Source organism: Bacillota bacterium, assembly GCA_040754315.1.
Taxonomy (GTDB): Bacteria; Bacillota; Sulfobacillia; order DUSP01; family JBFMCS01; genus JBFMCS01.
In genome coordinates this window covers 1-42,190 of sequence record JBFMCS010000040.1, presented here as the reverse complement: position 1 = coordinate 42,190, position 42,190 = coordinate 1, and the positions used below count along the sequence as shown (strand labels likewise).

The following is a 42,190-nucleotide window of genomic DNA, read 5'->3' as shown; positions in this document are numbered from 1 at the left end:
CGGACAGTCTAAACGGGCGTGGACAGGATGTAAGACTTTTCGGAGCAATCCTGGATGAAGCGTCAAAATTGGCCGAAGAGAGGCGGCCTTCCAAACTTGCGATTTAGGTAGGTTTGGTAAACCAGGTTAGCTCAGATCCCGAAGGCAGAATTCCTTGCCGATGCCTTCAAGACCGGGGCTACCGAGAGCTACCTCCGCCGGTCCCTAGAGGCCATCTTCGATATTGGCCGGCACATACTGGCGAAGACGGCCTGTCTCGATCTGGCCGCTGAATACAAGGCCATCGCCAGGGGATTGATGGAAAACAAGATAGTGGATGACGCCCTAGGAGAGAGATTGCTTAAGATGGCTGGATACCGTAACCGGATGGTGCACCTCTACAGCGAGGTAACCGATGAAGAGCTCTACGGGATCTTAGTAAATGACCTCGAGGACATCTCGAGGTTTGTCACGCAGGTCCGGGAATTCCTGGCAAGGCATGACCGGTCCTAAACCCATGGCGGTGGAGTGATAACGCAGGGCCGGAGACCGGCCTGTCGGTTGCCACCCCCGGGACCTCTAACCCGCTGGTCTTGGTGGGGCTTAACACAAGACCTCGCAAGCGAAGACCCGACCCGGACGCCTGTGGGATTACCTTCCTCCGGGGAACGGCCCCGCAAGGGAGTCTCTTCTAGCTGGCTCACTCGACACTGGTCATTAAGTAGCGGGCTTCCATAATCGGGAAGGGATTATTGCATCGCGTGCTATGTGCGAATGCCCCTCCGTTCTTACCGCGACGCTCGATAAGCCCCTTTCACTTGTCATCCCACCGCTTTCATCATCTGGGTGCAGCTTGCAGGCCAGGACATCCTCTCCGCATGTTTGCTACCTGCTTCATGACTGGCGTCGCTTGCGGCAGGTCTCAATTCCGGGAGATGAGGAGGCGCAAGCGAGGAGGAGTCAAGAGCCAGAGTCAGCACACGCCGCTCTCGTCAGGAAGACATGATGGTCTCCAGTTCATGCACGATATCCTCGATGCGGTAGGGCTTTGAGATCGCCCCGGTGAAGCCGATTTCGGAGGTTGGACATTGCCGGATCGTTTGAGTAGCCGCTGGCCACGCTGGCGATTACGCCGGGATCAACATCCCGGAACCGTTTGGGGGCTTCCTTAGCACCCATACCTCCAGGAATGGTTAGACCCATGATCACCACGTCATAATCCAGTCCGTTCTTCGTGGCTTCTCATAGACCTCGAGCCCTTGGGTTCCGTCTGCAACGGAATCTACAGTATATCCGCTGATCTCAAGCTACTCCGACAGGGACGGTGACGCTGGGTCCTTGGCCGGCGGCTACCGTGGCCCTGGCGGTGGGAGTGCTCCACAACATCTTGAGCACCGGCACGCTGCTGGCCTTTCCCGGAGGCATGGCGGGGCCTGATGGCCAGATGATGCTACCGGCGTCGCAAGGACCTCCTGGGCGGTGGCCGGGGAAGTGCTCGGCACCGGCCTTGCCGGGCACTCCTGGCCTACCCGGTGGCGACTCTGCTCATGGGCAAGGAGGTGGCCGTGCTGTTCTTCGTGGTGCCCCTCCCCCTGACCAGCCTGACAGGGGCGGCCGTCGCCTACCTGGTGCTGCGGGTGCTGCGCGCCGGCGGGGCGGCACGCTGAACTGCCCGGTGCCCGGCCACTCATATGTGATACATTGGGGACTGCAAGGACAACTCCTCCTGCCTTTGGGCGAGGCTGGCCAGCGAGTGCCGTCCCAGCGACTGCTTCATTGCCCGGGCTAGGTCATCCCATGCTTCCCTCAGGGCACAGCGGGGGGAATGCGGACAGCGGTCCGCACTGTCCACGCATTCGGCCGGTGAGAAGACTCCCTCCATCAGTTGCACGACCTCGTCCAGAGAGACGTCGGCGGCGGGACGGGCTAGGGCGAGGCCGCCCCCGGGGCCGCGCCGGGTAGCGACGAGTCCGCCCGACTTGAGCGTGCCCACAAGCTGCGCCAGGTAGTCGGGAGGTATCTCCTGGGCTGCTGCAAGGTCGGCAAGTTGTACCGGAGAGGCCCCGGTTTCGGCTCCTGCCAGGGCCATCAGCGCCCGGGCGGCGTACTCGGTCCGCGATGAAAGCTGCAAGGGTCGACACCTGCCTTCTGCTGGTCTTGCGCCGGTAGCCCTGAGGCCCCATGGCTTTCGCCCGGCGATGGGTCGCTGAGCGGCGTGCTGAGGTACCGCTCGCCGGAGTCGGGGAAGATGACCACGATCAACTTGCCCGCACTCTCGGGGCGGTCTGCCACCTGCAGTGCCGCCCACATGGCCGCGCCGGACGATATCCCGCACAGGATGCCCTCTTCCCGGGCGACCCGGCGGGCGGTGGCGAAGGCGTCCTCGTTGGTCACCTGGATGACCTCATCGAGGAGCCGGCGGTCGAGCACGCCGGGCACAAAGCCGGCGCCGATCCCCTGGATCCGGTGCGGCCCCGGTTGCCCGCCCGACAACACGGGAGAAGCCTCCGGCTCCACGGCCACCGCCTTGAAGGATGATTTGCGACTCTTGATCACCCTTGACACGCCCGTCACCGTGCCCCCGGTGCCGACCCCGGACACCAGTATGTCCACCTCTCCTCCAGTGTCCTCCCAGATCTCCTCCGCGGTAGTCCGCGAGTGGATCTCCGGGTTGACCGGGTTCTCGAACTGCTGGGGCATGAAGCTGGAAGCGATTTGCCGGTGCAACTCTTCGGCTTTGCGTACCGCTCCGGCCATGCCTTCCGACGCGGAGGTCAGTACGACTTCCGCCCCTAGCATTTGCAGGAGCTTGCGCCGTTCGATGGACATCGTCTCGGGCATGGTCAGGATCAACTGGTAGCCGCGGGCGGCGCAGACCAGCGCGAGCCCGATCCCCGTGTTCCCCGAAGTCGGCTCGATGATGACCGTGTCCGGACTAAGTTTACCTGCCTGCTCCGCCGCCTGTATCATCGCGTAGCCAATGCGGTCCTTGACGCTGTTCAGCGGATTGAACGACTCGAGTTTCGCTACCACCGTCGCGCGATAGCCCGCAGTAACTCGGTTGATCCGAACGAGCGGCGTATGACCGATCGTCTCGGCGATGTCCGAGTAGATCCGCCCGCGGAAAGGATTTCGCTCAACCCCTTTGGGCCGGTTCTCAAGGCTAACGGTATTCCCGCTCTCATATGGCATAATCCAGCACCTCCCCTGTGGCATCAAAACGGTAGATCTCCATGATCCGGTGTTTCAGGTCGTCAATCTGCCGGCGGAACAAATGCCGGGGCCGCGGCAGTCCTACGTCGATCGTGTTCCGCACCGTGCCGGGAGCAGGCGAGAAGACCACCACCCGGTTGGCGAGCAGGATCGCCTCCTCGACATCATGGGTCACGAACACAATCGTCTGGCCCATCGCCTGCCACAAGCGAGTCAGGTCCTCCTGCAGATGCTGCCGGGAAGCGGCGTCCACGGCCGCGAACGGCTCATCCATCAAGATTATCTTGGGCTCGACCGACAAGGCACGGGCCAGGGCGACCCGCTGGCGCATGCCCCCGGAGAGCTGGGCGGGATACTTGTTCTCCCCTTCTTTCAAACCTACCAGGGAAAGATACTTTCTTGCCCACGCCACCCTCTCTCTCCGCGCCATCCCGCGAAGCTTCAGCACGAACACCACATTCTCCAGTGCCGTCATCCAGGGGAACAGTCCGCCATCCTGGAAGACGATCGCTGTGTCGGACTTGGGCATGTCCCGGAAGGTGCTGTTGACAATGGGCGACAGGAAACGGTACTTCCTGCGATATGCCTCCATTTCCCGCCGGGTACCGGGGAGGGGCTCCAGCACCCGTTTCCCTTCCACGTATACTTCGCCCTCGGTTGGCGCCTGCAGCCCGGCCAGGATCTCGAGGAAAGTCGACTTGCCGCTACCGCTGGTGCCGACTATCGCAAGGAACTCGCCGGCGTCGACCTTCAGCGACACGGATACCAGGGCGGTGTTCCCCTCGGCTATTCCTCGTGGATTGACCACGGGGAAGAACTTGGTGATCCCCCTCGCCTCGATCATGCCTGCCGCCCCACCTTCCACACGGCCACCTTGGCCTCGATGTACTTCATGATCTCGATCAGGAACCAACCGGTGAATCCGAGGACCAGCATTGCCACCATCATCCGGTCGATGCGGAAGAAATCCTTCGATTCGACGAGGAGCCAGCCGAGCCCGCTATGGGCGCCGACCATCTCCGAGATCACCAGCATCACGAGACCCAGAGCAATGCCGAGTTTAATCCCCATGACAACGAAGCCAAGGGCATGGGGGAGGTAAACGCGAGTGATGAGGGTCAACTCGCTCGCGCCGAAGGCCCGGGCGGACGCGACATAGCGAGGGTCCGTATCCTTGACTCCCTGGTAGGTGTTGAACAGCACGGGATAGAAGGCGCCCAGGAAGACTAGGAACACCTGCATGGGTAGGCCTATGCCCAGGAGGATTATGGTGATGGGCACCCAGGCCGGCGGGGGTATGGGCGCCAGTATCTGGAGCAGAGGCAGGGTGTGGCGGCGCAGGAACTGGTTCCAGCCCATCAAGGTGCCGATGGGCACGGCGATGACCACCGCGAGGGCGAATCCGAGGCCGAACCTGAGCATGCTGGCGGCGACATGAGCCCCCAGGTCGTGGTTGGCGGCAAGGTCTCCGAAGGCCATCGCCACCACCGACGGTGGGGGTAAGAGCGCTGCAGGGACTACATTTAGGCGCGGCAACACCTCCCATAGGATGAGCAGGGGCAGGAAGATGGTAAGGGATTCGGCGGTCAAGGTGTTCCCGACTACCCCTCGGAAGAACAGGCCGATCTCCCTGGCCACGAGGTTCAGACCTCGGGTCTCGTACGTCATTTGGCGGCCCAAGCCCATCCCCCCAGCTCCCGTCCTAGTTCCTCGCCGAGCCCCGAATAGTGGGCTACCGGAAAAGTCCGGGGAAGGTCGAACCCCGTGGCCTCGATGACCGCCCGGCGGAGTTCAGCTACCCGTTGGCCGGATGCGCGACGGAGCGCTGCATCGAGCATCGCCACGTCCCGATCGGCCACCCCCCTCACCAAGAGAAAGTACTCCACCTGGGCCAGATACAGGGGGCAGCAGGCATCTCCCGGCTGTACATCCCAGTTCTGATAAAGAACATGGTGACCTGCATCCTGGGCCAGGAGAGCCAGGGAAGACCGGGTCACGATAGCATCGACCCGACCTGCCTCAAGTGCCGGTAGCATGAGGGCGAAATCGAGGTACACGAAGTTGATCTCTCCCGTATTCACTCCCAGCCGCTCAGCGTCCTGACGGAACTCCGCGAGCAGCTGGCAGGAGCGCGAGCTGGCGGCGACCTTCCGGCCTTCGAGGTCCCCAAGTCGCAAGTCGAGGGCTTCCCTGACCACCACCGTCGCCCCATAAGGGAATCTCACCGCGCCTGAAACCTTGATATCCGCCCAGTCATGCTCATTGAGCAGCCGGAAGGAGGGGGATGGTTCGAGCAAGGCGGCGTCTATGCGGCCGGAGAGAAGCGCATAGCCCACGTCGGCGGCCGAACCGAACCGTCTGATCTCGACCCCCAGGCCTTCCTCGGCAAATAGCTCTTGGCCGGCTGCAAGGTAAAGGGGCGCAAGCAGTGGTCCGCCGGCGTGGCCGAGTTCAATGGGAGGATGCCCGGCGGGAGTTAAGCCCCACACCGCCGTCGCTGACACGGCCAGCGCGATCCCCAGCATCCCGGTGAAGAGATGACGTCGCATTGTCCGCCTTTCCTCCTGGTTCAGTCCCAAGTTATCCCCCGGAACTCCCGTGCGAACATGTCCTGCCCGGGGCATTCCCTGATGTGGCCCATAGCGACGAGTTCATCACCTAGGTCACACAGCCCAGCTACGTCAAGACGGGTGGTGAACCGGAGTCGCCAGTTGCCATGGGCGATCGCATCCACCGGTGCGCCCGTGTAAACGTGGGCGATGTCCACGATCGTGGAGGCTGTGGGGTCGGCATTGATGATGGCGTTGGCTTCTTCCACCGCCCGGATCATCCGCCGCAGCGCAGCCGCGTTATCCGTGATGAAGGCGGTCCGGGCATTGATGGTGCGGCACGGTATAGCATCTGCAGCCTCGCGGAACATCACCCTGAATCCGGCCAGTTCTGCGATGCTGGCATGTGGTTCCTCGAGGATGGCCCCGTCGACCTGCCCGGCCTTCAACGCAGCCAGTGCCGGCCCGCCGCCGAGCTTGACGAGATTGAAACTCGCCCCGGCCTGCCGCGCTGCGCCGCTGATGGCGATGACCGCCTCGCAAGCGGGTGATATTCCGGCAATGGTGCTTCCGGCGAGGTCATGGTACTCGCGGATCGGCGAACCGGGCGGCACGAGCAGGACTGACGTGCAGGGTGTCTTCACCTGGGCTATGGTCCTGATGGGTGCTCCGCCGCCGACAGCGGCGATGGCCACGGTCGGGCAACTCCAGAACACGTCCGCCGTCCCCGCGATCACCGCGTCCCTCGCGGCGGACAGGCTTTCGACGGTGACGATCTCGACCTTTACGCCGTGTTTGGCGAACAAGCCTTTCTCCTGCGCCACATACAGGTTGAGATGGTGAGTAGTCGGGGCGTCGGCGACGACGATGCGGGTCATCTCAGAGCGGGGGGGTGCCTGCTTTTGCGGCACGCATCCGGCCATCAGCAGCGCCGTCACGATTGCCGCAGTGAGGCAGAGGGGACTCACCCGGCCGCGGCCGGATTGCGGAGAGAGTCCCGCTGACATGGGGAAGAAGGTCCGGTACTCACGTCGAATACCAGCGGTCATTACCAGCCCACCTCCGGGGGGTAGCCCTTTTCCGCCTGACGGGAGCCGGGCTCACGAACGTACCCGCACAGGTCGTCAGGGCTGGCAAGGGCTGCCACGTCAATTGGTGCCCTTATTATAAGAAAGCGTATCATCAAAGTCAAGTATTATGTGATGCCCCGTGCAAGGTGCCAGTCCCGGTCAAAGAGGATATGGCGCCAGCCAATGGAAAAATTCAAAGGGGGGGTGATGACCATGAGTTCCCCGGTGAAACGCATCCTGTTCGTATGTGTGGAGAACTCGAACCGAAGCCAGATGGCCGAAGCTTTCGCCAGGATCCATGGTGGCCTCGACGTTGAGGCGTACTCGGCGGGTTCGCGCCCGTCAGGGGTAGTCAATCCACGGGCGGTGGAGGCGATGAGAGAGGTGGGCTATGACCTCAGCACCCACGCGTCGAAGTCGCTTGCTGAACTCCCCGACGTCGAGTTCGACCTGGTCGTGACCATGGGATGCGGTGATGCCTGTCCCGCGGTACGCGCCCGGCGGCGCGAGGACTGGGCTATCCCCGACCCCAGAAGCCTGCTGCCGGAGGAGTTCCGCAAGATACGTGAGTTAATCGAACGGAAGGTGAAAGGGGCTGTCGCCGCCACGAGCGGCCGAGTTTGAGCCCGAGGGTGGCCACCCTGGTGAGAAGTAACATTGTGACGCCACCACTTCTGGGGATGAAGGCTGGATGATCGGTGGAGTCTCCAGCAAGCCCGGGTTCCCGCAGCCAACCTCGCCCGGCCGGGAGAACGGGGCAGCGGGGATCTTTTGCCAGATGACTTGATGGGGGGCCGGGCCACCACAATGCCTACGGCAGCCATGAGGATGGTGACCGCCACTAGCATGGCGTGTATGCAGTCCCTGGGCTTAAGGAGCATCCGCACGGGGGCGGCGATAACCACAAAGACAAGGCGCCGTCATATCCATGCGTAAGGGGTCCCGCCGCCAACCTGGCTTCTTCCACCCCCTACCTTTGCAGGCTGAGGCTCACGTGAATCCCTTGCCGGGTGACGCTCTCCCGCAGGACCCGAGAAGGCGCAAGAGAAAACGCTCTTGGAACAGACAAAAGCACGCGGGGGGAGGGGGGGAGGTAGCGGAGAAATGCTGAGTACAAGTGCGGGTCGTTACTTAGCAGGGTGAACCCGAACAGCCAAGACATAGCCATATAAGGAAGACGTTACCGCAGACCTGATTCGCCACCGCCAGCGATGCGAGAAGAGACCCAAGGGACAGCCCCGGCATCCTGCCCAGGTGCGCTATGAGAGACCAGCCCGGACCCGGGCCCGGCAATTGAGGGTCTTTACGCGCGCACAGGGTGGACTGGGGGTGCTTCTTTGGGGTAGACTGGGGAAGAAAACCCTTTTAGGACCGCACATGATGTGGCCGGCCCCCTGGCCGTCTCGCATGGCCAAGCCGGGTGGTGTGCCGGGTGCCGGGGGGACCATATGGGGGAGTGCGGCGTGTCCAAAATAGCCATAGCCACCTTAGGCTGCAAGGTTAACCAATACGACTCCCAGGCCTTGGCCGAGGCCTTCAAGGCCGAGGGGTTCGAGGTGGTCCCCTTTTCCTCCAAGGCTGACGTCTATATCATCAACACGTGCGCGGTGACGGCCAGGAGTGAGTCAAAGTGCCGCCAGTTAATCCGGAAGACCATAAGACGAAGCCCCGGTTCCATAGTGGCTGTCACGGGCTGCTACTCCCAGGTCAGGCAATCAGAGGTTGCCACCTTGCCCGGGGTATGCCTGGTTTCTGGCACCCAGGACAGGCTAGGGCTTGTAAAGAAGGTGCGCAGGGCCCTGGCAGGTGAACCCCTTAGCATGCCGGTCAAGGGCGAGACATGGGACTGGGAGGAGGCACCCGTCAGAACCCACCAGGGCAGGCACAGGGCCTACGTCAAGGTGCAGGACGGTTGCGACCAGTGCTGTTCCTACTGCATAGTACCTGTAGCCCGTGGCCCGTCCAGGTCAAGGCCGGTGGGCAGGGTCCTGGATGAGGTCACTCGCCTGGAGGAAGCGGGATACCGGGAGATCGTGCTCTCCGGGATCCATCTCGGCCACTATTCGGGGGGACTCACCCAGCTAGTCAGGTCAGTGATTGCTGTTACCGGGTCCGCCAGGATACGCCTGAGCTCCATCGAACCTGAGGAGGTAGGCGATGACCTCCTTGATGCCATGGCATCCAACCCTCGGGTGTGCCGGCACCTTCACGTGCCGCTGCAGAGTGGTTCCGATCGGGTGCTGGGCCTGATGAACCGCAGGTATACGTCCTGGGAGTATCTTGACACGGTGAAGAAGGCCAGGGCTGCCATGCCGGACCTGGGGCTGAGCACGGATGTGATGGTGGGGTTCCCGGGAGAGGACGAGGCGGACTTCCAGGACACAGTGAGCGTGGTGAAAGCGGCAGGGTTCTCACGCCTCCACGTGTTCCGCTACTCCGAGCGGCCGGGCACGCCTGCGGCATCCATGCCCGCCAAGGTGAGCCCTAAGGTGAAGGAGGCCAGGAGCGGCATGCTCCAGGAGCTCGGCGCGGAACTGGCCATGGACTTTCACCGGGGGCTTCGGGGAACCCGGGTGGAGGTCCTGGTCGAAGGGGTCGCGGGCGGTCTCCTCAAGGGCCACTCCTCCTCCTACGTTGAGGTTCGGTTTCCCGGGCCACCTGGCCTAGCTGGGAGCCTGGTGTGGGTCATGGTGAAGGAGGCACTTCCCCAATACGTAGTGGGGAGACATGATGACGCAAAGGAGCGACCTTGACATATATGTGAATGGGAACAGGACGATGCCTGTCTTCGTCAAGATCCACAGCCAAGCAAAGGGGGGAGCCTTGGTTGAGGCTCAGGGTCGGGGTGTTGCTAGGAGGGCGTTCTGGAGAACATGAGGTATCGGTGCTGTCGGCGGGCTCCATCTTGGCTGCCCTGGACACATCCAGATTTGATATCATACCGATAGGGATCACAGGTGAGGGAAGGTGGCTTCTCCTCAAGGATCTGGAGGCCGTAAAGGCTAGGGGCAGGGTGGAGAAGGGCGACGGCACCCACGTGTACCTGGCCCCTGAGCCCATGGAAGGAGCGCTGCTGGGGCCGGGGCTCCGAGAGGTGGCACAGGTAGACGTGGTGTTCCCGGTGCTCCACGGTACCTTTGGGGAGGACGGCACGATCCAGGGTCTCCTGGAGGTGGCTGGCGTTCCCTATGTAGGGGGTGGGGTGCTCGCTTCCTCGGTGGGCATGGACAAGGCAATGATGAAGGTCCTCTTCCAGGCGAAGGGCATACCAACGGTGAGGTTCTCCACAGTCCCCAGGAGAAGGTGGCGCCAGGACCCCGGAGGCGTATGCGAAGAGGCCGAGGACCTGTACGGGTACCCCGTCTTTGTCAAGCCAGCCAACCTGGGCTCCAGCGTAGGCGTGACCAAGGCCAAGAACCGCGAGGACCTGGAGGGGGCGCTGGAAACCGCTGCCTTGTACGATACGAAGATCCTGGTGGAGGAGGCAGTGGTTGCACGAGAGGTCGAGTGCGGGGTTTTGGGAAACAGCCATCCAGAGGCCTCGATCCCGGGGGAGATCATACCGTGCCGCGAGTTCTACGACTACAATGCCAAGTACATCGACGGCAGGTCAGAGCTGTTAATCCCCGCGCCCCTGCCACCGGCCGTCGCCCAAGAGGTGCAGGAACTCTCCCTGGCAGCCTTCCAGGCAATTGATTGCTCTGGGATGGCCCGGGTGGACTTCTTCATCACTGAAACGAAGGTTCTGGTGAACGAGATTAACACCATACCTGGGTTCACCTACATTAGCGCGTACCCCAAGATGTGGGAGGCCAGCGGCGTCTCGTACTCCCAGCTCCTGTCCAGGCTGGTGGACCTGGCTATGGAGAGGCACGAGGAAAGGGCAAGCCTGGTAACCTCCTACCGGAGGCAGGAACCTGGCGGCCCGTTGTAGAAGCCCTGCGAGGAGTGTTTCGGGAGGGTATGGCGTGAGAGACTGCGTGTTCTGCCGCATTGCCCGGGGCGAGGCACCTGCAAGCATTGTGTACCAGGATGAACGGGTAGTAGCCTTCAGGGACCTAAACCCCAAGGCCCCAGTGCACGTCTTGGTGATCCCCCGTGAGCACTACACCAGCATAATGGAACTGCCCGAGGAGGGTAGACTCCTGGAGTGCCTCCTCCTGGCCATCAAGGAGGTGGCCAGGGCCACCGGGGTCCAGGGAGGCTTCAGGTCCGTGGTGAATTGCGGGGCCAGGGGCGGGCAGACGGTGGGCCATCTCCACTTCCACGTCCTTGGCGGGAGATTCATGCGCTGGCCACCGGGTTAGCGCGTTGACTGTTGAGCCCCTGTCCTTTATAATTTTCGATGAACCTTTGGGAGAGGATTCGGGCGAGCGGGGGGAGGGATAGACAAGGTGCCGGAAGTACGTGTAGGCAAGAACGAGACCCTCGACAGTGCCCTTCGCCGTTTCAAGAGGCAGTGTCAAAAGTCCGGCGTGCTGGCCGAGGCCAGGAAGCGGGAGCACTACGAGAAGCCCAGTGTACGCCGCAAGAAGAAGTCTGAGGCGGCGAGGAAGCGCAAGTACAGGTAAGAAGCGGGGCGGCCGGGCTTCGGCCGCCTTGTTCATCGGGGGTGGGGCTTTTGGATCTTAAGACCAGACTCCTTGAGGACATGCAACGCTCGATGAAGCAAAGAGAGGCGGGCAGGTTTCGCCTCGGTGTCATCCGCCTGGCCCGGGCTGCCATAAAGAACGCCGAGGTTGCCCAGGGGCGCGAGCTGGATGATGCCGGGGTGACTGAGGCCCTGGCCAAAGAGGTCAAGTTGCGCCGGGATGCCGTGGAGGAATACCAGAGGTTAGACAGGCCTGATGCCGTGGCCAGGCTCCAGGAGGAAATTGCGGTCTTGCTGGAGTACCTGCCGCGGCAGATGAGTGGTGATGAGGTTGCCAGTGTGGCCCGGCGCGTGATGGCAGAGGTTGGCGCCCGGGGGCCTGGGGACCTGGGCCGGGTCATGGGAAGACTCATACCTGAGGTCCGGGGGAAGGCTGACGGAACCCTGGTGCGCGCCACCGTTGAGAGGCTTCTTGCAGAAGAGACCCAGTAACAGAGAGGGAGAGGAGGAGGGATCAGTGCGCCGTAGGCTTTGCCTAGTGGCCGTTGCCCTCTTTTTGGTCCTCCTGGGGGTATTGCCCTGCGCTGCCGCCCAGGAGGTTTCCACGGTTCACGTGGTTCCCCTTAAGGGTGAGATCGGCGGGGGCATGGTGAGGTACCTGCGCCGGGCTTTTACGGAGGCCGAGCGGGCGGGGGCTGATGCCATCATCCTGGAGATCGGCACCCTGGGAGGCTTCGTCAACTCTGCCCTGGACATCCGTGACATGATTACGGATTCCCCTGTACCGGTCCATGCCCTCGTAAAGGGGAGGGCATGGTCGGCGGGAGCCCTCGTAGCGGTGTCCTGCGAAAAACTGATGATGGTTCCAGGCTCCAGCATTGGGGCAGCGGAACCCCGGCCCCTGGAGGCGAAGACGCTCTCAGCGTGGAAGGCGGAAATGGAGGCCACCGCTGAGAGACGGGGGAGGGACCCCCGGATCGCTGGTGCCATGGTGGACGCCAGCGTCGAGATCCCAGACCTGGTGACAAAGGGAGAGGTCCTCACCCTGGGGGCGAAGAAGGCCCTGGAGATCGGTTTCATTGACGGCTTGGCTGACGGCATACCCCAGGTGCTGGCAGCCCTGGGACTTGAGGGTGCCCAGGTGAGTGTGGCTGGGCCCACGCCCGCTGAGAGATTGGCGCAGACTGTCACGCACCCCGCTGTGGCGCCCATCCTCCTGACCGTGGGTTTCTTGGGACTCATCCTTGAGGTGTTCACGGCAGGGTGGGGCATACCGGGGACAGTTGGCCTTGTAGCGCTGTTTCTCTACTTTGGTGGGGCCCTCCTGGCGGGTGTGCCGGGGATCTGGATTGTAGCGATGTTCCTGGCCGGTGTGATACTGCTCTTCGTAGAGGCAGTGATCCCAGGCTTCGGTGTGTTCGGGTTGGCGGGCATAACAGCCATGATCATCAGTATCTACCTGGCTTCGGCCACGGATCCCCAGGCACTCCGGTCACTCATGGTGGCCGTGGTGGCCACTGTGGTGCTCGGCGCGGTGCTCGGCCGCTATGCCCTGAAAAAGGGCCTTTGGACAAGGCTTTCCTTGCCCATCTCCCTAAGCACGGAAGAGGGTTATGTGCCCACCGCCATCCGGAGAGACTTGGTGGGTAGACAGGGTGTTGCCCTTACCCCCCTCCGGCCGGCAGGGCTTGCCGACATTGAGGGTGAGCGCATCGATGTTGTCACTGAGGGGGGCTATGCCCTGGCAGGCGCTGGGGTGAGGGTGACCAAGGTGGAAGGCGGCAGGGTGGTCGTAAGGGTTCTCAAAGACGAAGAACTGGGAGGTCAGTGAAATGGAGGTCCTCATAAGCAGCGTCGTTTTCATTGCGGTTGCCGTGATAGCCCTATCCGTTCTCTTTAGCTTCATCCCCCTGGGTCTATGGATCTCGGCCCTGGCGGCTGGGGTCAAGATCAGCATAGTCACCCTCATCGGTATGAGGCTGCGGCGGGTTCCACCGGCACGGATCATCAACCCCATGATCAAGGCTAGCAAGGCAGGGCTGAACGTGAATATCAACAGCCTTGAGGCTCACTACCTGGCTGGTGGTAACGTGGACCGGGTGATAAATGCCCTGATCGCAGCACACAGGGCGGCAATAGACCTGGGGTTCGAGCGGGCAGCCGCCATCGACCTGGCTGGCCGCGACGTGTTGGAAGCGGTGCAGATGAGCGTGAACCCCAAGGTAATCGATACGCCGCTTGTAGCAGCGGTGGCCAAGGACGGCATCGAGCTAAAGGCAAAGGCAAGGGTGACAGTGAGGGCCAATATAGACCGCTTGGTGGGTGGCGCTGGCGAGGAGACCATCATAGCCCGGGTGGGAGAGGGAATGGTCACCACCATCGGCTCATCCTTGGACCACAAGGCGGTACTGGAGAACCCCGACTCCATCTCCCGGACCGTTCTCAACAAGGGCCTCGATGCCGGCACGGCCTTTGAGATACTGTCCATCGACATTGCCGACGTGGATGTTGGCCAGAACATCGGGGCGAGGCTGGAGACGGACAGGGCCGAGGCGGACAAGCGCATCGCCCAGGCCAAGGCCGAGGAACGCAGGGCCATGGCCGTTGCCAGGGAGCAAGAAATGAAGGCCGTCGTCCAGGAGATGAGGGCCAAGGTCGTGGAGGCTGAGGCCGAGGTGCCCCAGGCCCTGGCCTCAGCGCTGGAGAAGGGCAACATGGGAGTACTGGACTACTACAGCCTCCAGAATGTCATCTCCGACACCAAGATGAGGGAGGCCATCTCCCGGACTCAGGGAGCCCATGAGGCAAAGGGCCCCGAGAAGAAGTAGGGCGGTGACGGCATGGAAGGGATCCCATTACTGGTTATCCTGTTCATCCTGGCCAGGCTGCTCGCCCGGCTAGCCTCCAAGGGCGCCCCGCGCCGGGGCCCGGTGAGGAAGGCTGGGGAACCGGTGCCTTCTCCCTGGCTTGAGGAGTTGTTCGGCCAGCCCAAGCCACCCAGGACTCTACGTGTGGCACGGCCGCGGGTGACACCATCTGAATCGAAGGTTGCAGAAAGCAAGGGAGTTATGACGGGCGAGGGCTCAGCCCGGCAGACTGTCACGGTCCTAGAGGAGACCCTCGAGGCGCCGGCCCCCTCAGCGCCGGGGTTCCTTGCAGGTGTCAGCGGGGATGTGGCCAGGGGATTGGTCATGGCTGAGGTGCTGGGTCCACCCATGGCCCTGAGAAGGCAAGGACCACTGAGGGTGCGGTAACCAGGTAGGTATAGAAGGATGAGGCTCCCAGGCAAGTTCACGGGCAGGGGGTCTGGAGGTTACTACTTCCAGGCCCTTTTCTTACACAGAGAGGAAGACCTCCACGAGTTCAGGGTCAAACTGCGTGCCTGCGCACCCCTGGAGTTCTCGCAAGGCCTCTTCCTTGCCCTTGGTCTTGCTGTAGGGCCGGTCACTGGTCATGGTATCAAAGGCGTCCACGATGGCCAGGATGCGGCACTCCAGGGGGATTTCCTCACCCTTGAGCCCCAGGGGATAGCCGGTGCCGTCCCATCGCTCATGGTGCTTGAGGATGAGGTCTGCGATGCCCACCAGGTCTGGTGAGGATGACGCTATCCTGTAGCCCACTTCGGGATGCTGGCGCATGATCTCCCATTCCTTGTCATTAAGAGGGCTCTTCTTGAAGAGAATCCGGTCAGGTGTTCCTACCTTACCCAGGTCGTGTACCTGCGCCAGGAGGGAGAGGTTTGCCATCTGGGGCGAGGTCAGACCAATCTTCTTACCTACTTGGCTACACAGTTCCAGCAGCCTCTTGGCATGTCCCTCGGTGATGAAGTCCCGCTCAGCCAGGGCCGCCATGAGGGTCTGTATTATCCTGCCCCTGGCACTGGCACTGCGCTGGAGCTTATCCCGGTACATCAGGTCATCCGCCCGCTTGTAGGTGTCACTGAGGGGCGTATCTCGGCTTTCTAAGGTTGCCACTCCCAGGGAGACGCTCAAGGGCAGCTGGGATGGGTCCTGGTTGTACAGAGCGATGTTCTGCCTGATGCGCTCGGCGACACTCTCCCCACTCTCGGGACCGGTGCGGGGGAGCAGGGCGACGAATTCATCCCCTCCCACCCGGGCCAGGATGTCCGAAGCCCTTAAGGAATCCTTGAGGATGCCCATGGTGGCTACGAGAAGAAGATCTCCCTTGTCATGTCCCATGGTGTCGTTGACGAGCTTCAGGCCATCAAGGTCCGCCGAGATGATGGTTATCGGGAACTCCCTGCTGCCGCCCAGCCGCTTGAGTTCTTCCTCGAAGTAGGCGCGATTGTAAAGGCCTGTAAGCTGGTCGTGCAGGCTCACGTACTGGAGTTGTTCCTCATATCGCTTCCGCTCCGTAATGTCCCTGACGCACGCGACGACCTCCCCGTTCCCGCTGGCCTTCAGCCGGGCCTCGAAGTCCAGTACCCCCGCGGGAGTCTCCAGGCAGTACTCCAGGGCCTGCAGTTCCCCAGTCTCCAGGGCCAAATCTAGGCACGCGTGTACCTTACTAGCCAGTTCCCGGGGGAGAACCTCGTCCACGGTCTTGCCCAGAAGGCTGCTACGAGGCATGTACAACTTGGAGTCATCCTGCGTGAATACGTCAAGGTACCGCCCGTGCTGGTCGAAGCGGATAAGGGTATCGGGCATGGCCTCGATGATCGACGTCTTCAGGGCTTCGCTCTGCCTCAGTGTTTCTTCCGCCAGTTTTCGCTCGGTTATGTCCCGGGCGACGCCCTGCAGACCAACGGGTTGATCGTTTTCGTCCAGCAGGATCCTACCGGTGATCTCCACGGGGACTGCATGGCCGCCCTTGTGGATCACCTCCACCTCCCGGGTTACGCTGGACGGGATTAGGGACCTCGCCATGTTCCTACTGATCTCCGCCATGATGAGCCGGGCATTCTCCTCATCCACATGGTCCGTCAGCCTGGTGCCCTGCCACTCCTCAGGGGTATAGCCGGTTACCTGCTCTATAGAGGGGTTCACGTACTGGAAGACTAGGTCCGGCGTCATCATCCAGATGCAATCCACAGTATTGTCTGCCAGCAAGCGATACTTCTCCTCGGACGCTCGAAGGGTTTCCTCATGAAGCCTACGCTCAGAGATGTCCCGGACTGCCCCGTACAGGCGCAAGCCGCGAGGGTCTTCCGGGTCCTCGACGCACTCCGTGTAGTTGGTGATGTAAAGGGCCCGCCCGTCCTTGGTAAGAATACGGAATTCCCGGGTGTCCGACTCTCCCGGTGCCAGCCGGTCCAGGGCCTCTGTGGCCGCGTCGCGGTCCTCGGGGTGAGCCGCGAAGAGCCAGCAGTGCTGCTCCTGGAGGTCATCCCGGGAGTAACCTGTAAGATTGAAAAAGGCATCGGTGATCCAGTCTACTTTGTACCCCTGGCTCCCCGTGTGAACACAGGAATAGGAGAAGTCAGCGCTAAGCCTGGCCACGGCACGGTACTGGGTCTCGGAGCGACGGAGCGCCTTCTCAGCCTCCGTGCGTTCCACCACCTTCCACGCGGCATCCATCAGGAGGGTGAGCTGGAGCACATCGGTCTGGTCGTAGTCAGATTCCTTGTTCCCCATCCCGACCACAGCCACAATGCGGTCCTCGCTGAATACCGGGATCGCCATGAACCTTTCCAGCCTGGCGTGTCCTTTGGGTAAGCCCTTCTTAAGGGGGTCAGGTGCCTCGAAGTCGTTTAGGATGACCGGCTTCCTCTGGCGAACCGCCTCGGCCCAGAAGCCGGGCTCCTCCAGGGTGTAGACGTGCCTGTGCCTCTGGGCTGTCTTGCACTCTACTATCACCCCTTCGGACCGGGCGTTCAGGGTGAACTCTCTCCTGTCCTCGGCGTAGTTGTATAGGAATCCTATCTTGCTGCCTGTTAGCTTGAGAGCCTCTTCCAGGGTGAATTCCAGGAGGCCCTGGATGGAATTGGATTTGTACTGGAATATCTCCACCAGGCTCTCAAGGCGGGCCTTGTTGCGTTTGGTTTCTTCCTCTGCCCACCGGCGGGCGGTGGTGTCGGTTCCCACACCCAAGACCACCGGGGTTTCCCCCCATACGCCCGGGGTGGCGGTGAGGTCCATGGTCTTTGCCCGGCCGTTGACGCAGTGTTCTATCTCGGTCCTGCCGCCCCTCTTCACCATGCGGAGGAAGGCCTCTACTGCCCCTTGACCGCGCTTTCCCGGCCAGACCATGTCCTTGATGTTCCGGGACAGGAGTTCCTCCCGGGTGCACTCGAAGAAGTGCAGTGCAGCCTCGTTGCCATCAACGTAGTTGCCCTCGCTGTCCATAACCAGGATGGGGTTGGAGGTTCTCTCAAACAGCGTGCGGTACTGCTCCTGGCTCTCCTGGAGGGCCTTCTCTGCCTTCTTCTGCTGCGTTACCTCAAAGGCCACCTCCAGGCCGCCAATGATGTTCCCCTCGGCGTCCCGGACGGGATTGCCTATGACCTGCCAAGAGCGCCCGTCCGGGGTCACCGTCTCTTGAGTCCTGACACCACCCAGCCTCATGGCCTCAATCACGCAGCAGTCCTCGCAAGGCCCTTCCTGGTTCCGCCACACTTGATAGCAGCGTCGCCCTATGTAGCCCTGGGGGCCCAGCCCCATGTACTCCCTGGCCTCCAGGTTGGCCCAGATGATGCGCATGTCAAGGTCGTAGTACGTGACGAGTTCTGTTAGGCTGTCGAGGATCAGTGTCCTCTCCTGCTGTGACTTCAGCAGTTCCTCCTCAGCCAGGCACCGCTTCTTCTCGCTCATGTCGAACTCCATGGCAAAGGAGATGTCCCTGGCCATCTCGTCCATCACGTGGCTCTCTTCCTCGTCAAAGAAGTCAGGATCTGTAGCCCAGAGCACCAGGGCGCCCTTGACCTCACCAAAGACCAAAAGGGGGAATGCTGCGGCGCTGCCGCCGGTTATCCCGGTGCTCTCTCCGTGCCATGGTGCCGTACAGCCCTTCTTCCCGAGGGGGCTGCAGACGCGGGGAGCCCCCTCCTCAAGGGAAAGTCGCACGGTGGAGCAGCTGCGAGGGTCATAAGAAGAACCGGGCCCCGGGTCCAAGGGGAGGTTGCCTGTGCCGGCATGCACTGCCAGCTCCAGGGAACCGGTCTCCTCGTTCACCAGCCCGAACCAGACGGCCCGTATTCCACCCTTTTCCACGGCTAGCCTGCAGGTTTCCCGCATGATCTCCCCGGGGTTGCGGGAACGCACGATGGTCTGGTTCACGTCGCTGAGGAGTGCATACAGCCGGTTAAGCTTCTTGATGCGTGCCTGTGCCCTCTTGAGTTCGGTCACATCGCGCCCTATGCCGACAACACCGGTCACGACACCGCCTGCGTCCAGTAATGGGGAAAGGGATATCTGGAAGAAGTATGTGCCGCCTTCCCCTGTTACGGACCATTCATATACCACGTCCTCACCGGTAAGAGCCCTGGCGCTGGCCTCCTCATGTGCCCGGGCTAGGTCCGGTTCGAGCAGCTCCCTGGCACGCCTTCCCAGGAAGTACTCCCGGGACAGGCCGAAGCGCTCCGGCCACTTCCCGAATATCCCGGTGTAGCGTTGCTCACCGTCAAGGGTGAAGATGATGTCTGGCATGGAGTCGACCACAGCCTTGAGCCCTCGCCCTTCATCACCCAACTCCTTCCACCTGCCTCACCCCTGGATGGTTTTACTAGCAGTATCGTGTCGTTCCCAGATCATGTTTAGCTCAGTCGCAACGTCTACCAGGTTGCTCTTTCGCCGTCATGGGGCTGGCATCCTCTATCGGCAGTGCCAGGTATGGGTTTTTCTGGGAATGGCCGGGCTTTGCCGGGTAGATTTGGAGAGTAAGCCTGCTCTTCATGGGGAGGTCGTGAAGGGCAATTTCCCGTTGGTCCCCTCTTCTGGTGAAGGGACCGGTGGGCGCTGTGTGCCTGCAAGGTCTTTCACGCCACATTGACTCCGGTAAGGGGATAGAGCGTGCCGCCAGGATAGGGGGAAGAGGGGACCGGTCTTGATAGAGTAGGCCGGCCTCTTTCAAGGCCCGCCCCTCAATGAACGGCTCATGTGGTTTTCCCACGAACCGCTCTACGTTGCTTACTCTCGAACGTCTGGAGCCGTTCCTGTGCACGGTCGTAGGCTTGAGCCCTTCGAGCCCAGTACTCCACATCGCCAGCCTTCCTTCGGCGCTGAGCCGCGGCCGCCATGCTCCTACGGTGCTTGATCACCGTTAGGAAGTCTTCGTCAGACATCGCTTCACTGGCGGTGGCGTCCCGAATGATCCGCTCGGCGTAAGCAAGTCCCGCCCCAACTGGAGGGGTATGGCAGGGACTATTTACCGTCCCTGAAGTGCATGAAACCCCGGTGCGCCTGGCGCGCGTCCAGCACTGTCACGAAGGCCGTGGGGTCCTTCCGGCGGATGAGGGACATTATGCGGGGGTAGGATTGCCTTTCAATAGTGCTGAAGAGCAACTTTATGGGCCCTTCGCGACCCTCGCCGTCCAGCATGGTCACCCCGAAGCCCGCCTCCCTCAGCTCCTTGGCCATCTCCTCAGGCAAGCGCTCCTTGGTGACCATCTCCACTGTATAAAAGCCAGCACCCATGCGGTCCTCCAGCAGGCTCCCCACGTAGGTGCCCACGGAAAAGCCCCCGGCGTAGAGGATCAGGTTCAGGGGGTCGTCAAGGGCGGTTATAATCCTGCCCAGCACCAGGACGTAGATGACACAATGGGCAAAGCCCATCAAGGACGCCTCGAGTTTCCGTCCCTTGACCGAGAACAGGCAACGCAGGGTGAATAAGGCTATACCTATGATCCGGGCGAAGAATACCAGCAAGTAGCCAAGAATAATCCCCAGGTCAGGCAAAATCCCTTCCCCGCTTTCGTGTCCAGGCCACCCGCGTGTGAAACCGGCGGGCATCAACTCGCTCTCCCTAGTAGATTTCTACCTCGCGGCCATATCCCCTGCACTCAGCCCCGTGATTAGACAGATTGCGCGGGTGCCCTATTCCAAGTAGTTTACCAGGGGCCCAAAGGGCTGGGGAGGCATCCTGCCATTCCCAGGGAGCGGTTCGGGCGTCCTCGATGCTGGGCGGCCGCCGTGTTGGTCAAGTGAGGCCAAACCCCACATATACTGTAATCTGAAAGGACGTGAAGCCATTGGGGAAACCACGGGGGAGCAAAGACCGAGAACTCAGGAAGCGCCTGGCTCACCTCTTGGACCTTCCTGACGACCTGCTCATGGACCTCCCCCGGCTCCACCTCCTGGGCAACGTGGAGCTCACCATCACAAACCACCGGGGTGTGATAGAGTACACCCCGGCCAGGGTCGTTGTGGGGGTGAGCGAGGGTCAGGTAGAGGTGTCCGGGGAGGGGCTCTCCATCGCCCACGTGCTCCCCGAGGAGCTCTGCATCGTGGGAAGGATCAGCTTCTTGTGCATGACCTGAAGGGGGCGAGCGCCTTGAGGGGGAGGGTGTGGAGGTACATCGACGGCAGCGTGAGCCTTCTCCTGGAGGGAGGCTCCCCCGAGCGGTTCCTGAACCTTGCCATGTCCCAGGGCATATACCCCTGGGACATGCGGTACGTCGAAGGCGCCCTCATCCTCTCAGTTCCTGCCAGGTGCTTTGGGCAACTGAGGGGAATAGCTAAGACCTCCGGCTGCCGGATCCGGATTACGGGCAAGTACGGCCTCCCCTTTGTCCTGGTCAAGGCCAGGCGCCGCCGGATGCTACTTGTGGGTGGCATCCTCTGTGCCGGGGCGATCTACATCATGGCCTCCATGGTATGGTTCATTGAGGTCACAGGCCTGGAGAGGATACCGCCCGAGGCTGTGCTGAAGGCCGCCAGGGGCCAGGGTCTTGCCCCTGGCACCCTTCGCAGCCGGCTGGATGTGGACGCCACCAGGAATGCCATTCTCCTTGAGACACCGGGCCTATCATGGGTAGGCATTCACCAGAAGGGCACCCTGGTGGTAATCGAGGTGGTCGAAAAGACCCTGCACCCAGACCCCTCCCAGGAGGAGCAGCCTGGTCCCATTGTGGCAAGGGACGACTCCTATGTCGTGGATGTCTTGGCCCTGCGGGGAAGGGCCGTGGTGGAGCCCGGGACCCTGGTGCGCAAGGGAGACGTGCTCATCGAGCCTGACCCGGAGACGGGAATGTCCCGGGGGATTGCCAAGGGCAAGTTCTGGTACCAGGGCTACGGGGAGTGTGGCTTTAGCCGCACCTGGACCGAGAGGACGGGAAGGAGCTCGAGGGGATATGTCTTGAAATGGAACGGCAGGGAGATACTGAACACGAGGAGGCCTGCATTCGCCCGGTTCGAAGAGGAGGCAACCGTGTGGGCCCTTCCTTCCTGGAGGAATCTGAATCTGCCCGTCGAACTCCATAGCGTAGAATACTACGAGATCAGGGTAATCCAGGAAACGCTCAGCCGCGAGATGGCCAGGCGGGTAGCCCTGAACAACGCGCTCAAGGCGGCCAGGGAGGTGCTGCCCCCGGGGGCCGAGAGGTCCGTGATCTGGGGAGAGGTGGCGGGTGAAGGCCCGGAACACATCGCCGCCAGGGTGACCATGGAGACCCTAGAGGACATCGCAGCTAGGCCGGGCGGGATCCAGTAGGATACGGGAGGTATTGGTGCCTATTGAGCACGAATAATGGGGCCGAGGCCCACGTGCTTCTGGAGGATAACGAGGAGGCCTTCCGGGTACTGGGCAGGCACGATCAAACGCTGAAGGCTGTGGAGAAGAGCTTCCAAGTGAAGATAGTGCCCCGGGGCAACGAGCTCATAATCACGGGGGACCCACAAGAGGTGGAGAGGGTTGCCACCCTTTTTCATCGCCTCCAGGATCTTTGCCGTTCCGGGAACGACCTTGGGGCAGCCGAGATTCGCTATGCCATTGAGCTCACCAAGTCCGGGGACGGCAGCCGACTCCGCGACATCTTCACCGACGTAATAGTGATTTCGGCCCGGGGCAAGCAGATCAAGCCCAGGACACTGGGGCAGAAGGAGTACGTGGAGGCCATTCGCAGGGACAACCTGGTATTCGGGATTGGGCCTGCGGGTACCGGGAAGACCTTTCTCGCCGTGGCCTGCGCTGTGCGGGCCTTCAAGAACCGGGAGGTGGGCAGGATCATCCTGACCCGCCCCGCGGTGGAGGCCGGAGAGAGGCTGGGCTTCTTGCCCGGGGACATCCAGGAGAAGGTGAACCCTTACCTAAGGCCGCTGTACGATGCCCTCTTTGAGATCTTGGGCATGGAGACCTTTGAGAAGTACGTAACCAGGGGCCTCATCGAGATCGCCCCCCTGGCCTACATGAGGGGGCGCACCCTGGATGATTCCTTCGTGATCCTGGACGAGGCCCAGAACACCACGTCTGAGCAGATGAAGATGTTTCTCACGCGGCTGGGCGTAGGCTCCAGGGCTGTCGTTACCGGTGATATAACGCAGGTGGACCTGCCCAAGGGGATCTCCTCGGGCCTGGACCAAGCCAGGGGAATCCTCCGGGACATCGAGGGCATATCCTTCACATACCTCACGGACAGCGACGTGGTTAGGCACGAGCTGGTCCAGAAGATAATCAAGGCCTACGAGAGATTCCAGGACAAGCGCCAGTCCGAGGACGGATAGGGCAAGGGGGCGGTAGTGTGGCGCTGGTTGGCCCTGGGAAGGCAAAAGATGCTGTCACGCCCCGCTTTACCCAGAGGGATTCGGTTTTCCGCAGGCTACTCGTGGGCGTGGTGCTGTTCCTGGTGTTCTGGGCCGTGCTCTACGGGAACGTTCTTCCTGACCGGGTAGTCCTGGAGGTGGGCGAGGCTTCTCCTAGTGACGTTCCCGTACCCCGTGAAACCGTGAACCGGCTTGAGACGGAACGGCTGAGAAAGGAAGCCGCCGATGCCATTCCCGACGTGTATCACGAGGATTCCTCGGCGCTGGGAGAGGCCCTGGAGGAAATAAAAGCGGCCTTCGCTGGGGTCGAGGCCATCCTGGCTGACGTTGAACTGGGTGAGGAGGCAAAGCTCATCGCCCTTCAGGAGGGCTGGGGTTCTCACTTCCCCGAGGACACCCTTGCCAGCCTGGCCCTGGTGAGCCCCCAGGAACTGGCTGAGGCCAGGGTAGCTATGGAGGCACTGGTCACGACGTTGATGGTGTCTGGGATCAAGCCGGATACCCTGGAAAACTACAGGCGCCAGGTGGACATGGAGACTGAGGCCATGGCGCTGCCGGGCGAGCTGAAGCAGTTCTCCGCATGGGTGGCGAAGTCATCCCTCAGGGCAAACCTGGTATACAATGCCCAGGAGACTGAGGCCCGCCGCCAGGCCGCCATAGAACAGGTGCTCCCGGTGAAGCTGGCCAGGGGCGAGGTAATCGTCAGGAAGGGCCAGAAGGTTACTGAGGATCACATGGCACTCCTGGAGGACCTGGGGCTGGTACACTCCGGCCCAGACATATCCGACCTGGTGGGCTCAGGGCTCCTCAGCGGGATCCTGGTGGGTTCCGTGGCCCTGTACCTGAGGCTGTTCAACAGGGATGTCTCCGAGAGCGAGTCGCGGCTGGTCCTCCTCGGTTTGATGGCGGCTGTCACACTCCTCATCGCCCAGGTCTTCCAGCCCATCTCTGGCTTCCTGGCACCAGTGGCGGCGGGAACCATGCTCATGGCCACCCTAATCGAGCCGCGCCTGGCGGTGGTATCAGGGGTGATCCTCAGCGTCATGGTATCGGTCATGAACGGCTGGGACATGAGGTTCTTCCTGGCGGGAACCGTGGGGGGCCTCATGGGCGTCCTGGGTGTCTCCAGGGTGGGGCAGCGCTCCGATTTCATGAGAGCGGGCTTCCTGGTAAGCAGCGCGGTGGTAGCGGTTGTTGTTACCTCCCACCTGATAATGGGTGCATCCCTGAGCGACCTGGCCTCATGGAGGAGCCTCCTCTGGGGTGCCCTCAACGGCATTGTCTCGGCCATACTTACCATGGGATGCCTCCCATATCTTGAAATCCTCTTCCAGGTGATGACCCCCATGAAGCTGATCGAGCTCTCGAACCCCAACAGGCCACTCTTACGGAGGCTTCTCATGGAGGCCCCGGGCACGTATCATCACAGTGTCATGGTGGCAAACCTGGCGGAGGCGGCCACCGAGGCCGTTGGAGGGGATTCCCTGCTGGCCAGGGTAGGTTCGTACTACCATGATGTGGGGAAGGTCAAGCGCCCCTACTTCTTCATTGATAACCAGTTCGGACTGGAGAACCCCCATGACAGGCTGTCTCCCAGCCTGAGCACCCTGATCGTGACCTCCCATGTCAAGGATGGGTTGGAACTAGCGCGGGAGCACAAGGTTCCCGAGCCTGTCCAGGAATTCATAAGGAGCCATCACGGCACCAGCCTCGTCTCATACTTCTACAGCCGGGCCGCGGAGGAAGGAAAATGCGAGGGCGTGCCGGAATCCGACTTCCGCTACGACGGCCCGAAACCCAGCACCCGGGAGACCGCCATCGTTATGCTGGCGGATGGCGTGGAGGCAGCCGTGAGGTCCCTGACCAAGCCCACTCCGGCACGGGTGGAGGGCGTGGTGAAGAAGATAATCAAGGAAAGGCTGTACGATGGCCAGCTGGATCACAGTGATCTTACCTTCAAGGACCTGGATGCCATCGGGGATGCCTTCGTGAAGGCCCTTTCCGGGATGTTGCACCCTCGCATCGAGTATCCTGAGAGCGTGCTCCGGGAGATGGAGAGGCAAAAGAACGGCGCCAAGATCTCCGCACACGGCCAGGGCTGATCTCTACTGGCTGCCATCCAGTGGCGCCCGTGAGAGGGGAATCCAAGCCCAATGGAAGTGGTTTGCATAGATAGGCAGGACAAGGTGCCGCTGGGCAAGGGGGTGCGGGACCTGGTCCGGAGAGCCGCCCGGGAGGCGGCTCGCGTCGCTGGCGGGGAGATCAAGGGCGAGCTGAGTGTTGCCTTAATGGATGATGAGACCATTACCGAGTTGAACCGGCGTTTCCTCGGGCACGACTACCCCACGGACGTCCTGGCCTTCCCTCCCGGGGAGACTAGGCCCGGGCGCAGCGCCAGGGTTGCCGGGGACATTGCTATCTCTGTGGAGACCGCATCGCGCCAAGCCCAGGAGTATGGTATAACCCTGGACCAGGAGATCGCCCTCCTGGTGGCCCATGGTGTGCTCCACCTCCTGGGCTATGATGATGCGCCCGGCATGGAGGAAGAAATGAGAAAGAAGGAGGCCCAGGTGCTTTCGGCCCTGGGGTATGGGCAACGGGAATGAAGCGCAGAGTCCTTGCGGAGTCCTTCGCCTTTGCCCTGGAGGGTGCCGCTTACGTGTGGCGTACCCAGCGGAACGCCAGGATTCACGCCTTCTTGGGATACCTGGCCATCAGTCTTGCGCTGATCCTGGGTGTGGGCCGGCTGGAGCGGCTTCTGGTGGTGCTTGCGGTGACCTCGGTGGTTGTAGTGGAGCTGCTCAACACCGCTATTGAGGCATCCGTTGACATTCACGTGAAGGGGTATCATTGCCTAGCCAAGACCGCCAAGAATGTGGCGGCCGGGGGTGTGCTGGTGACGGCGGCCATGAGTGTGGTTGTGGGATTGGAGGTGTTCGGTCCTGAGCTGAAAAGACTCCCGGAGGCGGTCCAGGCTTGGGCCCGGTCATCACCCCTGCTGTTTTACCTGTGGGTTTCCGGTGCAATCCTCTTTGCCAGGGAGGCTTTGAGGAGCGGGAAAGGAGGCTAGGGAGATGGTCATGGCAAGACAGTACCTGGGCTTTCTCCTGGCGCTGGCGGTAGGGATAGTGGGCCTTTCCAGCTGCGGCCAGAACCGGAATAAGCCGGTGGAGGTGCCCGAGGAGCCTCCGGATGAGAATGAGGTTTCCGCTCCAGAGCCCGTGCCCTTCCGGTGTCCCTTGGATGGAACCGCCGTAGATGAGGAGGTCCTGGGGCTCAGGGCAGTGGCTGTCTCGGTGGACAATCACCCTGAGGCGAGGCCGCAGGCGGGACTCTCCGAGGCCTGCCTGGTTTATGAACTCCCGGTGGAGGGCGGGCTCACGCGCTACCTCGCCGTCTACCTCCACGGCCTGCCGGAGACGGTGGGCCCGGTAAGGAGCGCGCGTCCCTACTTCCTGGACTATGCATCGGGCCATGAGGCAGTGCTGGTCCATGCCGGGGCCAGCCCGGCCGCCAGCCAGGAGATGGAAAAGATGAGGTTTCCCAGCCTCAACGATATGAAGGGAGACCGGGTCTTCTGGCGTTCCCCGGACCGCAACATGCCACACAACCTCTACAGCGGCATGACGAAGATCCGTGATGTCCTGGTGAGCATGGGGATGGAGGGGGTCACCACCTCGAGTCACCCCTTTGAGGTGGGCAAGGCCCCCCGGGGCGCCCCCTCAGAGAGCCTCTCTATCCAGTACCCTGGAGATGGCCCAAAGGTTGAGTTCACCTATGATAGCGCTGGCCTTCACTACCGCCGGAGCGTGAACGGCCAGCCCGACACCGACCTGGCGGGAGGCGATCCCCTCCTTGCCAGGAACGTGGTGGTGCAGTTCGTGAAGGCCTGGATCATCCCAGGTGACCCCGAGGGCCGGATGGATGTGGAATCCTGGGGAGAGGGGAAGCTTCTGGCCTTCTCCGAGGGGTGCGTCAGGGAGGGCACGTGGAAGAGACAGGACCGCCTTGCCCCTCTGGTATTCCTGGATGAAGCAGGGGAGAGCCTGGTGCTGGTCCCGGGGCAGACCTGGGTGGAGGTCGTCCATGACAAGGTTGTGGTGAAATACCAGTGAAAGACGAGGGCAAGGAGGGGTGAGACTGGCCGAGTTCCGATCGGGTTTCGCGGCGGTGGTGGGCCGGCCCAACGTGGGGAAGTCCACCCTGGTAAACACACTGGTAGGGCATAAGGTGGCCATCGTGTCTCCGAAGCCCCAGACAACACGGGACCGCATATCCGCGGTGCTCACTGGGCCAGACTACCAGGTGGTGTTCGTGGATACGCCTGGCATCCACAAACCCCAGCACCGGTTGGGAAGCCACATGGTGAACACCGCCATCTCAACCCTTTCAGGCGTGGACATTGTCCTCTTTGTCGTGGAAGCGCACCGCCCGGCGGGGAAGGGGGACCTTTACGTCTCTGAAAGGCTGGGGGATATCCCTGTCCTGCTGGTGGCGAACAAGATGGACCTGGTCAGGGGTGGCAGCTTGGTGGCCCTGGAGAACTATACCAGCCTGCTATCTCCAGGGTGGGGCTTCCTGGCTGTGTCTGCCGTCACCGGCCAGGGCCTTCCCTTGCTCTTGGGGAGGGTAAGGGAGGCGATGCCCCCAGGCCCCGCCTACTACCCTGAGGATGCCGTCACGGACAGGTCCGAGCGCTTCATGCTGGGTGAGCTGGTCAGGGAGAAGGTTCTCAGCCTCTGCCGGGATGAGGTTCCCCATTCGGTGGCTGTGAGCGTGGAGGGTGTCTCCCCCAGGCCCAATGGCGTTACATACGTGGCGGCCACAGTAGTGGTGGAGAAGACCTCTCAAAAGGGCATAATCATAGGAGAGGGCGGCAGGATGCTCAGGGAGATAGGGCGCTTGGCCCGGGTAGACATGGAGAGACTACTGGGAAATCAGGTATACCTTGACCTCTGGGTGAAGGTGAAGGAGGAGTGGAGGAACCGGGAGGCCTTCCTAAGGTCCCTCGGGTACGACGGTTCCAGGCTCTAGAGGTTGTCCCGGGACGCCTGGATGAGCCAGGAGCAGATAGGTCCGCCCATATGGGCGAGGCCTTTTGTTTTCCTTGATTTACTGCTATAATACGGGGGGCAGGGCCCGGGAGGCCCCACGTCCAGCTGAAGGGGGGGCGCGCGAGTGAGACTAGACATGGAACTAGTGAACAGGATCCAGGATCTGGTGGACGCGGGGAGGCGGGAGGAGCTGTGTGCCATCCTAAAGGATCTCCACCCAGTGGACCTGGCGGAGCTCCTGGCCCAGATGGATTCCGACACTGCCAGGGCCTACGTGCTCCTACTGCTGCCAGGCGAGGATGCCGCCCTGGTAATGCAGGAACTGGAGTACGATGTCCAATCCCGCCTCCTTGAGACCCTAGAACCCTCCCAGGCCTCAAGGGTTCTAGAGGAAATGTCCAGCGATGACCTGGCGGACCTCCTGGCCCAGGTGCAGCCGGGCAGGGCCCAGGAGATCATGGAGCTCCTGGAGGACGCCGAGGATGTCAGGGAACTCCTCACCTACAAGGAAGACAGCGCTGGCGGTATCATGACCACTGAGTTCATAGCCCTGCAAGAGGACATGACAGCCCATGAGACCATAGAAACCCTGCGGCGATTGGCGCCAGATGCCGAGACCGTTTACTACCTCTATGTCATCAACGGGGGAGGACGCCTCACCGGGGTGCTCTCCCTGAGAGACCTCATAGTCGCCCAGCCCCAGGTGCTGCTCAAGGACATCATGGAGACCAACGTCGTGAGCGTGGATGTCACCACAGACCAGGAAGAGGTTGCGAAGGTGGTATCCAAGTACGACCTCCTGGCCGTGCCGGTGGTGGGCCACGATGGGGTGCTTGAGGGGATCGTCACCTTCGACGACGTCATAGACGTGCTGGAGCAAGAGGCCACCGAGGACATCTACCGCATGGCTGGAGCAGGTTCCGGTGAGGCTGACGACCTGGTGAAGGGAGGTCCCTGGCTCAGGATGGGCAGGCGCCTGCCCTGGCTCGTCATCCTGCTGTTCGTTGGCTTCCTGTCGGCAAATGTCATCAGGGGGTTTGCCTCTACGCTGGAAAGTGTTGTGGCGCTGGCCTACTTCATCCCCGTTCTCATAGACATGGGCGGGAACGTGGGCACCCAGTCCTTCGCTGTCGTGGTCAGGGGGCTGGCCACAGGCGAGGTGGAGCGAAAGGACCTCATCCGCGTGATGCTCCGGGAGGCCCAGGTGGGCGTGCTGCTGGGCGTGGCCTGCGGCACCCTGGTGGCACTGGCAGCCTTCATGTGGCAGGGCTCGCCCATCCTGGGGGCCGTCGTAGGGCTGTCCATGAGCCTGACACTGTTGATCGCAGCAGTTGTTGGGGCAGTGGTTCCCATGGTGGTTGACCGGTTCGGGATGGACAGTGCTGTTGCGTCAGGCCCCCTCATCACCACCATCATTGACGTGAGCGGGCTTCTTATATACTTTTCCATGGCCACCAGCCTCATGGAGAGACTCATCTAGGGATACAACCCCATTTCCGGGCCATGATAGAGGTGACGGCATGGGTCCCTACAAGGCTCGGGCCATAGTTCTCAAGTCCAGGGACTTCCAGGAGGCCGACAGGGTAGTAACCCTGTTGTCCGACCGGCACGGCAAGATCGAGGCAGTGGCCAGGGGGGCCAGGCGGACCAGGAGCCAGCTAGGCGGGGCCACCCAGCCCTTTTGTCTAGTGACAGCCTCGTTCTACCCTGGGAAGACCATGGATACCATGAGTCAAGCCGAGGTAACCGAGGGGTTCAGGGTTCTCCGGGAGGACCTGGAACTCCTGGCGAACGCATCGTACTTGTGCGAGCTTGTGGACGAGTCCATGGGTCTTCGTGATGCCACCCCAGGGGCCTATCCCTTGTTGCTGAAAGCCTTTGGCCTGCTCAGGGATGGGCACCCGCCGGCCACGGTGAGGCATATGTTCCAGCTGAGGTTCCTAGGGATCCTGGGCATTGGGCCCGGGCTGGATCGTTGCCTGGGATGCGGCAGGGAGGTTTTAGACCCCTTCTTCTCCCCGGGGCAGGGTGGCGTGCTCTGCCACACCTGCGGGTCAGGCCAAGGGGCCGGGCGCCTCTCCCGGCAGGCGCTGGAGTGCATGAAGGCCCTGTTGAGGCTTGAACCTGGTCTTTCAGGGCGCCTGGTCATAGATGCCCGGACTGAACGGGAAATGTGTCTTGCCCTGGACGGCTACATCCTCTGGCACCTGGACAAGAAGCTGAAATCCCTCAGTTTCCTCAAACAGCTGGGAGCTCGGGAGGAGCAAGGTGATAGATGTGGAAGAAGCACTGAAGAAGAGAGGTGATAGATGTGGAAGAAGACCTGAAGAAGGTTGAGCTGGTCAAAGAGAAGGCCAAGGTGGGATGGGCCGAGGCCAGTGAGGCCCTGGAGGCCGCCGGCGGCGATATTGTTGGAGCCCTGGCCTGGCTGGAGGAGCGGGATAAGAGGTCTACCTGGACAGAGAGACTGGCCGTGCAGGGTGAGGAGATCATTAACGTCTTCTCCCGTGTTATAAGGGAGGGGAACGTCACCCGGGTGGTCCTGAAGAAGGATGACAGGGTGGTGCTGGATGTGCCCCTAACCCTTACCCTGGTCGGCGTGGTGCTGGCGCCCGCCCTGGCCATCCTGTCCATGCTTGTGGCCCTGGGCTCCCAGTGCAGCATGGAGCTGGAACGCTGGGGAAAGCGAGGCCAAGGGGCGGCAGAGACCGCCAAGAAGGAATGGCGCCAGGAGGAGGAGTAAGAGGAGACGAGGCTCTAGAAACACTTGTCCCTGGCATTTTGTATAGAGTGGCTGTGAACGGGAAAAGTAGCGGGGAACCAGGCTCAGAGAGCCGGGTGGCTGGGTGTGAGCCCGGACCTGGAGAGCCGTGAAGGCGCCCGGGAGCCTGAGGAAGAACCCCCGGCAAAAACCGGGGCAGTAAAACCTCGGAAAAGAGAGGGCCCTTCGGGGTCAAACAGGGTGGAACCGCGGGAGAGGCCTCCCGTCCCTGTCAGTCAACCTGGCTGGGATGGAGGCTTAAGTTTTACGTGAGGAGGTATGGGAGTGTACTTCCAGGACATGGTCATCGCGCTGGAACGCTACTGGGCCGAGTACGGTTGCGTCATAGCCCAGCCCTACGATGTGGAGAAAGGGGCGGGCACAATGAATCCCTCCACATTCCTGAGGTCCCTGGGGCCTGAGCCATGGAAGGTGGCCTACGTGGAGCCTTCTCGCAGGCCTGCCGATGGGAGATACGGCGAAAACCCTAATCGCCTGTACCAGCACCACCAGTACCAGGTTGTCCTGAAACCCTCCCCAGATGATGCCCAGGGTGTCTACCTGGAGAGCCTGAGGGCCATAGGCATCGATCCCCTCGCTCACGACATTCGCTTCGTTGAGGATGACTGGGAGGCTCCCACGCTTGGGGCCTGGGGCCTGGGGTGGGAGGTTTGGCTGGATGGCATGGAGGTCACACAGTTCACCTACTTCCAGCAGGTCGGGGGGATTGACTGCCGCCCCGTGCCCGTTGAGCTCACCTATGGCCTGGAGCGCCTGGCCGCCTACATCCAAGGGGTGGACAACGTGTTCGAGATCATGTGGGCGCCGGGGATAAGCTACGAGCAACTGTTCCGGCCCAATGAGACCGAGCAGTCACGCTACAGTTTCCAGGAGGCAGATGTGGACATGCTGGAACACAGCTTCGGGGTATATGAGGCTGAGGCCAGGCGGCTGGCTGAGGGGGACATGGTGCTGCCCTCATATGACTACGTACTGAAGTGCTCCCATACCTTTAACCTGCTGGATGCCAGGGGGGCCATCAGTGTGACTCAGCGCACCGGCTACATTGCCAGGGTGAGGGGCCTGGCCCGCCTGGTGGCCCAGGCCTACCTAAGGCAAAGGGAGAGCCTGGGCTATCCCCTCCTGAAGGAGGTGTCCTAGTTGAGACAGCTTCTTCTGGAGATCGGCTGTGAGGAGATACCCGCAGGTTTCATGCCCGGGGCCTTGAGGGCCTTGGAGGATGCCACGGCCCGGGCGCTGGAGGCCGCACGCCTGCCCTTTGAGAGGGTAAGGGCGGTTGGCACCCCGCGGAGGCTTGCTGTCATGTGCTCCAGGGTGGCAAAAGACCAGGAAGACCAGGTGGTAGAGGTGAAGGGGCCCCCTGAGGCGGCGGCCTTTGACACCAGAGGCGTGCCCACCCGGGCGGCGGAGGGGTTCGCGCGCTCGCAAGGGGTCGGCGTGGGAGACCTGGTGGTCAAGGAGTTAACCCAGGGAAGGTACGTCTTCGCGCTGCGGCAGGAGAAGGGCCGGGGTGCCCTGGAGGTCCTGCCCGGTGTCCTGGCCTCCATAGTGGAGCAGGTGGAGTTCCCCAAGAGCATGAGGTGGGGAAGGGGCGAGTTCAGGTTCGCACGCCCTATCCGCTGGCTTGTGGGGATGTTCGGTTCCGATACCGTGGCCTTCCAGGCGGCAAACCTCAGAGCAGGTAATCTCTCCAGGGGACACCGGTTCCTCTACCCTGAGCCCTTCCCGCTCAATTCGGCCCAGGACTACCCCGAGGCCTTGAGGGAAAGGGGCGTCATAGTGGACCAGGATGAGCGCATGGCGGCCATCCTGCGGGGCGTGGCATCTGCCGCCCGTGAGGCTGGAGGCAGGCCCCGGGTGGACGAAGACCTCCTGGGGGAGGTAGCGTACCTCGTGGAGAACCCGGTTGCGTTCTGGGGATCCTTTGACCCCTCCTACCTGACCCTCCCGGAAGAGGTCCTTGTGACCTGCATGAAGCATCACCAGAAGTACTTCCCGGTGGAGGCTGGTGACGGGGGACTCCTGCCCCGTTTTGTGGCTTTGAGGAACGGGGGCACGGAGGGCCTTGACCTGGTGCGCATTGGAAACGAGCGCGTCCTCAGGGCACGGCTGGCTGATGCCCGCTTCTTCTTCGAGGAAGACTCCAGGACGACCCTGGAGGAACGGGTACCCGAACTGGACCGGGTTACCTTCCAGGAGACCCTGGGTTCCATGGGTGACAAGGCCAGGCGTCTCCAGGGGCTTGTGGGGGATCTGGGTGCCAGGGCTGGATTGGATGAGGGCACCCTTGACCGGGCACGAAGGGCGGCGATTCTCTGCAAGGCGGACCTGGTCACCCACATGGTGGTGGAATTCCCCGAGCTCCAAGGCGTGATGGGCAGGGAATACGGGCTCAGGTCGGGTGAGGACCCCAGGGTCGCCACGGCCATCTTTGAGCACCACCTGCCGCGCTTCTCCGGGGACCCGGCGCCCCAGTCCAGGGAAGGCGCCCTCCTTGCACTGGCGGACAAGCTGGACACCGTAGTAGGGTGTTTCCTTGCCGGCATACAGCCCACGGGGTCCAGCGACCCCTACGGTCTAAGGAGGCAGGCACTGGGGGTGGTATTGTGCCTCCTGGAATCGGGCCTCCGGGTGAGCCTTGAGGGCAGCCTTGAGGCAGCCCTCGGCAGCTACCCCGGTTCGAGGGAACTCCCCGAGGGTATCAAGGAGTTCTTCACCCAGCGCCTCAGGGGTATCATGGTGGAGAAGCGTCTTCAGCATGAGGTAATAGAGGCGGTAATGGCCAGGGAGGCAGGGTACCTTCCCGTCACGCTTTCCATGGCAGAGGCCCTGGATGCCTTCGTGCGAGGCCAAGGAGGAGAGGACCTGCTCACCGCCTATCGCCGCTCGGCGAACCTGGCTGGCAAGGCCGGGAGCATCGAGGCAGACCCCGCGCTCTTCAGGTCCGCCAGCGAAGGCGAACTCCACGAGGCCCTGGCTCGCGTGACCGGCCAGGCCCGGAGGGCCCGGGAGTCCGGGGACTGGGACGCATACTTCTCGGCCCTGTCCAGCCTGAGGGGGCCCGTGGACCGCTTCCTCGACGATGTCCTGGTCATGGAGCCTGACACCCAGATCCGGGAGAACCGCCTCGGCCTCTTGAAAGGAGTGGCCAGCCTCCTGGGGGAGAGCGCTGATCTGGGCAAGATCCACATGGAAGGATCTTCAGGGCAAAAAGAATAATAGGTACGCAAGATGACGGGAGGGGAAGACATTGGAGGGGAAGGCCCAGAGGCGCGTGCCCTCGGTGTTCGTGGTGTCCGACGCCCTGGGGGAGACAGCCGAGCTGGTGGCCCGGGCCGCGGCCAGCCAGTACCCCAGGGACCTGGAGTTCAGGCGTATCCCCAGGGTCAAGGACGAGCAGGCTATACAGTCCATAGTGAAAGAGGCATCCGAGCAATCCGCCGCCATAATATACACGTTCATTCTCCCGCACCTCAGGGATGCCATGCGCCGTGAGGCCGAGGGGAAGGGCATCCCCACTGTGGACGTGATGGGCCCTGCCATGGAGGCCTTGGCGCAGGTAACGGGGGAGGAGCCTCACCTTGAACCCGGCAGGGTATACAAGCTGGATGAGGAGTACTTCCGCCGGGTGGAGGCCGTTGAGTTCAGCGTGAAGTCGGATGACGGGAAGGACCCCAGGGGCTTATTGGAGGCTGATGTGGTGCTCCTGGGCATCTCCCGCACGTCAAAAACCCCGGTCAGCCTCTACCTGGCCCAGCGGTGTCACAAGGTATCCAATGTGCCCCTGGTACCTGAGGTGGAACTGCCCAAGGAGCTATGGTCCGTGAAGCGCGAGAGGATCGTGGGCCTCACCATAGCGCCGGAGCAGCTGCTAGAGATAAGGCAGGAGAGACTCAAGGTCATTGGGTTGAACCCCACCGCCAGCTATGCGGACCCCGCCAGGATACTCATGGAACTGGAGTATGCGGACGAGGTGTTCCGCCGGCTGGGATGCGCCGTGGTGGACGTCACGAACAGGGCCGTGGAGGAAACAGCGTCCCAGGTCATCAGCATAATCGTACGAGGGGGATAACGATGGGGGAATACCTCTACTTCTTCGAGGAAGGCCAAGCGGACATGTGGGCGCTCTTGGGGGGTAAGGGAGCCAACCTGGCGGAAATGACCAGGATAGGGCTGCCGGTGCCCCCTGGGTTCACTGTGACTACCGAGGCCTGCATACGATACTACAATAGCGGGAAGAGATTCCCCGAGGGTCTTGAGGAACAGGTAGCCGCCGGGGTTAAGGGGATCGAGGCCAGGACAGGCCGGGTCTTCGGAGATGTGTCCAGGCCCCTCCTGGTTTCCGTGAGGTCCGGTGCTGCCTTCTCCATGCCCGGGATGATGGACACTATACTGAACCTGGGCCTCAACGATGACACGGTCGAGGGCCTCGCCCGGGAGACCCAAGATGAGCGGTTTGCCTATGACTGCTACAGGCGGTTCATCCAGATGTTCGGGAACGTGGTTCTCAAGGTGGAGCACGACCAGTTCGAATCTGCCCTGGCGAGATTCAAGGGTAGCGTGGAGGCGGTAACCGACCAGGACCTCAAGGCGGGCCACCTGAAGACGCTGGTCAGGGAGTTCAAGAACATCATTCTTGCCCAGTCCGTGGAGGAATTCCCCCAGGATCCGCGGAGGCAGTTGCTCATGGCGGTGAGGGCAGTGTTCGAATCCTGGGACAACGACAGGGCCGTGGTGTACCGGCGGGTTCACCGTATCCCCGACAACCTGGGGACTGCCGTCAATATACAGGTGATGGTATTCGGGAACATGGGCGAGACCTCGGGGACCGGGGTGCTCTTCACGCGGAACCCCTCCACGGGCGAAAAGGGGCTCTACGGGGAGTACCTGCTGAATGCCCAGGGCGAGGACGTGGTGGCGGGGCTGAGAACACCTAAGCCCATCCAGGCCCTGGACGGGGAGATGCCCAGCGTGTACGAGGTGCTCCGGGACACGGCCAAACTCCTGGAGGATCACTACGGTGACATGCAAGACATCGAGTTCACCATAGAAAAGGGCAGGCTCTACATGCTGCAGACCCGTACTGGCAAGAGGACGGCCCGGAGCGCCGTGAAGGTGGCGGTGGACATGGTACGGGAGGGGCGGATCACCCAGGAGGAGGCCTTGCTCCGTGTGGAGCCCGAGCAGATCTCCAAGCTCCTTCACCGTGCCGTGGATCCTGCTGCCAGGCTTAATGCCTTCGCCAAGGGCTTGCCGGCGTCCCCTGGCGCCGCCACGGGAAGGGTGGTCTTCAGCGCCGACTTGGCTGAGGAGATGGGGAAGCGGGGGGAGAGGGTGATACTGGTCCGCCCTGAGACCACCCCCGATGACATGCACGGGATCGTCCAGGCCGAGGGAATACTCACCAGCAGGGGAGGAATGACCTGCCACGCGGCCATAGTGGCCCGGGGTATGGGGAAGCCAGGCATAGTGGGGGCCGAGGGCATAAGCATAGACCTGGAGAAGAGGGAATTCGTGTCTTGCGGGGTTACGGTGCGCCAAGGGGACATCATATCCCTGGACGGGGGAACCGGCCAGGTCATGCTAGGGGAGGTTCCCCTAGTGGATCCGGAGCTGGGATGCGAGTTCCAGATCCTCCTTGACTGGGCGGACAAGACGAGGCGGCTTGGGGTAAGGGCCAACGCCGATACGCCGGAGGACGCCCGCCGGGCGCGGGAGTTCGGGGCCGAAGGGATCGGTCTTTGCAGGACCGAGCACATGTTTATGGCCCAGGATCGCTTGCCTGTGGTCCAGGAAATGATCCTTGCTGACAATGAGGAGCAGCGAAGGCAGGCGCTGGAGAGACTCCTGCCCATGCAGGAAGAGGACTTCCGCGAGATCCTCATGGCCATGGAGGGCTACCCTGTTACGATAAGGTTACTGGATCCTCCCCTACACGAGTTCCTTCCCAATACTCACGAGCTGGTGGAGGAGCTGGCCTCCGCCAAGGCCCAGGGGTTCTGGAAGCCAGAGATAGAGCACAAGGAGGGGCTCTTGAGGAAGGCCCGGGGACTGGCGGAGGCAAACCCAATGCTGGGTTTCCGGGGGTGCCGGCTGGGCGTGGTGTACCCGGAGATCTACGAGATGCAGACCAGGGCCATCTTCCAAGCGGTGGCGGCCCTCATCGGCGAGGGCCGGGACGTGAGGCCCGAGGTGATGATACCCCTGGTTAGCCACGAGCAGGAGCTGGCCTTCCTCAGGGAAAGAGTGGAGACCGTGGCGGAAGAGGTAATGAGAAAGACCGGTGTCAAGTTCCCGTACCATGTGGGGACCATGATAGAGGTGCCCAGGGCTGCCTTGACGGCAGACCGGGTGGCGGTTCATGCTGACTTCTTCTCCTTCGGCACCAATGACCTCACCCAGACAACCTATGGTTTTAGCCGGGATGATGCCGAGGCACGGTTCCTCCACCACTACCTGCAGGCTAAGATTCTGCCTAATAATCCATTTGAGGTGCTTGACGAGGAGGGCGTGGGGAGCCTCATAGCCATGGCTGTGAGCCTGGGGCGGAAGACGAAGGACTTGAAGATAGGCATCTGTGGGGAGCACGGGGGCGAACCCCGCTCAATAGACTTTTGTCACAGGACGGGCCTGGATTATGTGAGTTGCTCACCCTACAGGGTGCCCGTGGCTCGGCTGGCGGCGGCCCAGTCCGAGGTGCGGCCCAAGCGGACAGGAGGGGGCCCGGTTGGAGCCCAGGGAGCTCACTGAAGAACTTGAGGAGATGAGCCTTTCTCCTCACGCTATGAGGAGCCGCGACTCCCGGGGAAGGGAGAGGCCCGAGCCCTTGTGCCCGGTAAGGACCTGTTACCAGAGGGACCGGGATAGGATAATCCACTCCAAGGCATTCAGGAGGCTTAAGCACAAGACACAGGTGTTCGTGATCCCCGAGGGGGATCACTTCAGGACCCGTCTCACCCATACCCTTGAGGTATCCCAGATCGCCCGGACCATTGCCCGGGCGCTCAGGCTCAACGAGGACCTCACGGAGGCAGTGGCGCTGGGCCATGACCTGGGTCACACACCCTTCGGTCACGGGGGAGAGGAGGCCCTGAGGGAGGTCCTGGCCGAGGTTGATCCCCCGCGAACCTTCGACCACAACGTGCAGAGCCTGCGTGTGGTGGATATCCTGGAGAGGGGAGAGGGTCTCAATCTCACCTGGGAGGTGAGGGACGGCATCCTTAACCACACAGGCGACCTTGAGCCGGGGACGCTGGAGGGCAAGGCCGTGAAGATATCGGACCGGATTGCCTACATCAACCACGACATCGACGATGCCCTGCGAGGTGGCATTCTTCAAGAAGAAGACCTGCCTCGCGACTGCATCCAGGTGCTGGGGAGCCGGCACTCGGAGCGAATAGACACCATGGTCAGGGACGTCATCTCCAGTAGCCGGGGGCGGGACTCCATCTCGATGAGCGCCTCTGTGGGCGAGGCCACCAGGAGGCTAAGGGAGTACCTCTTCCGCACCGTATACGTGGGTTCCGCAGCCAAGCGGGAGGAGGACAAAGCCAAGAGGTTGCTGAAGCGCCTGTACTGGTACTACCGGGACAATCCCGGGCTCCTGCCGGAGGAGTCAGACAGCGACCTTGACAATGCTGTTACCGACTACGTCGCAGGGATGACCGACAGGTTCGCAGTGGCGCAGTACCAGCGACATTTCCTCCCGGGATCCTGGAGACTTGAGGAGTAAGGAGAGGCGGGGTCCGGAAGGACAACTCCTTGGGACGGAGAATACCCATGGGGTAGGGTCAGGATAGCATCCGAGCCCAAGGGGGTATGGCCTTCTCTCAGACGGTCAGTGCGCATCACAATGCACGTGGCGGGAAGCCATCCTCCGGTAACTTGAGGGTGTGTTTTTGTTCCTCGCAGGAGGGCAGGAAAACACCTCTTGCCGCCGAAGAGACAAAATGGTGCGAAGGGTGATTTCTCTTGAGGGGGGCCTGGGGAGAAGACGCGGTGGAACAGGTCAGGGCCCGCACCGACATCGTCGAGGTGGTGTCCGGCCATGTCCTTCTGAAGAAGGCTGGCAAGAACTACCTGGGGCTTTGTCCTTTCCACTCGGAGAAGACGCCTTCTTTCACCGTGTCCCCGGAGAAGCAGCTCTTTTATTGTTTCGGGTGCCAGGAGGGCGGAGACGTCTTCACCTTCCTTGAGAAGAAGGAGGGCATGAGTTTCCGGGAGGCCTTGGAGCACCTGGCTGAGGCAGCTGGGGTTTGCCTGCCTGAGGCCGAGGACCCGGCATCCAGGAGGCGGGCTGCCTTGGTGGAAGCCCTGGAGTTGGCTGCGGGGTTCTACAGGACTACCCTGCAAAGGTCAGAAGCAGCCGGGTTGGCCAGGGCATACTTGGAGCGCAGGGGTGTAAGGCCTGAGATCATTGAACGGTTTGGGCTCGGCTACGCGCCGGGTGAATGGGACGCCATGTGCCTGGCTTTAAGAAGGAAGAAGGTCAGTGAGGAAGTGCTGTTACAGGCAGGCTTGGCTGGCCGGAGGACTACCGGAGGGGTCTATGACCGCTTTCGAAATAGGATCATGTTCCCGATCAGGGATGTGTCTGGGAGGGTCATCGGGTTCGGCGGCAGGACCCTGGACGACAGCGGACCCAAGTACCTGAACTCGCCGGAGACCCCGGTGTTCCGTAAGGGCCACTGCCTCTACGCTCTCAACTTAGCCAGGGAGGCCGTCAGGCGTTTGGGCCGGGCTGTAGTGGTGGAGGGCTACATGGATGTGGTGGCTAGTCACCAGGCGGGCGTGGAGAACGTTGTGGCGTCCCTGGGGACTGCCCTCACTGAGGAGCAGGCCCGGCTGGTCCTGCGGTATGTGGAGGAGGCAGTCATGGCCTATGACGCCGATGCCGCCGGGGAGGCAGCGACACTGAGGGGCCTGGATGTGTTCAGTGCCATGGGGTGCCGGGTGAAGGTGGCGACGCTGCCGGAAGGCCAGGATCCCGATGACATAGTAAGGCAGGGGGGCAAGGAGGCGCTGGAGGCTGTGCTTGACCAGGCCCTCCCCCTGGTGGAGTACCGGCTGGCCAGGTCCATTAAGGGTGTGGGCACCAAGACAGTGGAGGGGAAGGTCAAGGTCAGCGAGGAAATGGTGCCAGTGCTTGGTCGCATAAGAAACGCCGTTGAGAGATCATCTTACATAAGAATGGTGGCCGCGCGGTTGGGGGTCGAGGAGGCCGCCCTCGGGGCGGAGGTGAACAAGCACAGGGCCGGGCGGCATAAAAAGGTTCTTGACAGGCATAATAGAGTAGATAATGCAGAGACAGGAAAAAAGACTGGCGGGGACTTCGCCGGAGAGCGGGTAGAACTGGACCTGGTACGACTGATGTTGCAGTACCCGGAGACAATACCAATGGTGCGGGAGCATCTCGGCGATGGCTTCAAAGACTCCAGGTGTGGGGCCATAGCCAAGGCGCTCTACGCCGTGGAGGGCAAGAGGTCGACTCCACCGGCGTTGCTGGACATGCTATCTGGGGAGGAGGGCATGCTCCTCACCAGGATCTCCGTGGAGTCTATTGAGTACACGGACCCACTGAAGGCTGTACGGGACTGCCTGGCGACGCTGGAGAAGAGAAAGGCCTTGGCGAGGCTCAATGAGATCCAGCAGGCCATAAGAAGTGCTGAGGCGGATGGGCTACTCCCGGATACCCGGCTTCTCGAGGAGTACCAGGGGATCGTTAGGGGATTGAAGGGCTCAGCCTAGAAGGATGAGAGGTTGGTAATGCACGTGCTAAAGATCGAGGGACTAAGGGAACTCATAGACAGGGGAAAGAAGAGGGGTGTCCTGAGCTACCAGGAGATCATGGATTCCCTCCAGGGCATCGCGCTCACCCCTGAGCAGATCGAGGAGGTATACGACACCCTCAGTGAGCTGGGCATTGAGGTGGTCGGCGAGATCCCCGACCGGGACGAGACTCCTCCCTTGGCCGAGAGGGAGCAAGAGCCTGGGGATGAGGTGGACCTTTCCGTTCCCGAGGGCGTGGCCATTGACGACCCTGTCAGGATGTACCTCAAGGAGATCGGGAAGGTGCCCCTGCTGACCGCGGAGAACGAGGTGAGCCTGGCCAAGCGCATCGAGGCGGGAGACGAACAGGCCAAGCGCCAGCTGACCGAGGCTAACCTCAGGCTTGTGGTGAGCATCGCCAAGAAGTACGTGGGGCGGGGGATGCTGTTTCTTGACCTGATCCAGGAAGGTAACCTCGGGCTCATAAAGGCCGTGGAGAAGTTCGACTACCGTAAGGGCTACAAGTTTTCGACGTATGCCACCTGGTGGATACGCCAGGCTATAACCAGGGCCATTGCGGACCAAGCGCGGACCATCAGGATACCGGTACATATGGTGGAAACCATAAACAAGCTCATCAGGGTGTCCCGCCAGCTCCTACAGGAACTGGGAAGGGAGCCGTTGCCCGAGGAGATAGCCGCTGAGATGGATGTCCCGGTGGAGAGGGTCCGGGAGATCATGAAGATAGCCCAGGAGCCCGTATCCCTGGAGACACCGATAGGCGAGGAAGAGGACAGCCATCTCGGTGACTTCATAGAGGATGAGGATGCCCCGGCTCCGGCAGAGGCGGCCTCCTTCATGCTATTGAAGGAGCAGCTGGAGGAGGTCCTGGACAGCCTTACCCTGCGGGAACAGCGTGTGCTTAGGCTACGCTTTGGACTGGACGACGGGCGTGCCCGTACCTTGGAAGAGGTGGGCCAGGTCTTCGGAGTGACCAGGGAGAGGATAAGGCAGATTGAGGCAAAGGCCTTGAGAAAACTGCGTCACCCGTCTAGGTCCAAGAAGCTCAAAGACTACCTGGAGTAGTCATAGTCGTCCCGATCGTCACGAAGGGTGCACGACAATTATGTGATTCATTATTTACCGCTGTTATTTTTGCGCTATTCTGGAGGTACTAACACATCCGAGAGGGTGGCTTATGTCTTTCGAGGAGGAACGGCTGGAAGCGGAACGGGAGCGGCTTTACCAAGAGTTATCCAGAACTGGCGACTTCCGGCGGGGCTCGATTAGCGCTACCTATCGCCGCTGCGGCAAGCTTAACTGCGTCTGCGCACAGCCGGATGATCCCGGTCATGGTCCTCGATATCTTTTGACCACAAAAGTAAACGGAAAAACCTATGCCAGGAAGTCCGGCCTGGCCCAGAGATGGAAAAGGTTAAGGATGAGGTGGCCAATCACCAGAAATTCAGGGAACTGGTTAAAGATATCATTGAGGTAAATGAAATAATCTGTGATATCAAAGAAGCGGAA

Annotated in this window: 37 protein-coding genes and 2 pseudogenes; 31 read left to right on the top strand and 8 right to left on the bottom strand. The window is 61.7% G+C overall.

Annotated elements, in window-relative coordinates; genetic code table 11:
- Positions 1-135 precede the first annotated feature (135 nt).
- The 3 genes and pseudogenes from AB1576_08005 to AB1576_07995 all read left to right on the top strand — a co-directional run bounded on the left by AB1576_08005 (position 136) and on the right by AB1576_07995 (position 1,646).
- Positions 136-492 carry a DUF86 domain-containing protein gene (locus AB1576_08005; protein ID MEW6081704.1) on the top strand — a complete coding sequence of 119 codons (357 nt, stop codon included), beginning with the start codon at positions 136-138 and terminating at the stop codon, positions 490-492.
- A gap of 811 nt (positions 493-1,303) precedes the next feature.
- Positions 1,304-1,360: pseudogene (locus tag AB1576_08000) on the top strand (hypothetical protein).
- Between the two features lie 166 nt (positions 1,361-1,526).
- Positions 1,527-1,646 (top strand): hypothetical protein, encoded by a 120-nt coding sequence (locus AB1576_07995; GenBank protein MEW6081703.1) that lies wholly within the window; start codon positions 1,527-1,529, stop codon positions 1,644-1,646.
- Between the two features lie 20 nt (positions 1,647-1,666).
- Here AB1576_07995 and AB1576_07990 read toward each other — a convergent pair whose 3' ends face one another.
- From AB1576_07990 to AB1576_07965, 6 genes and pseudogenes are all read right to left on the bottom strand, one after another.
- Entirely contained in the window at positions 1,667-2,110 is a 444-nt protein-coding gene (locus tag AB1576_07990; GenBank protein MEW6081702.1) for an Rrf2 family transcriptional regulator, read from the bottom strand.
- A gap of 77 nt (positions 2,111-2,187) precedes the next feature.
- Positions 2,188-3,171, bottom strand: a pseudogene (gene cysK / locus AB1576_07985) (cysteine synthase A).
- The gene (locus AB1576_07980; GenBank protein MEW6081701.1) at positions 3,161-4,036 is read right to left on the bottom strand and encodes an ABC transporter ATP-binding protein; all 876 of its coding nucleotides are present in this window, start codon (positions 4,034-4,036) and stop codon (positions 3,161-3,163) included. Before AB1576_07980 ends, cysK begins: the two are co-directional and overlap by 11 nt.
- A complete protein-coding gene (locus AB1576_07975; protein ID MEW6081700.1) occupies positions 4,033-4,872 on the bottom strand; it encodes an ABC transporter permease in 840 nt (279 codons plus the stop codon). The genes AB1576_07980 and AB1576_07975 overlap by 4 nt, the downstream gene beginning before the upstream one ends.
- Complete coding sequence (locus AB1576_07970) at positions 4,857-5,741, bottom strand: ABC transporter substrate-binding protein (protein MEW6081699.1); 885 nt, start codon at positions 5,739-5,741, stop codon at positions 4,857-4,859. The genes AB1576_07975 and AB1576_07970 overlap by 16 nt, the downstream gene beginning before the upstream one ends.
- Before the next feature lie 20 nt (positions 5,742-5,761).
- Positions 5,762-6,790 carry an ABC transporter substrate-binding protein gene (locus tag AB1576_07965; protein ID MEW6081698.1) on the bottom strand — a complete coding sequence of 343 codons (1,029 nt, stop codon included), beginning with the start codon at positions 6,788-6,790 and terminating at the stop codon, positions 5,762-5,764.
- Between the two features lie 234 nt (positions 6,791-7,024).
- Between AB1576_07965 and AB1576_07960 the strand changes: the two genes are divergently transcribed.
- From AB1576_07960 to AB1576_07920, 9 genes are all read left to right on the top strand, one after another.
- Positions 7,025-7,435 carry an arsenate reductase ArsC gene (locus AB1576_07960; protein ID MEW6081697.1) on the top strand — a complete coding sequence of 137 codons (411 nt, stop codon included), beginning with the start codon at positions 7,025-7,027 and terminating at the stop codon, positions 7,433-7,435.
- An 839-nt stretch (positions 7,436-8,274) separates the two neighbouring features.
- On the top strand, positions 8,275-9,564 hold the full coding sequence (mtaB, locus tag AB1576_07955; protein MEW6081696.1) for a tRNA (N(6)-L-threonylcarbamoyladenosine(37)-C(2))-methylthiotransferase MtaB: 1,290 nt from the start codon (positions 8,275-8,277) through the stop codon (positions 9,562-9,564).
- 74 nt (positions 9,565-9,638) lie between these two features.
- The gene (locus AB1576_07950) at positions 9,639-10,745 is read left to right on the top strand and encodes a D-alanine--D-alanine ligase family protein (GenBank protein MEW6081695.1); all 1,107 of its coding nucleotides are present in this window, start codon (positions 9,639-9,641) and stop codon (positions 10,743-10,745) included.
- 34 nt (positions 10,746-10,779) lie between these two features.
- Positions 10,780-11,118 carry a histidine triad nucleotide-binding protein gene (locus tag AB1576_07945; protein MEW6081694.1) on the top strand — a complete coding sequence of 113 codons (339 nt, stop codon included), beginning with the start codon at positions 10,780-10,782 and terminating at the stop codon, positions 11,116-11,118.
- A gap of 87 nt (positions 11,119-11,205) precedes the next feature.
- On the top strand, positions 11,206-11,382 hold the full coding sequence (gene rpsU / locus AB1576_07940; protein MEW6081693.1) for a 30S ribosomal protein S21: 177 nt from the start codon (positions 11,206-11,208) through the stop codon (positions 11,380-11,382).
- A gap of 50 nt (positions 11,383-11,432) precedes the next feature.
- A complete protein-coding gene (locus AB1576_07935) occupies positions 11,433-11,894 on the top strand; it encodes a GatB/YqeY domain-containing protein (GenBank protein MEW6081692.1) in 462 nt (153 codons plus the stop codon).
- A 25-nt stretch (positions 11,895-11,919) separates the two neighbouring features.
- On the top strand, positions 11,920-13,233 hold the full coding sequence (locus tag AB1576_07930) for an NfeD family protein (protein MEW6081691.1): 1,314 nt from the start codon (positions 11,920-11,922) through the stop codon (positions 13,231-13,233).
- A gap of 1 nt (position 13,234) precedes the next feature.
- Positions 13,235-14,230 (top strand): flotillin-like protein FloA, encoded by a 996-nt coding sequence (gene floA / locus AB1576_07925; protein ID MEW6081690.1) that lies wholly within the window; start codon positions 13,235-13,237, stop codon positions 14,228-14,230.
- A gap of 12 nt (positions 14,231-14,242) precedes the next feature.
- A complete protein-coding gene (locus AB1576_07920) occupies positions 14,243-14,656 on the top strand; it encodes a hypothetical protein (GenBank protein MEW6081689.1) in 414 nt (137 codons plus the stop codon).
- Between the two features lie 81 nt (positions 14,657-14,737).
- Here the strand turns inward: AB1576_07920 and AB1576_07915 are convergent, their stop codons facing one another.
- Entirely contained in the window at positions 14,738-19,048 is a 4,311-nt protein-coding gene (locus tag AB1576_07915) for a PAS domain S-box protein (GenBank protein MEW6081688.1), read from the bottom strand.
- 672 nt (positions 19,049-19,720) lie between these two features.
- The gene (locus AB1576_07910; protein ID MEW6081687.1) at positions 19,721-20,254 is read right to left on the bottom strand and encodes a DUF5698 domain-containing protein; all 534 of its coding nucleotides are present in this window, start codon (positions 20,252-20,254) and stop codon (positions 19,721-19,723) included.
- A 293-nt stretch (positions 20,255-20,547) separates the two neighbouring features.
- Here AB1576_07910 and yqfC point away from each other — a divergent pair, with 293 nt between their 5' ends.
- The 19 genes from yqfC to AB1576_07815 all read left to right on the top strand — a co-directional run bounded on the left by yqfC (position 20,548) and on the right by AB1576_07815 (position 42,158).
- A complete protein-coding gene (gene yqfC / locus AB1576_07905; protein ID MEW6081686.1) occupies positions 20,548-20,835 on the top strand; it encodes a sporulation protein YqfC in 288 nt (95 codons plus the stop codon).
- A gap of 14 nt (positions 20,836-20,849) precedes the next feature.
- Entirely contained in the window at positions 20,850-22,007 is a 1,158-nt protein-coding gene (locus AB1576_07900; GenBank protein MEW6081685.1) for a sporulation protein YqfD, read from the top strand.
- A gap of 23 nt (positions 22,008-22,030) precedes the next feature.
- Positions 22,031-23,017: a PhoH family protein gene (locus tag AB1576_07895; GenBank protein ID MEW6081684.1), complete on the top strand. Its 987-nt coding sequence runs from the start codon at positions 22,031-22,033 to the stop codon at positions 23,015-23,017.
- Positions 23,018-23,034: 17 nt separating this feature from the next.
- Entirely contained in the window at positions 23,035-25,158 is a 2,124-nt protein-coding gene (locus tag AB1576_07890; GenBank protein MEW6081683.1) for an HDIG domain-containing metalloprotein, read from the top strand.
- 51 nt (positions 25,159-25,209) lie between these two features.
- Positions 25,210-25,662 (top strand): rRNA maturation RNase YbeY, encoded by a 453-nt coding sequence (gene ybeY, locus AB1576_07885; GenBank protein ID MEW6081682.1) that lies wholly within the window; start codon positions 25,210-25,212, stop codon positions 25,660-25,662.
- Positions 25,659-26,126 carry a diacylglycerol kinase family protein gene (locus tag AB1576_07880; GenBank protein ID MEW6081681.1) on the top strand — a complete coding sequence of 156 codons (468 nt, stop codon included), beginning with the start codon at positions 25,659-25,661 and terminating at the stop codon, positions 26,124-26,126. Before ybeY ends, AB1576_07880 begins: the two co-directional genes overlap by 4 nt.
- Before the next feature lie 4 nt (positions 26,127-26,130).
- The gene (locus AB1576_07875; GenBank protein ID MEW6081680.1) at positions 26,131-27,171 is read left to right on the top strand and encodes a DUF3048 domain-containing protein; all 1,041 of its coding nucleotides are present in this window, start codon (positions 26,131-26,133) and stop codon (positions 27,169-27,171) included.
- Between the two features lie 19 nt (positions 27,172-27,190).
- Complete coding sequence (era, locus tag AB1576_07870) at positions 27,191-28,090, top strand: GTPase Era (protein ID MEW6081679.1); 900 nt, start codon at positions 27,191-27,193, stop codon at positions 28,088-28,090.
- Positions 28,091-28,234: 144 nt separating this feature from the next.
- Complete coding sequence (gene mgtE / locus AB1576_07865) at positions 28,235-29,590, top strand: magnesium transporter (protein MEW6081678.1); 1,356 nt, start codon at positions 28,235-28,237, stop codon at positions 29,588-29,590.
- A gap of 40 nt (positions 29,591-29,630) precedes the next feature.
- Positions 29,631-30,416, top strand: coding sequence for a DNA repair protein RecO (gene recO / locus AB1576_07860; protein ID MEW6081677.1), 786 nt, complete (start codon positions 29,631-29,633; stop codon positions 30,414-30,416).
- A gap of 5 nt (positions 30,417-30,421) precedes the next feature.
- The gene (locus AB1576_07855; GenBank protein ID MEW6081676.1) at positions 30,422-30,853 is read left to right on the top strand and encodes a DUF4342 domain-containing protein; all 432 of its coding nucleotides are present in this window, start codon (positions 30,422-30,424) and stop codon (positions 30,851-30,853) included.
- A gap of 297 nt (positions 30,854-31,150) precedes the next feature.
- The gene (glyQ, locus tag AB1576_07850) at positions 31,151-32,032 is read left to right on the top strand and encodes a glycine--tRNA ligase subunit alpha (protein MEW6081675.1); all 882 of its coding nucleotides are present in this window, start codon (positions 31,151-31,153) and stop codon (positions 32,030-32,032) included.
- The gene (gene glyS, locus AB1576_07845) at positions 32,033-34,111 is read left to right on the top strand and encodes a glycine--tRNA ligase subunit beta (protein MEW6081674.1); all 2,079 of its coding nucleotides are present in this window, start codon (positions 32,033-32,035) and stop codon (positions 34,109-34,111) included.
- Between the two features lie 31 nt (positions 34,112-34,142).
- Positions 34,143-34,964 carry a pyruvate, water dikinase regulatory protein gene (locus tag AB1576_07840; GenBank protein MEW6081673.1) on the top strand — a complete coding sequence of 274 codons (822 nt, stop codon included), beginning with the start codon at positions 34,143-34,145 and terminating at the stop codon, positions 34,962-34,964.
- A gap of 2 nt (positions 34,965-34,966) precedes the next feature.
- Entirely contained in the window at positions 34,967-37,642 is a 2,676-nt protein-coding gene (gene ppdK, locus AB1576_07835; protein ID MEW6081672.1) for a pyruvate, phosphate dikinase, read from the top strand.
- On the top strand, positions 37,620-38,624 hold the full coding sequence (locus AB1576_07830) for a deoxyguanosinetriphosphate triphosphohydrolase (GenBank protein MEW6081671.1): 1,005 nt from the start codon (positions 37,620-37,622) through the stop codon (positions 38,622-38,624). Before ppdK ends, AB1576_07830 begins: the two co-directional genes overlap by 23 nt.
- A 266-nt stretch (positions 38,625-38,890) precedes the next feature.
- Positions 38,891-40,639, top strand: a complete 1,749-nt coding sequence (dnaG, locus tag AB1576_07825) for a DNA primase (GenBank protein ID MEW6081670.1) — start codon at positions 38,891-38,893, stop codon at positions 40,637-40,639.
- Positions 40,640-40,657: 18 nt separating this feature from the next.
- Positions 40,658-41,746: an RNA polymerase sigma factor RpoD gene (rpoD, locus tag AB1576_07820; protein MEW6081669.1), complete on the top strand. Its 1,089-nt coding sequence runs from the start codon at positions 40,658-40,660 to the stop codon at positions 41,744-41,746.
- Positions 41,747-41,858: 112 nt separating this feature from the next.
- A complete protein-coding gene (locus tag AB1576_07815; protein ID MEW6081668.1) occupies positions 41,859-42,158 on the top strand; it encodes a DUF6788 family protein in 300 nt (99 codons plus the stop codon).
- The last annotated feature ends 32 nt before the right edge of the window (positions 42,159-42,190 follow it).

Bases quoted from the DNA above. Each gene is read 5' to 3' on its own strand.
- ybeY (MEW6081682.1), top strand. From the start codon at position 25,210: ATGGAAGTGGTTTGCATAGATAGGCAGGACAAGGTGCCGCTGGGCAAG.
- rpoD (MEW6081669.1), top strand. From the start codon at position 40,658: ATGCACGTGCTAAAGATCGAGGGACTAAGGGAACTCATAGACAGGGGA.
- floA (MEW6081690.1), top strand. From the start codon at position 13,235: ATGGAGGTCCTCATAAGCAGCGTCGTTTTCATTGCGGTTGCCGTGATA.
- AB1576_07960 (MEW6081697.1), top strand. From the start codon at position 7,025: ATGAGTTCCCCGGTGAAACGCATCCTGTTCGTATGTGTGGAGAACTCG.
- AB1576_07875 (MEW6081680.1), top strand. From the start codon at position 26,131: ATGGTCATGGCAAGACAGTACCTGGGCTTTCTCCTGGCGCTGGCGGTA.
- AB1576_07815 (MEW6081668.1), top strand. From the start codon at position 41,859: ATGTCTTTCGAGGAGGAACGGCTGGAAGCGGAACGGGAGCGGCTTTAC.
- AB1576_07995 (MEW6081703.1), top strand. From the start codon at position 1,527: ATGGGCAAGGAGGTGGCCGTGCTGTTCTTCGTGGTGCCCCTCCCCCTG.
- glyQ (MEW6081675.1), top strand. From the start codon at position 31,151: ATGGGAGTGTACTTCCAGGACATGGTCATCGCGCTGGAACGCTACTGG.
- ppdK (MEW6081672.1), top strand. From the start codon at position 34,967: ATGGGGGAATACCTCTACTTCTTCGAGGAAGGCCAAGCGGACATGTGG.
- AB1576_07965 (MEW6081698.1), bottom strand. From the start codon at position 6,790: ATGACCGCTGGTATTCGACGTGAGTACCGGACCTTCTTCCCCATGTCA.
- AB1576_07980 (MEW6081701.1), bottom strand. From the start codon at position 4,036: ATGATCGAGGCGAGGGGGATCACCAAGTTCTTCCCCGTGGTCAATCCA.
- AB1576_07920 (MEW6081689.1), top strand. From the start codon at position 14,243: ATGGAAGGGATCCCATTACTGGTTATCCTGTTCATCCTGGCCAGGCTG.
- AB1576_07880 (MEW6081681.1), top strand. From the start codon at position 25,659: ATGAAGCGCAGAGTCCTTGCGGAGTCCTTCGCCTTTGCCCTGGAGGGT.
- AB1576_07970 (MEW6081699.1), bottom strand. From the start codon at position 5,741: ATGCGACGTCATCTCTTCACCGGGATGCTGGGGATCGCGCTGGCCGTG.
- recO (MEW6081677.1), top strand. From the start codon at position 29,631: ATGGGTCCCTACAAGGCTCGGGCCATAGTTCTCAAGTCCAGGGACTTC.